This window comes from Bradyrhizobium sp. CCGUVB23, assembly GCF_024199885.1.
Classification (GTDB): Bacteria; Pseudomonadota; Alphaproteobacteria; order Rhizobiales; family Xanthobacteraceae; genus Bradyrhizobium.
Map to the genome: position 1 here is coordinate 2,689,854 of NZ_JANADQ010000001.1, position 56,567 is coordinate 2,746,420.

Consider the following 56,567-nt stretch of genomic DNA (forward strand, 5'->3'; position numbering starts at 1 on the left):
TCGCACGCTTTTGGCCTTCATGTTGCCGCTGTATCCAAAAGAGACCGTTCGAGCGCTGGAATTTGCGCGTCAGATCGGCATGCACATCGTGCTTATTTCCGACGCCAGCTACGGTGACCATCAGAAGCTTGCGGATATGCTGCTGAAGGCGCGAGTCAGCACTCGATTAGTCTTCGATTCTCATGCTGCGTTCGCCGCGTTGGTCTCGGTGCTGTTGGACGCCATGTGCAACAACATGAATGGCGAGGCCCAAAAGCGCCTTGAACAGATCGATTACTCGTCGAAGAAGCGGAAGGTCTTTGCGTCCTAGTTGCGACAAGACCTGATTTTCGCTGGTTCCTGTCTGGAATTTCCATTGCGCAACGGCTCGAGTCCATTGGCGCACTCTCCTCAGGAGCGCAGCAAGAAATTTGTGAATTGAAAATTACATTCTATTGATGTATTGAATTTTCCATACATAGGGAATATGGCATAATTCCTGACGGAGGGGGAGGGAATGGCGTAATGCGTGAATCAGAACGTCCGAGCCTAGTGCTATGCTCCGGCTTCGCCAGTGCATCAAAGCATGCCCTGTTCTGTGCCCGAATTCAGTATCAGGGCGGGTGGCCGAATTGATCCAACTCGGACCTCTAGGCTTGCTCGGATTTGGGCCCAACGGTTGGGGTGGCATCCTCTTAATTGGGGCTAGCGTAACTCTAGCTGCGGCAGCTTGCGGCCTTCTGGTTGCGGCTCTCTTTGGGGCTCTCGGTGCCCGTGCGAAGCTGACAGGCGGCCGATCTGCGGTGCTGGCCGCTGAGGCCTATACGACGGCCTTGCGAGGTGTTCCTGACCTGCTCGTTATCTACCTGCTTTACTTTGGCAGCAGTTCGGTCCTCACCGGCGTCGCCGGATTTTTCAACCAACCGGGATTTCTTGCGCTGCCGGGCTTTTTCGCAGGCGTTCTGGCGCTCGGCGTTGTTGGCGGAGCTCAAATGACCGAAGTCTTCCGCGGCGCTTTCCTCACGGTGAAGCCAGGGCAAATCGAGGCCGCCAAAGCCTGTGGGATGAGCACGCCGCTGCGCTTTAGGCGAATAATCGTTCCACTCACAATGCGCTATGCGCTTCCCGGAATCGGTAACGTCTGGATTGGCCTTCTGAAAGGATCATCGCTTCTGTCCGCCACCGGCGTCGCAGAATTGATGCGACAGGCCCAAGTCGCAGCTGGCTCAACTCGACTACCGTTTGATTTCTATCTGGCCGCTGCTGGAATCTATATCGCGCTCGCGGTCTCATCTGGCTTCGTGTTTCAGGCAGCCGAACGATATTATTCGCGGGGCTTTGCGAGGGCATGACGGACCTTCGCTTCATCGCAGAGACAATTCTCAGCCTGCTTAGTGGCGTTCCCCTCACGCTGCAACTCTCGGCACTCGCCAATATCGGCGGCATCCTCTTAGGCTTCGTTATCGCCAGCATGCGGCTTTCTGGTACCGCCGCTCTCTATGCACCAGCCTGGCTTTACATTCAGATTATTCGCAGCACGCCCCTGCTGGTGCTGATGTTTCTGATCTATTATGGACTCAGCCAATTCACCGCCATTCGCACGAGCCTGCTGTGGCCGGTGCTGCGCGAACCGTATTGGTGCGCGGTGCTGGCCCTCGTGATCAACAGCTCAGGGTACGCGGCCGAGATCATTCGCGGCGGCCTGCTGTCAGTTGGGCGCAATGAAATAGAAGCCGCTCGTGCTTGCGGAATGTCTGGCAGGCTCCTTCTCCGCCGGATCATCATCCCACTCGCCGTTCGTCAGGCATTGCCAGCCTACAGCAACGAAATGGTGGCAATGGTGAAGGCGACGTCGCTTGCCTCCCTCGTCACGTTGATGGATGTCACCGGCATCGCGACCTCGATCGCATCGTCAACCTACCGACCGATCGCAGTGTTTGTGGCAGCGGGAGTGATCTATCTTACCATCAATGGCGTGTTGGCTCGCGCGGTCAAAGTTCTCGAGTATCGCCTGACGCCACACCTACGACAGGCTGATACGCCACCGCCTCTCCCGCCCAAATCGATCCTGGAGCATTCCTGACATGACGACGGCGGTGCGACTTGAAAACATTCACAAGCGTTTTGGTGGGCTTGAGGTTCTGCGCGGTATCACGCTCGAAGCGAGGGAAGGCGAAGTCGTCTCCATCTTGGGGTCATCAGGCTCCGGCAAATCGACGATGCTGAGATGCATCAACATGCTGGAAATTCCGAGCGAGGGAACGGTTTGGGTGGCGGGAGAAGAGGTGAAATTTGGCCGTTCCCGTGGCGGAGCGTCGCGAAGCGTTGACCCGGCTCAGGTCGACCGGTTGCGTTCCCGCATTGGGATGGTGTTTCAGAGCTTCAATCTCTGGCCGCACATGACCATTCTCCAAAACATCATCGAAGCGCCTATCCACGTTCTTAAACGTCCACGTTCCGAATGCGTCGACGAAGCCCGCATCCTTCTCGAAAAAGTGGGCATTGCAGACAAAGCAAATCAGTATCCCGCACATCTATCAGGCGGACAGCAACAGCGCGCCGCAATTGCACGCGCGCTCGCCATGCGCCCGAACCTCATGCTGTTCGACGAGCCCACATCAGCACTCGATCCTGAACTTGTGGGCGGCGTGCTGCGCGTCATGCGCTCTCTGGCCGAAGAAGGTCGAACGATGCTTGTCGTCACGCACGAGATGAGTTTCGCGCGTGATGTCTCAAGCAGGGTCATTTTTCTGCACCAGGGCACCGTCGAGGCTGACGGCAAGCCCGAAGAGATCTTCACGCAGAGCAATTCGCCTCGCTTCCAACAATTTCTGGGCAGGTGAACGCAGCAGCCGACTGATCATTCGACCTTCGAAACGGGAAACACATCATGACGCGCAACAAAGTCATCGCTACCACCTTAATCGCACTAGCCGCGGCAGGCACGGTCGAGGCTCAGGATCGTAAATGGACCGAAGTCCGCATAGTCACCGAAGGAGGTTTCCTACCCTGGAACTATACCAAACCCGACGGCACGCTCGCTGGATTCGAAATCGAACTCGCAAATGATCTCTGCCGAAGAATGCAGGTCAAGTGCACGATCACCGCGCAATCGTTCGACAGTCTGATCCCGGCACTCAATGCGGGAAAGTTCGATGCAATCATCGATGATGTCGCCATCACGGCGAAACGCGAGGAGGTTATTGCTTTCTCTAGGCCATATGCGTCGCTCTGCTACACTTTTGCGACCTCCAGCGACAGCGACCTCGCAAGTAAGCTTCAGGCCGACGATCGCATCATTCCCCTTGCCAACGAGGCTGCCGTGGCAAGCGCCCTGGAGCCCCTGAAAACGGCATTCAAAGACAAGACGCTGGGCACACTATCAGCCGGCACCTCAGTCGCTTTCGTCGAAGCCTATCTCAAGGGAGTCGCCCAGACGCGGCAATACAAGACGCCAGAAGCGCGTGACCTTGACCTCGTCTCCGGCCGGGTCGATGTCATCGTAGGGTCTAAGGACGCTCTGCTGGCAGCCTCAGCCCAACAGGGCAAAGACTCCATGAAAATCGTCGGCCCTTGTTTTCAGGGCGGCGTGGTAGGCAAAGGCGCTGGCATAGGCCTTCGCAAGCAGGACGCCGACCTCAAGGCCATGTTCGATAAGGCAATCGCTGAAGCGCTGGAAGACGGGACAATCAAGAAGCTGTCGATGCCGATCTTTGGCATGGATGTGACGCCCCAATAGCGCACCAAATCCCCAAGAACAGGCCATTCTGTTCGCTACGAATTACCAGGTACAAGACCAATGTTGGACAAGGTTGATGGGCTGCCGACCGTGCGGGTCGGCGTCGACTCAGGCGGAACTTTCACCGATGTTTGCATTTACGACACTGGGAAGAAGTACATCAGCATCTGGAAAGTCAGCAGCACGCCCCAGGACCCGTCTGTTGGAATTGCCGGCGGGATCGAACAGGGGCTGCTAGCCTATCGAGAGGCCACCAACGCGAAACCGGTGGTGGAATATGTTGGCCACGGGACAACCGTGGCCACCAACGCGCTGATCGTCGGGCGGGGTGCAGAAACCGGAATGATCACAACAGCGGGGTTTCGCGATGTCCTCGAGCTAAGACGACAGAAGCGCGACGCCCTCTACGATCTGCAAACGGAAAAGCCCCCCATCCTCGCAAGGCGCGACAGGCGCCTCGAGGTCAAAGAGCGCGTGCTGTTCGACGGCCGCATCCTTGTCCCGTTGGCGGAAGAGGAAGTCCGGACCGCCGCGCGGAAACTTCGAAGTGAAGGTGTCAAGGCAATCGCGGTATGCTGCCTGTTCAGCTTCATCGACGCGCGCCACGAACAGACTATCAAGCGTATTGTTCTTGAGGAATTTCCAGAGGCATTCCTGAGCGTTTCGCACGAGGTCGCGCCTGAGTTTCGAGAGTACGAACGTTTCTCCACGACCGTGGTGAACGCCTATCTCGGGCCGGTAATGCGCCAATACTTGCAACGGTTGGAGCCGCGCCTCGAAGAGCTTGGCATCTCTGTCGAACCGCACCTCACGCAGTCGAACGGCGGAGTCATCTCGGCCGAGACGGCGCAAAACTTTCCAGTGCGCACCGTTCTCTCGGGCCCCGCCGCCGGCGTGACCGGTGCAACCGCAATCGGCAGCCTTAGCGGCTTCGAGGACCTCATCACGTTTGATATGGGAGGCACCTCCACTGACGTGTCACTGATCCAGCAAGGTCGGGCGCAGACTTCAAACGAAGCCGTCGTCCACGGTTATCCTCTCAAAGTACCAATGCTCGACATCTATGCCGTGGGTGCTGGTGGCGGCTCGATCGCATATGTCGATGCCGGCGGAATGCTGCAGGTTGGGCCGCGTAGCGCTTCCGCTGTCCCTGGACCGATCTGCTACAATCAGGGCAATGACGACGAACCGACCGTCACGGATGCAAATGTCGTTCTGCAGATCCTGAATCCAACCCATTTGCTCGATGGTCGTCTGCCCATCGACCAGGCCAAAGCGAAGCAAGCGATCGCGACCCTTGGTGCGAAGCTTGGCTTGGATACAATGGCGACTGCGCAGGGCATCATCAGCGTTGTTGTGGCAAACATGGCAAAGGCTATTCGCGTCATCTCGGTGGAGCGCGGATACGATCCACGGGAATATACTCTGTTTGCGTTCGGTGGTGCCGGCCCCATCCATGCGACACGGCTTGCTCGCGCATTAGACATGCGCCGTGTCGTGATTCCGAAATTCCCAGGAGTGATGTGCGCTCTCGGGTTGCTACTGACCGATCTTCGCACCAGCCTTTCGACGACGAAAATGCAAGAATTGGCAGAGGATTGCGGTGGAGATATCGCGCGGGGATTAGTGGATCTAGAACAGCGTGCGGAGGCTTGGTTCGAGGCCGAGAGTATCGCCCAGGAAGACCGGAAGGTCGTCCGATCGGTCGATTTGCGATATGGCGGGCAGGGCTACGAAATTAACATTGGCCTTCCGGAAGGCGAGATCGACGCCAAGGTTGTTGCTGCCCTTCGGTCCGATTTCAAGTCCGCTCATCAACGGCTCTATGGCTATGTCTCCGAAGGCGAGCCAATTCACATAACAACGATCCGCCTTGAGTTGACCGGACGAGTTGCCAAGGTCGAGCTTAAGCCACACCCTGCGGTTACAACGAGCGTCTCCCAGGCATTGAAAGCCTATAGGCAGGTCTGGCTCCCGGAAGTGGGAGGGTTTGTCGACTGTCCGCTTTATGATCGAGATCGCCTCGGTCCGGAGCATGTGATCCAGGGCCCGGCCATCATCGACCAATTCGATTCAACGACGCTTGTTCTTCCGGGGCAATCCGCGAATGTGGATCCTTATCTCAATCTGATTATCGAGGAAAACGATGCGTAAAAAAATCGCCGCGCGGTCGCGGACGGGAAATGCCTCTGTTGATCCAATCACCGTCGCAGTCATTTCGAGTGCGTTGTCGACTATCGCCGAAGAAATGGGCAAAACGGTTATTCGATCGGCCTATTCGACGAACATCAAGGAACGGCAAGATTGCTCGACTGTCGTCTTCGACGCAAAGGGCGAGACGTTGGCGCTTGCCGAGCATATTCCGATCCATCTCGGATCGCTGATCGGCATCGCATCCTACGTGTTGGAGCATTGCGATTTGTCCGACCTCCAGCCGGGCGATGCTTTCATTGGAAACGACGCCTACACGGGTGGGGGAACTCATCTAAACGATTTCGTCCTCATGGAGCCGGTCTTTTACGACGGAGATCTTGTCGCGTGGGTCGCCAACCTCGCACATCACTCAGATTTCGTGGATCGAAGCCACGCTCATATCTATCAGGAGGGATTGCGGATACCGCCCGTCAGGCTCTATCGGAGCGGGAAGCTGCAAGGGGACATTCAGAATTTGATCCTCCTGAATTGCCAGGTCCCACGCGAGCGTATCAACGATCTGCGAGCGCAGATGGCCGCAAACCATCTCGGCGTACGGCGATATCAAGGCCTCTGCGACAAATACGGGCCCGAGGTCGTCGCGACCGCTGCCCATGAAGCGCTCGACTCCACCGAGCGCAGAACGCGGGCCGGCATCGCGCTCATTCCGGACGGATCCTACAGTTTTGAACATCGGTTCGACACCAATCTGATTGACGAGGTCGTTAATCTCAAAGTTGTCGTTACGGTGCGCAGCGACGAGATTTTCTTTGATTTTCCCGGCGCGCCACCGCAAATGCCTGCACCTATCAACATGGTCCGTACGGCACTTTTGGCGACGGTCTATTTTGCGGTGAAGGCGCTGATCGATCCCGACATCCCCGTCAACGGCGGGTTCTATCGCCCGATCCATGTGACAGCTCCGGTCAATAGCGTCCTTAATGCTTCGGCGCCTGCAGCGGTCTACAGCCGGACCGATTTTGCTAGCCGTCTGGTCGACATGATCTTTGCCGCGTTGGCATCAACTCTGCCTGAGCGCGTGGCTGCGGGCTCGACCGGAGGAACTCTCCTCACCACCAGCGGCTTCCATCCGAGAACGGGGCGCTTCTACGTCTACAATGAAATGCACGGCGGCGGCATGGGCGCACGCTCAAGCAAGGATGGCCTCGACGGCGTTCAGGTCAACACCACGAATTCTGCTAATCTCCCGATCGAAGCACTTGAGATCGAACACCCCATCTTGATTGACAGCTACGAGCTCGTTCGCGACTCCGGTGGCCCGGGACAGTTTCGGGGGGGCATGACAATTCGGCGGCAGGCAAGGATCATCGACCACGATGCAACGATCTCTGCAGGCGGAACCAATAGTATTATCCCGCCTTTCGGTATCCTCGGTGGCCATCCGGGCACCGTCGCTCGAGTGGAGCTCTCGCCGGGCGCTTCCGAGCTTCACAAACGCTCCGGCCACCTCGATGCTAATCAATGGGTGGGCATGGTAGCGGCGGGGGGTGGCGGCTATGGCGATCCGAAGCGCCGAGAACGCGCGTCGGTATTGCGCGACTTGCGCGAGGAGCGGATTTCAAGGTCCGCGGCCATCGAAATCTACGGACTAGATGCCGGCGAGATTCCTGCGGATCTGGCGGGCTAAGCGTCCGAGGCGACTTCAACGGCGAACTGCGGCCGCACTTCAACTAACTCATTCGCGGCCCGACATCAGGCCCACAACACCCTGCTCGAAATTGGGCCGCTGCTTTCGGCTCTCGGCAGTGTTCTGACGTCAGAGTCGGTCGCAATAATTGGACCATCTCGAAATCGCTTTGCCTGTTCACTCCACTGAGCCCGATTTTGCGATCCACCACCGCGGGTTTTCCCCCGCGTGTCGGTTCCCACGCATCCCTCGATCGATATTGTATAGACAATAAATACAATATAAATATACATAACGAATGTGAGCTATGGGCAATCCCGCTGCTGACCTTTGGATGGCTTGTCGATCGAGACGATTGTCCTGTCCAGTTTTCGGCGCCTGTTCGTTTGCTTCGCGCGATAAAGGAAAAGATCAATGCCGATTACACTTTCTCCAGGCTCAGTTTCTCTTCGAGACCTAGAGGCGATTTTCTGGTCGGCGGTACCGGTTAAGCTCGATCGGGCGTCCGATAGCCCGATGCAGAATGCACGCCAACGCATCGTGGACATCTCGACCGGTAACCTACCTGTCTATGGCGTGAATACCGGTTTTGGAAAGCTCGCTTCGGTCAAGATCGATACAGAGGATCTGGCCACACTTCAGCGTAATCTCATTCTGTCGCACTGCTGTGGGATGGGCTCTCCCCTCCCCGACAATGTTGTGCGCCTGATCATGGCGCTGAAACTCATATCGCTCGGGCGCGGCGCATCCGGCGTTCGCTTGGAGATCGTCCGTTTGCTCGAAGACATGATCACGACCGGTATCATGCCGATCATCCCTGAAAAGGGATCGGTGGGGGCCTCAGGCGACCTAGCGCCGCTTGCCCATATGACTGCGGTAATGATGGGACATGGCGAAGCGTTGTTTCGGGGCAAAACTATGCCCGGGCATGACGCACTCACGCAGGCCGGCCTGACGCCATTAGTGCTCGAAGCGAAGGAAGGCTTGGCGCTGATCAATGGTACACAGGCTTCAACGGCCCTCGCCCTCGCAGGGCTCTTCCGCGCCCACCGCGCACTTCAATCGGTGCTGATCACTGGAGCTCTATCAACCGACGCGGCAATGGGATCGTCTGCGCCCTTCCATCCGGAAATTCATGACCTTCGAGGTCACAAAGGTCAAGTTGACACGGCCCGAAGCCTTCGCCGTTTGCTCGAAGGATCAGCAATCCGCGAAAGCCACATCGATGGCGACGAACGTGTACAAGATCCCTATAGTATTCGTTGTCAGCCTCAGGTGGTTGGCGCCTGCCTAGATCAATTGCGCATGGCTGCCCATACGCTCGAGGTCGAGGCAAACGCTGTAACGGACAATCCGCTGGTGCTGAGTGATGGATCAGTTGTCTCCGGCGGCAACTTCCATGCCGAGCCAGTTGCTCTGGCCGCCGATCAGATCGCAATCGCCATTTGTGAAATAGGTGCGATCGCGCAGCGGCGTATTGCAACGCTTGTTGATCCAGCGCTCAATTGGGGTCTTCCCGCCTTTCTTACCCCAAAGCCTGGCTTAAACTCCGGTTTCATGATCGCCGAAGTTACCTCGGCCGCGCTGATGTCGGAAAACAAGCAGATGTCTCATCCGGCTTCGGTCGACTCGACCCCAACGTCAGCCAATCAGGAAGACCATGTTTCCATGGCATGCCATGGCGCCCGTCGTCTCTTGCGGATGACCGATAATCTCTTTGGGATCGTGGGCATTGAGGCTCTGGTTGGCGTCCAGGGCACCGAACTACGCGCTCCATTGAAAACGAGTGATGAACTTCAGAAGGTTATCACCGCGGTTCGGCAGAGGGTGAGCTTTTTGCATACAGATCGGTTCATGGCACCGGATCTCTCCAGTGCGGCAACAATGGTCCACAGGGGAGAGATCTGTTCATCGGTATCTGATGGCATACTGCCGAATCTCTGAATTGATGCCACCGGTTTATTCGAGTAAAGCGCCCAGCGTGTCAGCATCTTGAGATCAGCCACCCGCCCGAAGGCGCGCAGCCAAAAGCTTTCGTTAGTAGGCTAGCGGCAGGCTGGATCGCCCATGCGGTTCGGGCCTGTCTGTTGTCCTACCTAGCGTTGAAGGAATGCGCACAAAAGCTGATCGGCTTCGAGCGCCCACGCCACAAATCGAAACCAACACCCAACCGCTACGCCGAACGGACCGTATCAAGAAATCTACCAACCTCAAGCTTGAGGCGATTGCTCTCGCCGGACAAAGATTGAGCCGACGAAAGAACTTTTGCAGAAGCGGAGCCCGTCTCGCGGGCTCCGCTGTTTACGCTAACAATGTTGGTGGCAACCTGGGAGGTCCCTAACGCTGCCTGCTCGACATTGCGGGCAATTTCTCGCGTCGCGCCGCCTTGTTGCTCGACGGAAGATGCGATCGTTGCCGCAATTTCCGAGATCTGAGCGATTGTTGAGCCAATTTGCTTGATGGCCAGAACCGAATCCTGAGTCGCCACCTGCATCCCGGCAATCTGCCCGCTGATCTCGTTAGTCGCCTTGGCCGTCTGTGCCGCTAGCGCCTTCACCTCCTGCGCTACGACCGCAAAGCCACGTCCCGATTCTCCCGCGCGGGCGGCCTCGATGGTGGCGTTCAACGCGAGCAAATTGGTTTGCTCCGCGATTGTCGTGATCAAATTAACAACGTCTCCAATCCGCAAAGCCGCCTTCGACAACTCGTTGACACGCTGATCTGTGACTTCGGCCTGCGTAACGGCCTCTCCCGCAATCCGGTTTGACTCCTGCACTTGGCGGCTGATCTCAAGAATGGAGGCGGCCATCTCATCGGCCGCCGCGGCTACCGATCTGACATTATTTGAGGCTTCCCCGGATACCGTTTCGACCATTTCGGAAAGCTGCTGCGTCTCCTCCGCCGTGTTGGTCAGGGTGATTGCTGAGGTCTCCAACTCAGTCGAGGCGCAGGAAACCGTTTGGACGATTTTGCCGATTGCGGCCTCAAATTCGTCCGCGAGCTTCCGCATTTCTGATTTTCTCTCAGAAATAACATGCTTCTCCATTTCCGCGCGTTCGAGACGTAGCCGGTTGGACTCAATCATGTTTTCCTTGAATATCTGAAGCGCGCCGGCCATATCTGCAATCTCGTCCGAACCATTGGTCACGATCTCCGTACTCAGGTCGCCGGAGGCAATGGATTTCATGCTGTTCTGGAGATGCACAAGGCGACGCACGACGCCACGTCCAACGTAGTACCAACAGACGATCAGCGTTATCGCCAAGCTTGCAAGGGCGAGAGAGATGAGAACAATCCGGCTCTTCTGGATCTCCGTTGCAGAGGCGCGAACTGCAGTGGCGGCCGCCTCCTCGCTGCGCTTCGACATGCCCACAACTTCTAGGTCAAGCTCTTTGGCCAGCACGCGGTTCACCCTCACCACATTCGCAGCAGCCTTCACTGCCGTCAGCTCTTTTTGCGTGAGGTCGAAAACATTGCCATCGCCGCGGCCTGCCTTGATTAGTTCGTTGACGAGCGCCGAAGTCTCGGAATTTTTAAGGATTGTCGCGGCCTTACCAAGACGGTCTGCGGCGGCTGCGAAACGGTCCTTGAGCGACGGTAGTGGATCGACCGATGACAGGGCGGCCACTTCGATGAGTATTCCCAGCGCGGTATCGGCTTCTTCGTGCAACTCCGTGATTGCTTGCAAAGAAGTGAGGTCCTTTTCGGCAAGTCCGATGAGGGTCTTCTGAGCGACTTCCAGATCTTCCTTTGTTTCGGCCGTCTTGAGGCCGGTTGTCACGGCGAGACGGGCGGCAGCTGCCATCGGCGAGAGCTTCTCTGCAAGCTTCTGATGCGAGCCCCGAACAGCGTTGATCAGTGCATTGCGGCTGCCCACGATGGCCTGTCGATCGGCGACAGACTTCACCAGTTGGCTAAGGTTTTCCTGAATGCGATCGGCGGTAGCCGTGAGCCCTGTAGTATCCTCCTCGTGGAGCGCGCTGATGTGTTCCGCGAGTGCTTGGCGGGCGCTGGTCAGCACCATCATTGCCCGCTTTCGCTCGTCAGCGTCGGCAGCGGCGAGTAGTCCTGAGGCTGCGGCAGCGACCTCGCTGGTGGCCTTTACCGCCTTAAAGGCGCGCGTGATCTCGGGCAGGCTCTTTTCGGTGACCGCGGCCAGAGAACGCGCGAAGTTGCCATAGGAAATAATTGCACACCCGCTCGCCAGTACGGTGAGAGCCGCGACAATCCCGAAGGCCATAAACAACCGCCCCTTCAGACCCAGGCGAAACCACGACATAGCGGTCTTCATCATCAAGCTCCAAATGTGACGAGAGCGACCCAAGGTAGCGAACTTTCGACCTCGGAACGGCACAACGATCGAGTTAGGAACTTGCCCTCAAATCGTTCAAAATGGATTAAGTATGGACTTAAATAGACTTATGTATATACTAATGTCGCTTTTGGCCGTAAGCTGAATGCCAGCCCGATAAACCACCACCTCGTTGCGCGAGCGTGCGGACACCCTTTGGTCAAGCGCGGGCAACTTGGCCGGCCCGTACAATGACGGATTGATTATGCGTCGTGTCATCGCGATTGCCGCAGCAGGATTGAGTTTGACCGGCTGCACTTCTTTTTCTTCCTCGGACCCGTTACCTAGCCTTTCGGATGCCCTGAGCAGGCCCCCGCCGGCAGCCCTGCAACTCCAACTCGTGTCGACCCCGCCGGGGGCAAATGCCCTTACATCCCTCGGACCGGGTTGCACGACGCCCTGCTCGGTAGCGCTGCAAGCTCCGGAAACCGGATTTTCGACCACCTCCGAATTTACGATCTCCTACACGATGGACGGCTTCCTGCCGGCTACTATGGTCGTGCAAGTCGTTCATGTGGGGGGTAGCTTGGCCGCTCCGCCGTCGACAAAGATCAATCCGAACCCAGTAGTCGCGGTGCTTCAGGCTGTTGCGCCAACGCCGAATCCTACCAAGAAGATGATCAGGCCAGACAAACCGGCGAAGAACTCCGTTGTTGATCCATCTGCCCCACCGAGGGCGTCCGCGGCGCAAGAGTTAGAGCGTCTCCATGCTCTTCTCGTCCGAGGCGTGATTTCTCAGACCGACTTCGACAGCCTGAAAGCCAAGCTGCTGAGGAGCAGTCTTTATTAAGCTGCGAACTGGTCGAACCCAACTTGCTGACCCGCAACTTTTTCGGACGCGAACTTTCCTCTCATCATGCATCGCGCCTTCCAAAATTTCATTGATCACCTGTCGAGCGGCCAGGATCCAGATGCCCTCCGTGAGGTGAAACGGACTAGCAACGAAACCATCCCCCTCTTGCCCAGAAAGAGGAATTCAAACAAGCGGAGTGTCAGAGTGAACGCGATAGAGTGTACGTATGCGAGATCTGGAATTCCTTCCAATCATGTCGCACGAACACTAACTGTCGGCCTGAGAATCCGATCACAACGTTGCGGATCGCGGTATGACGGCCGGCAGATCGAACCTGATGCCAGTGATGAGTGCCCCCCCGGGTCACGGAGCCAGCGTGCACGACAAAAGGTGGGACTTTCGCCTCGAGACGGTCTGGAGCCTGCTCGAACACGACATGAAACATGCCGAACAGCGTTGCTAGGGTCATTGCTACCCGGCCTAGCTGCGACGGGGTGTTTCTGAAGAGACGATCGATCTGACGCTACAACTCGTTATAGGGCTCCGTGCCAGTGGAATTTCGCGATCTACGCTGGGCAATCGCTGCGTCCCAGCATCGAAGTCTTCGCCAAGCGGCAGAGACACTCAGAGTTAAGCAGTCAACGCTGAGTCGCTGCCTGCGCAATCTCGAACACACGTTGGGCAGTACGCTTTTCGAGCGCACCAACGGCGGTACGCGACTGACTATCCAAGGTCAGGAATTCCTGGATGCCGCCCGGCGCATCGTGGGTGAGACGGAAGCCATGACGGCGCGCCTCAAAACCCACGCCAGCGGCGAGAGCGGCCGATTGATCATCGGCATCCATGCTTCCCTCTCGGCCGGCAATCTCAAGGCCACCCTCCTGGAGCACCGGCATCGCTTCCCCGATGTCGATTCACATCTCGTCGACGGGACAAGAGACCAACTGATCTCCGATCTCATCAATTCCGCGATTGATATCGCCTTGGTGGCCGAGCCCAATCCGAGGTGGAGCGACAAGTCATTATTGGTCTGGAGCGAACGTGTCGTCGTCGCTCTTCCCGAACACCATCCGCTGACCGCCCGCAATGTAGTTCACTGGGGTGAACTGCGGCACGAAACGCTGTTGTTGTCACAGCACGGTCCGGGACCGGAATTCCACAAGCTGCTCATCAGCAAGTTGGGAGCTTCCGATCCTTGCCCGGTGCTTCGTCATGATGTGTCGCTCGACCGGCTGCTCACCCTGGTCGGCGCCAACTGGGGGATGCTGCTTGCCCTGGAAGGTGCGACCGGCGCTAACTATCCGGGCGTCACCTTCCGCGAGGTTCATGATGCAGAGGGCCCGACACGGCTAAGCTTCCGCGCCTACTGGCGCCATGCCAACAGCAATCCATCGCTGCGTCCGTTTCTCGACCTGCTTCGCGAGCGCTATCCGGACCTCTCCGCGGCGCCAGGTAAGGGTACGGACTGATCACCGTTTCGTCGGGCCTTCGCAAAGGCGCGGTCGGTCGCCATGAAGCGCTCTATCATCGGCGCAATCAGTTTGCCGGGCTCGGTCGGCGTCGTCGTGCCTCCATTGCGCGTCAGGATCTCAGCATAGCTTTTGAGATCCCTGAAGACCGCCGCCGGCAGCTCGACGGTGAGCTTGACTGGTTTGTCGTCTTCGAGTGGCCCAAGCTTGAGCTTTGTCACGGTGTTGCTCCTTTCCGGTACGGTGCCAGCACGAGATCGCGCGTGACGATCACGCGGACCGGGAAACCCGGCCGGACGGTCAGCGTCGGCTGGATGTTGAGCTGGCGCTGCACGATCTGCTGGCCGGTCTGGCTAATGCTATTGGAGGCACCGCTGCGGATCGCTTGAACTAGGTTGTTCTCGTTCTGACTCGTGCCCGCCTCGGCGCCGACGCTGAGCATGGTCGAAAGGACGGCGGCCTTGAACAGCATGCCCCAGTGGTTGTCGACCTCGTCCTCAAGGCCTGCATAACCGCCGGTGTCGGCGCCGGGCTGGCGCTCCAGCACGATCGAGTTGCCGTCCGGCATGATGATGCGGGTCCAGACCAGGAGGATCCGACTCTGGCCGAACGCAACGGAGCTGTCATACTGACCGATCAGCTTGGCGCCCTGGGGCACCAAAAGATATTTCCCGGATGGACTATCATAGACCGCCTCAGTGACCTGAGCGGTGATTTGTCCTGGCAGATCAGACCTGATGCCCGTGATGAGCGCCGCCGGAATCACGGTGCCGGCCTGCACGACATACGGAGAGACTTTGGCCTCGAGCCGATCGGGACTGACAGTGCGCTTGTCCGTCGAAGCGTTGAGGAAGGCCGTCTTGCGATCCTGCATGTTTTGAGCAGATCCAGCATCGACGGGTGGCGTTGTGGTCGGGGTCGTCGCAGTTGCGGCCGAGGTATTTGGCATAACTTGGCCGGCGTTCTGCGGTTGCTGAACAGTCTGGGCGAAGAGGCGGCTGACGCGGGCCGCCTCGATCTCCTGGGATCTGTGCTGCGCCTCCGGATCGGGCGCCGTTCCCGGAACCACGGTGTTGGGTGCCGCGCCTGCGTTGAGGATCGGCTTGCCGAGATCGCCGGGCAGCGGCGGTCCGAGCGGCGGCGCCTGACGCGGCAAACCTGTGTAGTCCTTCGGCAAGGCGGCAAGGCCTTCTGGTGAAGGGCGGTTCTGGGTGCTGAGCAACTCCTGGCCGGCTTGCTGCTTGTTGCGGGTCTGCAGCGCGTAGCCGAGCGCTCCTGCCACTGCGAGAGCAGACACCGCACCGAGGCCGATCAGCATCTTGCGCGAGAGGCGCGTTACAGGTGGCCGCTCGCCCCGGAGCCGGAGATCCGGCGGCGCGACGGGTGGGATATCGTTCTGACGTTCGTCTTCGCTGCCTATCGCCATGCGCGTGGCCTTCCGTCGGTGCGGACGATGCGCACGCGCCGCTCACTGTCCTTGTCGCCGAGGCGCAGTTCGGCGGCGGCGAACAGGCGATCGACGATGTAGTAGTTGCGGTTCGCCCGGTAGTTGACCAGCTCGGACCCGCCGGCTGGTCCGATGACGAACAGCGGCGGCATTTCGCCCTGAACGATCCCGCTGGGGAATTCGATGTAGACCTTACTCCCGTCGTCGAAAGCGCGCAGCGGACGCCAGGCCGGATCATCGCCCTCGATCGCGTAGCGGAAGTTGATCGAGCCGAGATCGACACCGGCTGCAATCGGCGCTGCCGCCTCAGCCGTCGCGTTCTGCTGCCGCAGTGCGATCAGCTGGTCCTCGGGATATTGCCAGGAGACCGAAGCCATATAAGTCTTTTCCGTCGAGCGCAGCTCGAGGAGATACGTCCGCCGATCAGTATTGATGACGAGATTGGTGATCAACTCCGGCCGCGTCGGCTTGACCAAAATGTGGATCTTCTTGCTCGCACCGGCGCCACTCTCGGTATCGCCGATGATCCAGCGCACGGTGTCGCCGGCGGCGACCGGACCGGAGCCGACAAGTTGCTCGCCCTCCTGGAGGGCGACATCGGTGATTTGGCCGGGCGCCGTATAGACCTGGTAAAGGGCTCCGCCTGAGAAGGGATAGACCTGGACCGCATTGATGAAACCGTTGCGGACCGGCTGCACGCGAGCCGCGGCATTGGCCTGTTTGACGCGAACTTTTGGGTCGGCGGCTTCCAGTACGTGCTTGCCGGCGGCGAGCGGTTTCAACTGGCCGGGAAGCGGCAGGGGTTTTGGCAATTCCACGATCTTGACCGGTGGCGGTGGATCGCTGGTCAGCGTCGCGGGCTCCGCGCTATCGTAGTTGATGTCGGGCGGGATGAAGTTGTGCGCGCAGCCGCCAAGCACCGAGACGGACATCAGCAAAGCCGCCAAAGCGGATTTACGGAAACACGTATCGCTGGCTTTCCGGTTTTGATGAATGATGTAGAGACGTGAAGCCGGACCTCCGGCATTTGGAGAAAACGGCGGGGTCATTGTCCCAGCTCCTTCGACCAGTTGATGGCGTTGACGTAGATGCCGAGTGGATTCTTGCGAAGCCGATCGGCGTCGGTGGGCGGCTGAATGGCGATGGTGAGGATCGCGGTCCAACGTGTGGTGCCGGCGAGCGCGCCGTCCTGATAGCGGTGCTCCACCCAGGCCACGCGAAAACTGTCTGATGATGCGCGGATGACGCTGGAGACGTCGATTGCGACCTGCTGCTTGCCGAGACTGGCGAAGGGGTCGTTGGCACGAGCGTAGTCGTTCAGCGCCACCGCGCCCGCCGTGGTCGTAAAATCATACGCCTTGAGCCAATTCTCCCGCACGATGATCGGATCGGCCGGAAGCGAGCGCACCATCGCGATGAAATGGGCGAGGTACCAGGCAATTTGCGGATCGCTCGGCCGGTAGTCGGCCGCGGCCGGCGCCACGGCTTGCGCCTCGCCGAGCTTGTCGACCTGCACCACCCAGGGAACGACGGTGCCGTGCGTGGACTGCCAGACCAGACCGCCGGCAAGGCCGCAGCTAAGGATCAGCGAGCCGAAGGCCATCAGCCGCCAGTTCTTCGCCTGCACGCGCGCTGAGCCGATGCGGTCGTCCCACGCTTGCGCGGCGCGCTGATACGGGGTTGTGGGCTCGGGCGTGCGGCCGTAGCGGACCGACGATCGCCTGAAGACTGACATTGATTATTCTCCTCCACTGAGGTCGACGGAGTGGCCGCCGCCATGGCTGTCGCCGGATTTGAGGGCTTGCGCGGCCGTCTGCGCGCCGTGAACGATCGTCTGATTGCGCTTGACGCGCTGGGCCCAGGCAGGCGGACCGTTCTCGCTCGCCGCTCCAGGGGTGGCTCCATCGTTTGCGGCCGCGCCACGCTCAATGGTCCCCATGGTCGAGGAACCACCCGTGTTTGCGACACCGGCGCTGGCGCCAGAGGCGAAACTCTCCGTCATTGCCCCTGCTGCTTGCGCAGCGGCGCGTCTTGCGGGAGCTGTCGCCGCGCTGGCTGCAGCGCGGCCGGCGCCACCGAGACCGGAAGCGATGCCGCCGGCGCCAGATTGACCGGCTGATGCGAGGCTGTAGGCGGAGGACATGCCGCCTGCCATCGCCGCACCACCGCGTGCGGCAGCCGCAGCACCGGAGGTCGCGGCCATTGCTCCCCTCCCCGCGAGCCCCAGCCCCGCGCCCGCCGCCATCGCCGTGCCGGCAACGGCAAGGCCGGTGCCGACGGCAGCACCCGCGCCAAGCTGCGGTGCCCCTGAGACAAGACCGGTTGCGATGCCGGGACCGAAGATGCCAAGACCGAGCATGGCGAGCGAGGCGAGCACGACAGAGAGCGCCTGCTCGATGGTCGGCTGGCCGCCGGCATAGGCTGACGTGAACTGGGAGAACAGCCCGGAGCCAATGCCGACGATGACGGCGAGCACCATCACCTTGATGCCGGAGGCGACCACGTTGCCGAGCACCTTCTCGGCCAAGAACGCGGTCTTGTTGAATAGGGCAAAGGGAATGAGGATGAAGCCGGCGAGCGTCGTCAGCTTGAACTCGATCAGGGTGACGAACAGCTGCACCGCCAGAATGAAGAAGGCGATCAGCACCAGCAGCCAGGAGACCATCAGCACGGCGATCTGGACGAAATTGGCGAAGAAGCTGGTGAAGCCCATCATCTGGCTTGCGGCGTCGAGCAGCGGCTGCCCGGCATCGAGGCCGACCTGCGCAAGCCGGCCTGGCCGCAGGAAGTCTGCGGTCGATATCGACGAGCCGCCGGCCTTCAGGCCAAGGCCGGCGAAGCTGTTGAAGATGACGCCGGAGAGATTGTTGAAGTTGGTGATAATGAAGGCGAAGAAACCGATATAGAGAGTCTTTTTCACCAACCGCTGAAGAATGTCTTCGTCGGCGCCCCAGGCCCAGAATATGCCGGCCAGGGTGATGTCGACGACGATAAGCGTCGAGGCGAGATAGGTGACCTCGCCTTTGATCAGGCCGAAGCCAGAGTCGATATAGGTGGTGTAGGTATTGAGGAAGGTGTCGATGACGCCGACGTTGTTCATCGCTCACCTCCTTCCTTGGCATTCGCCGTCGGCGGATTGGCCGGCGCGGCCTGTGGCAGCAGCGGCCGCGCCGGCCTGCCGAAGAAGCGCGCGCGGTTCTCCTCCCAGACCGCCCGACAGTGCGGATCTTCGGCATCCTCCGGCCCGAGCGCGCGGCAGCGGCGCAGCTCGGCCGAGAGATCATCGGGTGCGGAGATGGCGGGAGCCTCGGATACCGGCCGCGGCACTGGGCGCCGATGGATATAGGACAGCGTGGCCATGAAGAGGGCCAACAGGGCGACCATCGCGACTGCGCGCCAAAAATCCGAGCGATCCATCTTCCGCGCCTTCAGTTGCCGCTGAACATGGTGACGTTGCCAGGCTGGTAGCCGCTGCGCGTCGCAAAGATCTTGTATTGCTGGGCGCCTTGCGACTCCGTCGCCGTCACGCGTGCCTGCTCGAGCGCGTCCGCGCGTCCCTTCGCCGCGAGAACCGCGACCAAGTCTGAGAGCTGCTGAGATTGCAGGGCAAGGAGCTGGTTGCCGGCTTGAGCTGCCTGCAGCGCGCCACTGGCGGACTGGCTGGCTGATACCAGCGACGTCATCGCGCTGGAGTTGGTCGGGATATTGCCGACAACGCCAGCCTGCACTTTCAGCGAGTCCTCGAAGGCGCCTACCGAGTTCTGCCAACGGGTTTGGGCGGCGGCGAACAGCGTCGCGTTGGATCCCGTGGTCGGCGCCGCGCCGTAGCTGCCGGAATATGCAGTTTGAATCTGCTGGACGTTGAAAGAAATGTTCTGCGCCTGGCTCAGCAGCGATTGCGTCCGCGCGATCGTTGACTGGAGCTGCGCCAGCGTCGACATCGGCAGGCTGGCGAGGTTCTTCGCCTGATTCACCAGGCTCTGAGACTGGTTGGTCAGCATCTGGATCTGATTATTGATCTGCTGCAGCTCGCGCGCAGCCGTCAGCACGTTCTGGCTAAAGTTCGTGGGGTCGTAGACGATCCACTGCGCGTCAGCCCGCGTCATCACAAGCGGCGAGAACGATAGAGCAAGCGAGAGAGCGGTCGCGGCCATTAAGCCCACGCGCCTCGTCTTACGAACGGTCATGATTACACCTCCAGGTTTGTTAGGTCGGGGATGAGATCGGCGGCCCACAGGAGCTCGTGATCCGCGAGCCAGGCCGGCGTAAAATTCTCGCGGCCGTGCTCGGCGAGCAGCCGTTCGATCGCGGCATGGTCGTCCCTGGAGGATGCCGCGCAGAAGGCGAGCGCGATCGGGCCTAAACCCAGCTCGAACAGTCGATTGCCGCGCCGCGATTGGCAGTAGTAGTCCCGCTTCGGTGTCGCTCGCGCGATGATCTCGATCTGGCGATCATTGAGGCCGAAGCGCCGATAAATCGCTGTGAGCTGGGGCTCTATGGCGCGCTCGTTCGGCAGGAAGATTCGCGTTGGGCAGCTTTCGACGATCGCGGGCGCGATGTTGCTGCCATCGATGTCGGAGAGCGATTGCGTAGCGAAGACGACGGATGCGTTCTTCTTCCGGAGCGTCTTCAGCCATTCGCGAAGCTGTTGGGCGAAGGCCGGATCGTCGAGGACGAGCCAGCCCTCGTCGATGATCAGGAGCGTCGGTCGGCCGTCGAGCCGTCCTTCGATGCGATGGAAGAGGTAGGTGAGGACGGCGGGCGCCGCACCGGCGCCGATCAGACCCTCGGTCTCGAACGCCTGGACTGACGCGAGGCCAAGCCGCTCATCCTCGGCATCGAGCAGCCGGCCGGAGGGACCGCCGACGCAATAGGGTTGCAGCGCCTGCTTGAGCGCGGTCGATTGCAGCAGGACGGTCAGGCCGGTGATTGTGCGTTCCTCGACGGGCGAAGACGCGAGTGAGGTCAAGGCCGACCAGACATGCTCCTTCGCGGTCGGATCGATGGTGACGCCCTCCTTAGCGAGGATCGCGGTCACCCATTCGGCGGCCCAGGCGCGCTCCGCCGCATCACCGATGCGCGCAAGCGGTTGAAGCGAGACGGAATCCTCGACGCTATTGGACAGGCTGCCGCCGAGGTCGTGCCAGTCGCCGCCCATGGCGAGTGCCGCGGTTCGGATCGAGCCGCCGAAATCGAAGGCAAAGATCTGGCTCTTCCGATAGCGGCGAAACTGGATCGCCATCAGCGCCAACAGCACAGACTTGCCGGCGCCGGTGGGGCCAACGATCAGGCTGTGGCCGACGTCGCCGACATGGAGCGAGAAGCGGAATGGCGTCGAGCCTTCGGTCTTGCCAAACAACAGCGGCGGCGCCTTGAAATGCTCGTCGCGCGCCGGCCCCGCCCAAACAGCCGAAAGCGGAATCAAGTGGGCCAGATTCAATGTCGAGAGCGGCGGCTGGCGAACGTTGGCATAGGCGTGCCCCGGCAGCGAGCCGAGCCAGGCCTCTAACGCATTCACCCCTTCCGGCATGCAGGTGAAGTCGCGACCCTGGATCACTTTCTCGACGAGGCGAAGTTTTTCGGTGGCGCGACCAGGATCCTCATCCCAGAGAGTGACGGTCGCGGTGACGTAGGCTTGGCCGACATCATCGGTGCCCAGCTCCTGCAAGGCGAGATCGGCATCAGTGGCCTTGTTGGCAGCGTCGCTATCGACCAGTGTCGAAGCCTCGTTCGTCATCACCTCCTTGACGATGGCAGCGATCGACTTCCGCTTGGCGAACCACTGCCGGCGGATCCTGGTCAAGAGCTTCACCGCCTCGGTCTTGTCGAGGAGGATCGCACGCGTCGACCAGCGGTAAGGAAAAGCAAGCCGGTTCAGCTCGTCAAGGATTCCGGGATGGGTCGCGGTCGGAAAACCGACCACCGTGAGCGTGCGAAGATGATGGCTGCCAAGGCGAGGCTCGAGGCCGCCGGCGAGCGGCTCGTCCGCGAGCAGCGCGTCGAGGTGCATCGGCGTCTCCGGGACGCGGATGCGCTGTTGCCGGGTCGAGATGGTCGAGTGCAGGTATGTGAGCGTGTCGCCGTCATCGAGCCAGCCCACCTCGGGCATGAACCCCTCGACCAATTGCAGGACGCGGTTGGTCCGATCGACGAAGCCGCGCAGCAGCTCGTAAGGGTCGACGCCGTTCTTTGCTCGCCCCTCATAGAGCCAACCCTCGATGCGCGATGCATCCTCGGCCGGCGGGAGCCAGACAAAGGTCAGGAAATACCGACTCTCGAAATGCGCGCCGGCCTCCTCGAACGCATCCCGCCGCTCGAGATCAACCAGCGCGGATGCCGCATCGGGAAAGGCACCGTACGGATAGGTCTGCGCGGCGATGCGCTGGGCCTCGACGAAGATCGCCCAGCCTGAGCCGAGACGGCGCAATGCGTTGTTGAGGCGGGCTGTTACGCCGACCAGCTCCGCAGACGTCGCGCTGTCGAGATCAGGACCACGGAAGCGCGCCGTCCGCTGGAACGATCCGTCCTTGTTGAGGACGACGCCGCGTTCGACCAGAGCGGCCCAGGGCAGAAAGTCCGGAAGGCTGGCGGGTCGATTACGATACTCAGTGAGGTTCAGCATGGCAGCCTCATGTGGCGAGGTATGGCGGATAGCGGAGGTGGCGCCTGACGACGTCCACGAATTGCGGGTCGCGCTTGGCCGCCCAGACGGCGGCTGCGTGGCCAACAGCCCAGAGCAGCGCGCCGGGAATCCAGAGGCGCAGGCCGAGCGCAATGGCGGCCGCCAGCGTGCCGTTGGCGATCGCGACGCTGCGCGGCGCGCCCCCCATCAGGATTGGGTCCGTCAGCGCCCGATGGACCGGCGCGAAAAAGCCCGGCACCTCTGGATCGACGATTCCCACCATCAGACCAGTGCCCCACCCGAGAAGGAGAAGAAGGTCAGGAAGAAGCTCGATGCAGCGAAGGCGATCGACAGGCCGAAGACGATCTGGATCAGTCGGCGGAAGCCGCCGGCGGTGTCGCCGAACGCAAGCGTCAGGCCTGTCACGGTGATGATGATGACCGAGATGATTTTGGCGACCGGACCCTGCACCGACTCCAGGATCTGATTGAGCGGCGTCTCCCACGGCATCGAGGAGCCGGAGGCGTAGGCCGCGGGCGCGAACACGATTGACATGAAGGCAATCGCGGCGACCTCGGTGAAGCGGCCGCGGACGTGACGGAGCGAGGGGGGAAGCTGGATCATGGTGGATCTCCGGGAAGCGAGGGGTCGCCGCCCGCCCCGGCGGATTGGATGCGGTAATCGCCGGTTGCGGGATCGAGCCCGGCGACGAGAGCAAGTTCAGCAAGGCGGCGTTCGCTACCGCGGCCGCGTAGCACCGCGACGAGATCGATCGTCTCGGCGATCAGCGCCTTGGGAACAGTGAGGACGGCTTCCTGGATGAGCTGTTCGAGGCGGCGAAGCGCGCCCAGCGCGGAGCCCGCGTGAATCGTTCCGATTCCACCGGGGTGGCCGGTGCCCCAGGCTTTGAGGAGCTCCAAAGCTTCGCTGCCTCGCACCTCTCCGACCGGAATGCGGTCGGGGCGCAAACGCAGCGAAGACCGGACCAGATCGGATAGCGACGCGACGCCGTCCTTGGTGCGCAGCGCAACCAGATTGGGCGCGCGGCATTGCAGCTCGCGCGTGTCCTCAATCAGCACCACGCGATCGGTGGTGCCGGCGATCTCGGCGAGCAGTGCGTTGGTGAGCGTGGTCTTGCCGGTCGAGGTGCCGCCAGCGACCAGGATGTTCTTGCGCGAAGCGACCGCAGCGCGCAGCGCCGCCGCCTGACCGGCGGTCATGGTGCCGGCGGCGACGTAGTCATCCAGCGTGAACACCGCTACCGCAGGCTTGCGGATTGCAAAGGCAGGCGCCGAAACGACAGGCGGAAGCAGTCCCTCGAACCTCTCTCCCGTCTCGGGAAGCTCGGCCGAAACGCGGGGTTTGTTGGCATGGACCTCAGCGCCGACATGGTGCGCGACCAGGCGCACGATCCGTTCACCATCGGCCGCGGGCATCGTCTGTCCGCTGTCCTCCAGTCCGCCTGATAGTCGGTCGATCCAGAGCCGACCGTCGGGATTGAGCATCACCTCGACAATCGAAGGGTCTTCGAGGAACGTCGCGATCGCCGGACCAAGCGCGGTGCGCAGCATGCGCGCGCCACGCGAGAAGGCTTCTGAATGGATTGAAGTGACCGCCACGACCGCCCCCGTCGAGCGTCAATCGCAAAATGCGATCGACGACGGGGATGAGTAGAGAAGGCAGGAAACGAGTTAGTTCAACAAATATTCAGCCGTGGTAGGGATCCGGCGTAGTGCAGAGAAAAAATACTTGCTGGATCGAAAACGTACTGATCGGACGAGCGTGCCGAAAACGACGCTATTGGCGGGAACGGATCCCGGATGCGATCAAATGGCTGAAGGACATTTTCGTCTCACGCCAGCTGGCCGACGTCGGAGTAGCCGGCGAAAATCAATACTTCTCTTTCATGAATCTGTTGCGATGTCGTCATGAAGCATTTGGGGGGCATGATGTAGTTGTGAATTTTCCGCCGTAAAGTTTCCAACGGAGATCGGCCATGAAGGCGCGTATGTTTCTAGTTGCAGCAACCGTGATGACTTTCCCACAGGTGGCCGATGCTCAGTGCCTTAAGGAGGCCGGTGACTTTGCCGAGCGGATCTGCGGGCAGGTAAAGCAGGCTGGAAAGTCTACGATGGTTACAGCCAAAGGCGATTTGACCGCGGAAGCGAAAGGACTAATTGCAAAAGCCCTCGGCCAACTCGGAGGCGAAGTTGGCGTCAATGTTCAAACGAAAGATTTTGAGAACGTCGTTCAGGAGCAACTCGCTGGAGAACTGGTAGACGTACGCAAGTGCGGGACCCAGATGGCAACGCTTGCAATAAATCAGATCTGCACGAAAGCGCCGAACTGGAAGGTCTGTTCAAGCCAAGCCTTTGGAATTGATCATTGGGAAAATTCAGAGAGATTGCAGGGAACGACCGGCTGGCGGGGCGGCGGTTACAACCCGGGAGCTTATTGCACAGATTTCATCAACTCTGTCGTCAGCAGCCGTCAATTGGGCGACAAACCGCACGACGTCAGCGACGTAACTCCCGGTGAAGAAAACAGGCGTACCGGAATGTTTAAGGACCACGCTGAATATAACTACCATTGCGCCATAACGCTGCGCTGGAATCCCGTTTACAAGCAAAAAGCGGATCCGATCTGCGGTGCAGAGTAGTCGTAAGCGCACTCCTAAGTATCGGATGGGAATGCAAGGTCTAGGTCCGCACGCGGAAGAGTAAGGCGCCCGCCCCTCACGTCGGCTCGCTTTCCTGAACATCCTCCGGGATCTCCTGCCGCAGCTTCGGCCCTTGACTGAGCCGTCGCCCGAGGGCGGCGACGAAGTTGTCGTAGCGCGCGCCCGCCTGTGCCCGTGCCGCTTTTGCGGCCGGTTCGGGGAGTGGCGGTGTCGTTGTGAGCCAGAAGCGGACGAACAACGCCATGGTCTCGACCGAGATCCCAACATCCCGCTCAAGCCGCGCGATGCGGCGATCGACCTGGTCGAGTCTCTTGGCAATGGCAGCCTCCCGCCGCTCATCGGCGTCGGGTGACAGGAAGGACGCGATGGCGGCTTCTGCGATGAGCGACATCGGCTGCTCGCGCCGGGCGGCATAGGCCGACAGCGTCTTCATGACCTCCGGGTCGAGGTAGACCGACATCTGGGCTTTCTTCTTCGGTGCGGTCATGCTGCCTCACAATCCGAGATCGTCGCCGGGATCGAGTGATGCCTGGCGCGCGACGCCCTGCATCACATCGTTCATGCGCCTGATCCGCGGGGCATCTTCGTCGAACTCGTCGGCAAGATCGGCCGCGAACTCGTTGTCGAGCGGTTCCGTCTTCTCCACTGTGTCGTGACCCAGTTCATGCTGCCGCCGACGATCGGCAATCTTCGGATCCTCTACGTCGGTCTCGTCGCTGGCCGAGGCCGGAGGGGGCATGGGGCGCGGCGGGAGTGGCCGTAAACTCCAATCGTCCGGCCGTGTGTCGTTGGGCTTGGTCAGCATCGGCGGCGCCAAAATGCGCTCCTGGAAACGAGTGTCCTCGTAGTAGCGCGCCTTCCTCGCGCGGATCGGATGCAGGCCGGACATCATGACGATCTCGTCTGATGGCGGAAGCTGCATCATCTCACCGGGCGTCAACAGCGGCCGGGCGGTCTCCGACCGCGATACCATGAGATGTCCGAGCCAAGGTGCCAGCCGGCTGCCGGCATAGTTCTTCATCGCCTTCATCTCAGTCGCCATCCCCAACGCGTCAGACACCCGCTTCGCCGTCCGTTCGTCATTGGTCGCGAAGCTGACCCGGACGTGACAGTTGTCGAGGATCGAATTGTTCGGCCCATAGGCCTTCTCGATCTGGTTCAGCGACTGCGCGATCAGGAAGCTCTTGATGCCGTAGCCGGCCATGAAGGCGAGCGCCGACTCGAAGAAATCGAGCCGGCCGAGCGCCGGGAATTCGTCGAGCATCAGGAGGAGCCGGCGCCGGCCTGCCTTGGCCTGGAGATCTTCGGTCAGGCGGCGGCCGATCTGATTGAGGATCAACCGGATCAGCGGCTTGGTGCGGTTGATGTCCGATGGCGGCACGACGAGGTAAAGGGTTGTCGCTCGCTCTGCGCCAACGATGTCTGATATCCGCCAGTCGCAGCGCCGCGTCACCTCCGCCACCACTGGATCCCGGTAGAGACCCAGGAACGACATCGCCGTGCTCAAGACGCCGGAGCGTTCATTGCCGGATTTGTTCAATAATTCTCGCGCTGCGGAGGCGACGACAGGGTGCACGCCCGCCTCACCGAGATGCGCCGTCCGCATCATCGCAGCGAGCGTCGATTCGATCGGCCGCTTGGGATCGGATAGGAAGGCCGCAACGCCGGCGAGGGTCTTGTCCTCCTCGGCATAGAGGACGTGGAGGATGGCACCGACCAGGAGCGCGTGGCTGGTCTTCTCCCAATGGTTCCGCTTCTCGAGGCTGCCCTCGGGGTCGACAAGGATGTCGGCGATATTCTGGACATCACGCACCTCCCACTCGCCGTGCCGAACCTCCAGCAACGGGTTGTAGGCTGACGACTTTGCATTGGTCGGATCGAACAGAAGAACCCGGCCATGCCCCGCACGAAAACCGGCGGTAAGCTGCCAGTTCTCGCCCTTGATGTCGTGGACGATCGCCGATCCCGGCCAGGTCAGCAGCGACGGGATGACGAGGCCGACGCCCTTGCCCGATCTCGTGGGAGCAAAGCACAGGACGTGCTCCGGTCCATCATGGCGGAGATAGGCGCGTTCGAACCGGCCGAGAACCACACCGTCAGGCCCGAGCAGGCCGGCCTGCGCGATCTCCTTCGCGTCTGCCCACCGCGCGGAGCCATAGGTCTCGGCATTCTTGGCTTCGCGGGCGCGCCAGACCGACATGCCGATCGCGACTGCGGCGGCGATGATGCCGCCGGATGCTGCGATATAGGCGCCCTCGATGAATACGTGCGGCGCATAGGCATCGTACGCGTACCACCACCATAAAAAGGCGGGCGGAAGGTAGATCGGAAAACCAAGCAGTTCGAACCAAGGCTGCCCGAGTTGAGGTTGGAAACCGAGCTGCCAGGCCGTCCATTCCGTTGCTGTCCAGAACGTCAGCAAGACGATCACTAAGACAGTGATGACCTGCCCCCAAAGGATCTTGGTCGCGGACATGGCGGCCGCCCTTTCCTTGAACTTGGTGAGTGGAGGTTTACTCACAGGCCGAGCCCTCGGCCGCGCCCAAAGCCCCAATCGACGCCACCGTCGTCGCGGGCAACGCCGGAGACATGGCGACCGAGTTGCTTTTCGAGTGAGGGCGTCCACGGCACGAGCTGGAAGCCGAGACCGTCGTCGATCATGGCGAAGCGGCCGGAGGCGAGCGCGAAACGCTGTCGATAGGTCCCAGCGACATATTCTCCGGCAGCGGACGGACTGAATGGCTGGCCCGTCTCGGCGGCGAGATGCTGACCCAGAGCCTCCAACTCCCGACGGCGCAGCGTGCCGATGAGGTTCGTCGCGAATACCAATCCAGGCACCTGGCGCTCGACGAGACCTTGCTCGATCAGCTCCTCCGCGCGCCGTTCCATGGCCTGCCGGACCTCGGCGCCAAAGCCAGCCTGGCCAAGTGGCACCGGATCGCGCGCGACCGCCTGCCGGTCGAGCCATGTCGCGCCACTCGCCGTCACCTGCGCTTCAATCGACAGATCGGAGCGAACGGCCAGCGCCACGCGACGCTGTCCCCGCGCGTCGTCGAACTTGCGGAGTTCGACGATCGAGCCTGGTGCACTGTCGCCAGCAGCATCAAGATCGGCGAGCCTGATATGGTGGGTACGGCCATCGACGCCGTCGACGACGGCATAGGCAGTCCCCTTGAGCTCGTCGTCGAGACCGCGATCGACGAGGCGTCCGATTACAGGGACGTCGAGGCTTTCGCCTGCCAGCACGTAGCTCGCGGTCCCGCGGTCGATGCCGCGTTCGGTCAGACTGCGGTGGATCCGTTTGATGATGTCGCCGCGATCTCCGAGCTCGCGCAACGTCGTCTCAGCACCCTCGTCCATGACCCATTGGCCTGACCCGACCTGATGCGCCAGGCCAAGGCTCTCCAGGCGCCGCAGCCGGCCGACCTTCAGCGCGTGGAACTGATCGGGCTGCTGGGTCCGATCGGGCGCAAGGTCGATGACGCCGTGCTGGCCTGCGTCGCGAACAAGCTGGCGATCGAGCTGTGTCCAGCGTTCGGCTTCGACTTGGTGCTCAAGCGAACGGCGAATGTCGAGATCGGAGCGCAGTCCGAGCTCCTGTGTGACCAGATCCTGCGCGCGGGCACGCATTCCCTCCTTGATATAGGCACGGGAGATGACAAGGTCCTGCCCCTCCTCGGCGACGCCGCGCACGAGGATGTGGACGTGCGGGTGCTGGGTATTCCAATGATCGACGGCGACCCAATCGAGCTTGGTACCGAGGTCGACCTCCATCTGGCCGACGAGCTCGCGGGTAAAGCCTTTGAGGTCAGCTAAATCGGCTGCGTCCTCCGGCGAGACAATGAAGCGGAAGTGGTGCCGGTCGTCTTGGCAGCGCTCGGCGAAGGCCTTCGGATCGGCATCCTCTGTCTCGGGGCCGAACAGGTGCGCTCTCTCCCCGTCCCGGGTGACGCCCTCGCGACGGAGATAGCCGAGATGCGCGGCGAGCGGCGTTGATCTGGCGGCATGACGGACCACGCGAGTCTTGATCGTCACCAGCCGCGAGCGGCCCGTAAGCAGACGATTCGCCCGCTCGCTGGCGACCCGGCCACGGCCGAAACGCGACTGACGATGGCTGGTGAGGCGGCCGGCCCGCGAGACGCCGCCGCCGGCGCGCTGAGCGGCCGCGAGTGCCTGGGCGATGAACGGCTTGGCCCGCTGGCTTCGTGAGGAGCGGATGCGGCCGGGCCGAGGCTGAAATTCCTTCTCTTCAGCCATGGCCGGCCTTCGCAATGTGCGAAATGTAGAACCCGCGCAATGAGTTGATGGTGAGGCACACATTGCGCGCCCAAGACGCACATTGCCGGATCAGCAAAAAACGCAAGCAACAACAACCGACCGACCGAGCCGCACATTGCGGCCTTTTATCTCGCCCTCTTAATCGGTCGTGTTGTTGCTCTGCTCGCACCCATTCTCGTTTCCTTTCTCGTTTGCGACAAGGCCCTCTGCGCCACGCTTGAACGCGCTTGTCCACCACAGCCGCGAGTCCTGGTGCGCCGCGCACTCTTCCGCGCTCAGCGACGGGGGTGTTCGGCTGCAACGCGGCAGCACGCGAATCGTCGCGGCGCAATTTTCCATCGGCATGACGGAGCCACATCACAGGCATTCGTGCGTGGTCCACGTCGCACCTCATGCGCGTGGCCACAGGCAAGATAGCGTGCGTTCCGTCGTCGTTGATCTGCACCAAGATCTCTTCCGCTTGTGGCGGAGCTCCGTGTTCAAACACTACGTTGATCGGGTCATCGAGCTGCAAACGGCTCCCGGTTGGTCATCTATGGGCTCCGAGCAGCTTGCGTTCCTTGACCGCCGTGCGCGCGTTCACGTCGGCCTGCGATGCGGTTGGATCGCCGCAGTAGAACGTGCCGTCGACCCACATCGCATGCATAATCACGGCGAGCTTGCGCGCCACCGCGACGGTCGCCTTGCGGTGGCTGGTGCGCTTGGCGATCGCCAGGCCCCAGGTCTTGACCTTGTCCTTCTTCTTGAAGCGGGTCAAAAGCGCGCTGGCCGCCTCATAGAGCGCCCGCCGCACGTCGCCATCGCCGGCCTTGCTGATCCGCCCCTGCACGTCGATCGAGGTGCCGGACTGCCAGCGCCGCGAGGTCAGGCCAAAATAGGCCGCGACATCGCGCGATCGTTTGAAGCGTCTGGGATCGTCGATCGCAGTCATAAAGCTCAACGCCGCGACCGGCCCGACACCGGGAATCTGCATGAAGCGGCGGCACAGCTCGTGGCTCGCCACCAGCTTGACGACCAGATCGTGCAGCCGGCAGTACTCCTTCCACAGCGCGGCGCGCGCATTCAGCATGGCGTCGATCAGCTCGCTGACCAACGCATCGCCTGCGACCGCCTCGCGCACGGCCTGCGCAAAGCCGCCGCGGCCGACATGGCTCAGGCGAACACCAAACACCTTCAGCGAATGCCGGATCGCGTTCTCGAGATCCAGAAACTTGCGCTTCAGATTGCGCCGGTGCGTCAGCAACAGCCGCAGCCGGTAGCAGGCCGCGCTCTTGATGTGCGCCCGCCGGAACCAGCCGGTGCGCATCAGATGGGCGATGCCGAGGGCATCGGCCCGGTCGGTCTTGTTGCGCTGCGCCTTCAGCGCGGCGCGCACATGCTGGGTCTCCAAACACACCGCCGGCAAGCCGAGCCGAAGCAATTCCGGATGCAGCCACGGCGACAGCGACCCCGCCTCATGACCGACGCGCCGAAGCCGCGCCAGATAGGGTTTGAGCGCTGTCTTGATCACCTCGGCATCCGTCACCACCGCCATCTCCAGCATCACCTTGCCCTTGTCGTCCACCACGCACATCGCCGTCTCGTCCATGCCGACATCCAGGCCACAGAAGTAGTCCATCGCGCGCCTCCCGCGTTGCTGAGACGACAGCGGTGGCGCCGCAACCGCGCCGTTTGATGGTCGCTCGCCGGGTTTTCCACCGCCAGACCGATTACGGGCGGCAATCGTTCCGGTCGCTGGTTCCCTGGGCTCAACGTCCAAGCCAACAGACTTTCGGCACTCGCGGCGATTTGCGACAAAACACGTCGGCTGGTGACCGATTTATTGCGAAAGAGCGGCCGCGACCTGGCAGTTGACTTGCGAAGCCCCCACTGTTTGCGAGCGCTTGCGATAGCGATCGTTACCCGAAGGGCCGAGACACCCGTAGGGTGGCTCGGTGAGGAGCGAAGCGACGAGTAGAGCGCGGGCCGAAGGCATCGCCCATATGCCGTCAGCACGTTATTATCGCACTCCTCCGCTTCGCGGCCGATGGCGGTGGTAAGCTGCCATCGCGCGACCAATAGCCAGACTTCCGCAGCAAGGACGCAGACGGGCGAGCGTCGTTCCTTATGTTCATGCTGATGACAACGTGCAGTCATCGCGATCCACCCGTTGTCGAGAGTGCGACGAATAGGCCATTCGACTGCGGTGCGATGGCCGAAAGATCATGCACGGGAACCGCAGCCGGCTTGTCGGTCGCCGGTCGATCGGATGCCGCTCGTGTCGTGGAAGACAGTCCGTCAGCGCGGGCGAAAAACAGAGGAGCCCGCATCCAGGATGAACGAGAAGAGGCCGCGACGAGGAGAGGTCCTGGCGTGCTCTCCACATCGACAAAAGGGACGATGGCGGCAACGTAGGCGACGGTCTCGGTGGGCAGCGGACGATGTCGGTCGCGGTAGTCTTCATAGCGGCCGGGACCAGCATTATAGGCCGCGAGGAATCCCGGCGAGCCGTAGCGGTCGTGCAGCTCGCGAAGGAAAGCGGCGCCCGCAAAGATGTTGTCATGCGGATCGAAGGGATCGTGTCCGAGGCCATAGCGCACGCGCATCTCCGTCCAGGTCTTGGGCATGAGTTGCATCAAGCCGAGCGCGCCTTTGGGTGACACCGCGCGCCGATCGCCACCGCTTTCGATCCGCATGACGGCACGGATCCAGTCCACCGGAATGCCGAAGCGTTGCGCGGCTTCCGCGACATGAGTGGCATAGCGCTCGCTCGCCTGTTGACGTTGGATTGGTGCTGCCTGCGCTTGCGCCGTCGGCCCACCAATCACCAGCAGGCCGGTAAGCAGAATAATTGCAAAGCCTGCCAGGTCTCCGCCGTAATGGGAGCAAGCCGCGTTGCTCGTGCCCGTCGAAGGCGTGCTCCGCGCGCCACCCCGCGGTCGCCATTGACGGCCGCGCGCGACCGCCGCCCGAAGCTTGAGGGGGATCAGGCGAAGAGACGACACGAACCAGGAGATCGAGCCTTGATGCGCGTTGCAGCCAGCACACGTGACGGGATCCTGCATGCGATCAGTCCCGCTCGGCGCGCTGGGGCTGACGATTCCAGTTCAGCGTCCAGATCGATTTGTCGTCGCTCGACTGGAAGAGATTGGCGCGGATCGGGCGCGATAGCGTGGGATCGTCGATGACGAGCGAAACGTAGTCGCCCGCCTTTTCGCCGGTGCGTTTCCAGCCCGCGCCGATCTCCGGACCTTCGCCATCACCGAGGCGGATACGGTAGTCCGGCGCGTTTTCGGCATCTGAGGATTCGGCCGGGACGAGGGTGAGAATTCGCTCGAAGAACAGCGTTTCAATGCGCCCGGTGAAGCCGGACTTCTCGCGGGTGAACTGACCGATTTGCGCCATGGAAACCTCCTTGGTTGGCGGATTGGGATGCGGGTCAATGGGTAGCGGCACGCCAGACGAAACGGCCGTCGCCGGCCTCATCCGTCCAAAGCGGGATCGCGCGCGCGACGATCGAGCTGATGGGCAGTGCGCCGAAATAGCGTCCGTCCAGGCTGTCCGGGACGGTTGGGTTCATGAGGAAGACCTCGCCCAGCTCAAGCGTGGTGCAACCGCTCCAACGCGGCAGCGGACGGCCGAGATGGTCGCGATCGTGAGCTGCGCCGACATCAACAGCATCCACGGTGATAGCGTCGCCGGACCGGCATACGGTCTGTCCGGGCAGCGCCATCACATGCTTCAGCAGCGGCACGCCTTTTGGCAGGAAGTCGCCCTCGGCAAGGAAGTTCGCGATCCCCTCTGGGAGCCGCACCACGACGAGGTCGAGCGCGTGCAGTTCACCGATGGGATGTAGCGCATAGAGCCCCGTCGGCGTGCTTGCTGTGGCGTTCCAGATCAGTCGCGGAGCAGGCTGAACAAACACTAGCCCCCAGGCGGCGAGCGACGCGATGTATGTCAGAACGACGTAGCTGAACCGGGTCATGACGTGACACTCCGGCGCTTGAGCCAGGCGACGTGCTGCTCGCGCGTGTAGGCGCGTGGCACATGGCCGGCGGCGAGGCGGTTGTGGAGATGCCGCCAGTATTCGGGCGCGACATCAGCCGGATCGATAGCGAGCGCGTCGATGGCATCGACCGCCTGCAACACGCGCTCAACCTTGGGCCAGCTATCGACGCGCAACAGGATCTCGCCACCGGGCCGCACAAAGGGCAGCGTCTGATAGCGCTGGCCGCTCTCCACGGCGCGCACGATGTCCATGCGCGACACCACGGTGCCATAGTCGTTCGAGGCCCAACGGACAAAGCCGAAGATGCTGCCGGGGACGAAACTCGAAACACTGCGGCGGCGGTCGAGGATCTTCTCCTCCGTACGCCGACCAAAGCGCAGCCAGTGCTCGATCCTCTTCTCGATCCAGGTCAGCTCGACATGCGTGAGCCCAACGTCACGCCGATGCGAGGACGGCACGGCACGCGGCGGCAAGGCCTCGTTGTCATTCATGACGGCTCTCCAGTGTCAGTGGGGAACTCCCGCGCCAGCAGAGCGCGCAGCATGTCGGCGACGGTGACGCCACGCTGGAACGCCACGACCTTGATGCGGCCGCGCAGCGCCGGCGTGACGTCGATGGTCAGGCGCGCGGTGAATGCGGCCGCATCATCCGAGCGGCGCGACGCCGTCTCGCTGGCCTTGATCCAGCTTTCGGCATCGCCGGGTCGCGACACGAAGCCACGCTTGATGGACCGTTCGTTCATGGCGCGAACCTCGCAACTTCAGCGGCGAGTGCGGTGATTTCGCGAGCAGCGGGGCTCTCATCCGCAAACTCGAAGACGAGCCGGCCGGACTGCGCGGCGTCCGCGAAGACCACGCGCTGACCGATGGTGCTGGTGAGCACCGGCGGATCATGATCGGCGAGCGTCTCGGCTGTCTCGCGGGCGATGATCGTACGCGCTCCGCAGCGGTTGAGCACAAAGCGAGCAGCGAGTTGCGGACGGTAGATGCGCGCCTCCCGCAGCAGATCCAGCATCTCGGCGGACGCCCAACCGTCGAATGGCGACGGCTGCACGGGGATCAGCACCAGGTCAGCCGCCAACAGCGCCGAACGCATCAGTCCGGCGACGCGCGGCGGTCCGTCAATGACGACGTGATCGGCGTCGCGCGCAATCTCCGGCGCCTCGCGATGGAGCGTGTCGCGCGCAAGACCAACGACACCGAACAACCGCGCGACGTTTTCTCGCGCTCGTTGCTGCGACCAGTCAAGGGCCGAACCCTGCGGGTCGGCATCGATCAACGTCACGCGCTTTCCGCGCAGCGCCCATTCGCCGGCGAGGTGCAGAGCGAGCGTCGTTTTCCCGACACCGCCCTTCTGGTTGAGCAGCGCGACAATCATCGCCCGCCTCCCGTCTTATGGTCGGGATGCGGTAGAGATTGTTCGCTTGAATGCTCGGTTGGCAGCTCAGCGCTCGCGGCGGCGTTATCCGCAACACGCACCGGCCCACTACAACAGTTAGATTCTAGGTTAGACTCTAAGTTACGGCCCGGGATCGTTGCGTCTTGCCAGAGCGTTAGCTGTGGTTTGCACTCCCGAAATCCCGATACAGGGACGCCCGAAGTCCCGATAGCGCGAACGCCCGAAGTCCCGAGCTGATTCACAGCACCATCCACAGGTGCTGTGGATGACTTGCACGGCAGGATGCGCAGCAGCTCACGCCGATCCCTGCGCTCGATGTTCAGGCGGTAACCGGGCAGCGGCTGACGCGCAGCGATCCGGCGGAGATCAAAGGCGAAGTCAGCGAGCTTGGCGAGGCTGCCGGATTTCTCGTGAAGATGCGCGACCTCGAACAGCCAGCCTCGCGGCTGACGTCCGGCGTGCTTGCGCGCGACGCGGTACAGCCAGCGCTCGATCCCGCCTGTCAGGCTGAAGTACGCCGGATCGATGGTGAGAACGAGGGAGCGATCAATGACGCCGCGATAGAACCAGTCGGGAAGGACAAATTCCATGCCTTCGATGCGGCCATCGCCCCTCGCACATTCCTCCCATTCGTTGATCCAGGAGAATTGGTGACGCCGCCAATTCTCGCCGTGCCGGATGCTGGTGCGGACGACGGTCGCTTGCAGACGGGCCAACGCCCCCTTGAGCAGCTTGTAATCCCGGGCCCCAGTCTGTCGACCGACCGCGATCAGAAGCTGGTAGGGCGTGAAGCGCAGGAAACGTGAGGTCTTCAGACCGAGGTTCTCGGCCTCGACAATCTGACTTGCCGCCCAAATCAGCACATCGGCATCCCAAATGGTCGCCATTCCGTGCTCTGGGACGGCATAGACTTCGACGGATACGTCGCCGGTCTGATAGAGAATGGGCCTGGTCCGCTTGGCCTTGGCGAGCGAGAAAAATGGCCGCTCCATCAGGTCGCGCTGGTCGCGGGGGCTGGCGTCACCGGTAACGACGACGAACGGGTCGAGCTTGCTTCGCTCGCTGGGCACAATGAGACGACGCGACATAGGCGAGCGCTGCCTTTAGCGATGCGCGTTGCCGGCGGCGCGGGCCTCGACATAGCGAGGATCGGACGTTGACGTGCAGGCAGCTTGATCGGCCCAAGCCTCGAGATCGCCGATCGCGTAGACAACGCGGCCACCAAGCTTGCGGAAGGTCGGGCCGTTGCCGTGGCAGCGGTATTTCTCCAGCGTGCGCGGCGAGAGGCCAAGGAGGCGCGCAGCCTCCGGGGTGCGCACATAGCGCGTGGTGAGCTGCGCGGTCCGGTCGAGCATGGGAGATCTCCGTCTAGCCTTGAAGCGCCACGGCCAAGTCGCGGCGTGTCGGGGCGAGAATGGCGGAGAGGTCAGGCGTTGGGGGTGGACGAAAAAGTTTGCAGGTGTATGTCCCCCCACAATCGCAACGATGCGAGCCGCGGCCTCACCGGCCCATGTAGCTTCATCGCGACGGATTGACTTGAGGATCGATGAGGCGGTCAGCGGCCGCGCAGGAGCTTCAGATAACCTCGTTCGACCAAGGCTATCGACTCGTGAATGAGGCGGTTCGCTTTGCGACGCGCATGCGAATCCTTCCACTCGACCGAGCGGCGCTGGGCGTGGTCGGAGCGGAGCACCTTTGCGGCCACATCTCGCGGGCCGCCGCCCAGGTTATGGACGTCGAAGGCATGAAGGAGCTGGATCAAGCGTCGTTTCTGAAACGCCGTCAGCCGCAAGGCCGCCGGCAGAAGAGCGGAGCGCTGGCCTCCAAGACGGCGGATGAGGTGGAGAGCGACCTCAAGCCGCAATTCGGATATGCTGTCGATCGGCAGGAGCACGGCGGGACGCCTCGCAGCCTGTTCATCCTGCAAGCGGATATGAAGTTCACCGGATTGGTCTGCGATCACCAATTCACGTCCATCGGCATCGGTCAGCTCGACAAGCGGCAGGCCGAGGGCGTTGCGATCGACGGCTTTGGCGACATCGAAGCCGGCCGGCGCCGGCTCCAGGATCAGTGTTCCCGGAGAGACCTGGGGCAGCCATAGGGTTGGCTCAGGCCCGACCGGAGAGACCGGATCATGGGCGAAACCTTAACCCCCAACGACGTGCGAGTTCGGAACGAACGGTCTCGGGTTCCGCGCCGTCGCGTGCGATTTGGCGCTGTGTGCGGGCGAAGTCGCGGCGGTAGTCTGCGTTGCGGCGAAGGAACTCGAGGGCGAAGCCTGGGCGTTCGAGACTCTTGAGACGTTCGATCGTCTCCGGCGAGCGCCAATACTGTGTGGGCATGCGTGTCTTCTCTTCTTTATGTTTGTCCTCCCGAAGGAGAGACGCACAACGATCCGAAAAGACGGCCAGCCGAACTAGACCCAGAGGTTGCATCACGTACGATCGCAATTCGCGCGATGGGACACCCCTCACTGCATCCGCGGTTCCAGCAGATGCCGATATCCGGCTTCCACCATCCATCGAGCGCGGGCGAGATGACTCTCGTGGACGGTCTTGGCTCGATCAGGTTCGCGCGTCGGATCAAGACCGAAGATCACTTGCACGACCTCGGTCCAGTCGGCGCCCTCTTCCTCTGCCATCAGTAACCGCACGTAGATTGCAAGATTTTTCTCATCATAGGCATTCACACGATCGGTTTGTGGCGGGCGGTCCAGGAATGGCAATTCGTTCATTACAATCGTCCCCTCAGCATCGAAGTAAATATCAGACTTTCCTTCGGCGGCGGAACTTTGCAAGCCGCAAGCGTCTCACGACCCGCACTGCGATGCGTAGGCCGCATCACGGTATCCCCGCAAGGGGCAAACAGCGATCCGTCAGGGCCAATCTATAACACGGCGCTGCACGAATCGGAACGATCGTTCCTGGAACGATCGTGCCGATGTTGGTTCCCATGTCGCGATGGATCTCAAAGAGGTCATGGCGACCAATCTGCGTCGGATACGCCACGTGAAGAAGATGACGCAGGAGGAGTTGGCTGATAGCGCCGGGCTAAGTGTCCGTTACGTCGGCGCAATTGAACGCGCCGATGTGTCGGCCAGCGTAACGGTGCTCGGTCGCATCGCGGAAGCGCTCGGCGTCGAAGCAACTGACCTGATCAAACGAACGACGCCTCACGCTCATCGTGCTCGATGACAAAGTGAATTGCTGCTCCGACCGCGCCGCTGCACGTCGTGGATCAATTCCAAACTGCCACACGCAAAAGTAGATTGGCAGCTTTGGGCAAATCTGCTCTGTCGTCAGAGACGCTTGCCTGATCCAAGGGACGAGCGAGATGGGGTAGACGCCATGGGTCTGTACGAGCATCTGCCAGCCGATATCCGTGCAACGGTGGACGCGCTCGTTGTGGAACTTACGCCGCAAGCTTGGTCAACTCGATTCCTCGCGCTGATTGGCCTGCTCGGAGAGAAGCTGGAGTCAAGGACCGAGCCAGAGCCCTGGCAACTGATCCAGCAATGGGCGGGCATCGTGACGGCAACGTTGGAGCACTTACGGCCCGACAGTTCGATCGTCGAATGTCTGGGGCTGATGAGCATCAGTTTCAATGATCAGTGGCGCGCGCAGGCGCTCGGCCAGATTGAGCGTGATCCCAGGGCGCTGGACCGGCTCGTTGCAGTCTGTCCTGCATGGGAGGACATCGTCGGTAGCGTCTTGGAGGCCAATCAAAGACGGCCGATCAAATCAGGGCGCGGCCGCTAGTCAGGAGTCGTTGCCCACTTGCGCCGGCGCGGCCGGCGTAGCGCCGTGACGGCGCCCCAGCGTAGCGATGCCCCGCCCGGATGTGCCGGGCGAGGCATTGTTGGCGGGTCAGTCGCTGCGCCGCCCGTTGGGGCGGGACCAGATCAGGCTATAGCCCTCGCCGTCCTCGTCGTCGAAGAGATTTGCGAAGATCGGAGCGACGAAGCTCGGATCATCGAGCTTGAGGCCCAGATAGTCGCGGCCCTCGTTGGAGCGCTTGGCCCAGGCGGCGCCGATCTCAACTCGGCCGACATAGACGCGGTGGCTGGGGCTGTTCTCGCCGGAGCGGTTGGTCTCGGGGACGATGCGGACGTTCTTGGCCTGAACCGAGAGCGTGACGATCTGGCCGGTGAATTCGTTCGATTCGGTCTTCTTGAAGGTGCCGATGGTCGCCATGGTTGTTCTCCTTGATGTCTGTTTTTCGAGCCCGCACCGTGCGGCCTCGATGGTGATCGACGGGCCGGAGGCGGCCGACGGCGCACCCCGAAGGGGCTCGACAGCAAAGGAGGAACTTTCTTGTCTCGCGAGGAATGACGGCGCAGCCGGCAGGGGAAGAAAGTTGTGACGCCGCTGTTGCGCCTTAGGCGGTCGAGGCTTCAGCCGGCCTTCGGCCAGATCAATCCATCGAAGAGGCCGTTCGGTGCGCTCGATCTAAACAGAGCTGAGATCAAGGACGACGTAGCGACGTTTGCGCCACCTTGAGATCCCGCAAGAGAATTCACGGCGAACGAAGCCTTCGGTGTGAATCAAAAGCGGGCACTCGGCCGCACAAACACTGCTTGGCGGAACGTCCCACCTACACCAGTCGGGATGGCATCTTGGCCGGCGTGACTGAGCTTGCTCCCATCACTAGGGCCACGCGTTGGGCTCAAGAGATAATCGGTCTGAGCTTCGCCACTCCGATCGACCGCACCTTCGACGATCGCCGCTGAGCTATCGAAGTAGGGTCTAGTCCAACTCACGTCTTCCGCTGAAACCATGTCAACCTCGTGCGAGGCCTTGTCCGGCAGGTCCGGGGGCGGCCACGCCTGTGAAACGCAGGAACGCCGTGACACTGACCGCGCTGGCGCCGATCACGGAAAAGATCATCTGCCAGGTTGCCGACGGGATTGCCATTTGGGCGATACCATGGGTGGCGCTGTATCCCGCGACGGTCGCGGGTGCGACGTAGAGCAGAATGACCACCAGCCGGAGCCAGACCCATGGCACGAAGGCGAGCGCAAGCTTCCCAATTCCGAAAGTCGCCCCGCCGGCCGCGAGGCCCGCGAGGATGGCGCCGGGCGCGCCCGCTCCGGCATGGAGCGCGAAGATGCCGATCGTCAGGCCGACGAAGAAGGGCAATGCGAAGACGGCAAGCATGAACAGCAGCCAGCAGAAGAAGCCGATGCCTGCGATGACGAGGAGTGGTCCGAAGATGATCATGGTGGCGGCTCCCGTGAGTTAAAGCTCTGACGGTTGCGCCTTCCACCACCACCACGGCGCAACGCAGAGTATAGCAGTAAACGCACGCAGCCGGCAGCGGAAATCCCGTTGTGATTCCGCCGCCTGCTCATGTTGCTGACGCGCCCCTTCATCGCTGGAAGGGATCGAATTCGTGGATGACGGCTGCGGGATCTCCGTCGTATTCAGAGGCGGGCATGACGCCGTATTCGCCGGTGCCGGCTTGGAAGATGATGACGCAGACCATGAGGGTGATGGCGAGATTCCAGCCATTGGCGAAAGCGAGAGACTGAGACATTGATCCGGTTCCTGTGCGGTGGCGGGGACCATCCCCGCGCGACAGGCGCCCGATGTGTCCGGCAGGGGCCGCAATCACCGCGTAGACGAAGGCGAAGCGGCGGCACGCTTCAGCGTAAGCCGACCCCTTGCGGGTTGATGGCGTCAGGCTCCTGGCCGGACCAAGGATCAGCGCCATGGAAGCGGGGTGGCATCCGCCGGCAGCAACCGCCAAAGCCCATTGTCCATTGCGGCCGAAGCCTCGTTATTCACGCGGTGTGCCGGGCGTTCGGCTAAGCTGCACTTGCGCGTCGGCATGATGGCTGACATAGGCGCAATGGCGGAGTTCACGGGGCGCGAACTGCATCTGGTGAGGAAGCGCTTGCTGTGGTGGCGCTGACTGCTGAGCGGCAGTGCGGGCCATCTGAATCGAGGTTTGATCAGGACGAAGTAAGGGCGCGGCTCGACGAGCTGATCGAGAGCGATACCGATTTGGCCTTCTACGCGCACTCCGTTCCGGCGCCAGCAACCTTGAATTCTTCCGCCTATCCGGAGGATTGAAGGCGGAAGATGGCGGCGCCTAAGCGCCGCCTGTTCCAAACCGCCAGACCGGAATGCCAAGCTTCTTGGCCTTGTCGGCGAGGTTATCCTGGATGCCGGTACCCGGAAAGTGCATCACGCCGATCGGCAGCACGTTAAGCATTGCATCGTTACGCTTGAATGGTGCGGCCTTGTTATGCTTCGTCCAGTCGGGCTTGAAGGCGATCTGCGGCACCTTGCGGTGGTCGGCCCATTTGGCGGCGATCAATTCGGCGCCCTTCGGCGATCCGCCGTGTAGCAGAACCATGTCCGGATGCTTGGCGTAGACTTGGTCGAGCTTGTTCCAGATCAGTTGGTGATCGTTGAAGTCGAGGCCGCCGGTCAGCGCCACTTTCGGCCCTGCGGGGAGAAGCACCTGGTTGTCGGCGCGCTTCTTCGCTGCGAGGAATTCACGACTGTCGATCATGGCTGCTGTGAGATTGCGGTGATTGACCTTCGATCCGTTCCGCGGACGCCACGCTGAATGGGTGTGGCGCTCGAAGTGTTCGGCGGCCTGGTCGCGCATCAACTCGAAGGCGTTGCGTCGCTCGATCAGCGTTTGGCCCTCTGCCGTCAGGCGCTCCAGCTCGACGGATTTGACCTCGCTGCCGTCCTGCTCCCGCTGCGACCGCTGTTGCGCCAGTTCGTTATCGTCGAGCTCACGCTCGATCCGGTCGATGGCACGATGGAAGACGTTCACCGTCGACCAGAGCAGGTCTTCAAGGTCAGGTTCGAGACGGGTGTCAGACAATGCCACCACGATGGCATCGAAGATGTCGGAGATGCTGCCGGCGAGGATTCGCGCTTCCGGGAGCGGCCGGGGATCTGGCTCATCGTGGAAGGGGCGGTGGCCATAGAGCTGGAGTTCCTGGAGGACGTGGTCGGTTGGGGATGAGCTCTGCTGCGGTTCGAAGTCGTCGTCATGGTCGGTGGTCATTGCGGCTTTCCTCGTCGGATCGGCCGCGCCCATCGCGGCCTTCGTGGCGACGAAGGCGGCGGGCGGGACGGACTTGCACCCGCAGCGCAGCGAAGGGCCGAAGCGGAGCGGAGGACCGAAGGGAGCCGACTATTTTGCTTCGCGATGTAAAGGCGGCTCTGCCGCCGACGGAAAATAGTCGGCTTCCGAGGTTGCCGGTCCGAGCCGCTTGCCGCCCGATCGCCCTCTTGAAGGCCGTGGGTGTGGCCCTCTTTGACGCTGAGGAAAGCAACGCCGCCGGCCTCACGTGACGGCGTTGCCACACCGCCCCTCATCCCGTTCCGGCTATGCAGCCAAATCCATGAAGCGGCCAACGTCCTGCTCCGCGATCTGCACCCGGCTGGTGGCGCGAAGGGCGTCGATCCCGAGCTGGCGAAGATCTTCGTCAAAGTCGCCAAGCCGCGGCGAGATCACGATCGCCTCGATCCCGGCCGCCTGCGCCCGCTCGATCAAAGTCGTCATGGCGCCATCGCCGGCAGGATCATCGTCGCGTGCGATGTAGAGCCGGCGAAGCGTGTCCGGGAACAGGATGGAGGAGAGATGCGCTGCCGAGAGCGCCGCCGCCATTGGCATGCTGGGCAGAACGCACCGAAGCGACAACATCGTTTCGATGCCTTCACCGGCCGCCATCACCTCGCCCGCCACACCGAAGCGAACCGCATGTCCAAGCAAGTCGCCCATGGCCCGTCGCGGCGTGTCGACGGGCGCCTTGCCGAGATGGGCTTCGTTGAAGCCGCCCGGATCAAGCCAGGTGCGATGCGCGCCAGTCACGTGGCCGCAGAGATCTGTGACGGCAGCGATCATCGCCGGCCAGGTCTCGGTCGGAGAGTGCTCGTCCGGCCGATAATAGCAGCGGGGATGGAATCGGAGGCTTCCGGTTCCGTGCAAAGCCGTAATGCCGCGGCTACGGAGATACGCTTCTACGAGCGTACCCTCGATGGGTTGCGAGATCGCGAAGAGTCTTCGCGCCGCTTCCGGCGATCCGGCAGGCGCGCTCGATTTCCGCGAACCCGCGCGGCTGACCTTGGGCTCCGGTTCGGGACGCGGCATACTGAGGAAAGAGCGGGCTTCGTTGACGACGTCCTTGAAGTCGACGAAGCCGCAGCTTTCTCGGATCACGTCGAGTAAATCACCATGCTCGGAGGTGGCGGCGTCGGTCCATTTGCCTGCCGGTCCCTTCGCGGTTTCCTTGAGCCGCACAAACATCGAGCGGCCGGGGGTATTGCGCACATCGCCGACAAGCCAATAGCCGCCTTGTCGCCGTCCTGCGGAGAGATAATGTCGACACACCGCCTCGGCATCACGCGCGAGACGGCGGACCAGGTCGGAGGCGTCGTGGCGAGCCATCAGGCAGCCTCCCGCTCGCCGATGCGCTCGATCGGATAGTGGCCCAGCACCTTCGCCAACACGCCGACACCGGTTGCATCTGATGGCACGAACATGCGCAGCTTCCATGAGATGATCTCGCTGAAGAGGCCGTAAGCGCGTAGTCGGTCCCGCATCGTGTCGGCGAAGCCGGAAAGCTCGATGCGGTGGGTGCCCATCACGCGCACGCGGCGGAGCTGCAGATCCTCGGCGAGGTCGAGGACCGTCCTCCCCTCCATCAGCGCCGCGAAAGCCGCCTCCGGTGAAAGGGCGGTAGTCCCGATCATCGAGGCGTTTGCTGCCCAGGCTGACGACACCCTGCGGCCGATGATGCGCTCGCCATCGTCGGTCTGAAGCCGATAGACCCGCATGGAGTCGGTCGGCAGCCGCTTCCAGATCGGCAACAAGATGCCGGCGACGATGTTGAGCGTGCTATCGGCGAACTCCGGCACCTCAGCGACTTCGGCGGTCCATGCGGCGGCGAACGCCTCGCGCTCGGCCGCCTGCCAGTGGCTCTCCTCCATCATCTTCAGCGAAGCATGATGGTGCTCCATCGGCCGGATCAACCGGACACGACGTTCGATCTCGCCGTCATCGAGCATGAAGCTCGGCGCGGGGATCTGCACCGCGGCGCGGCCCGAGCGCTCGTTGACGAGTAGTGCAGCCCGAGCATCAGCCAGATAATCGAGCGCTTGATCCAGCGTTAGGGGGCGATTGCGCCGGCGCTCGGCGATGGTGAGAAGACGCGTCTCCGCGCCGGTGGCGGGATGTGTGTAGATCGTGCGCCTGTCGGTGACGAGGAAGCTCTCGGCCTGGAGCGTTTCGAGCCCGACGTCATAGACCCCGCTCGCGATGGCGCCCTCGACCTTGGTGTTCAGCAACTGCTCAAACGCGGTGAACAGTGCGCCCTGCAAGTTGATGGTCAGCGCCAGCAGGCGGTTCAGGAACGTCGTGATCGGCGGCAATTCGTCCTTGATGCCGTTCTCGTCTGTCAGCTTGAGGCCGGTGGCGTCCTGAAATATCTGGAGCGAGCAGCCTTCGACCTTGCCGCGCACGAGCAGCAGATAGAGTTGCCGAAGCGCATCTCTGGCGTAGTGGCTCTCCAGATTGTCCTCGGGCCGGAACAGGCCCTGTCCCCCGGTTTGGCGCTGCCCGCGCGTGATGGCCCCGAGCGTGTCGAGGCGGCGGGCAATGGTCGAGAGGAAGCGCTTCTCCGCCTTGACGTCGGTGGCAATCGGACGAAAAAGCGGTGGTTGTGCCTGGTTGGTGCGGTTCGTCCGTCCGAGGCCCTGGATCGCGGCATCGGCCTTCCAGCCAGGTTCGAGCAAATAGTGGACGCGAAGACGACGATTTCGCGCTGACAGCTCGGCGTGATAGCTGCGTCCGGTGCCACCGGCATCCGAGAAGACAAGCACGCGCTTCAGATCGTCCATGAAGGCGGCGGTCTCGGCGAGATTGGCGGAGGCGGCCCGGTTCTCGACCGCAAGGCGGTCACCCCTGCGCACCACGCGCCGCGAACGCCCGGTCACTTCCGCCACGAGATCCGTGCCGAAACGCTGCACGATCTGGTCGAGCGCACCGGGAACAGGCGGAAGCGAGGCGAGCCGTTCGATCAGCTCACTGCGGCGGGCGACCGCCTCGCGGCTCTCGACCGGCTGGCCGTGGCGGAAGACGGGCCGGGACGAGAGATTGCCCTCGCTGTCGGTGAAGGGTTCGTAGAGCTGCACCGGGAAGGAATGGGCGAGGTAATCAAGCACATATTCGCGCGGCGTGATGTCGACGCGGACATCGTTCCACTCCTCAGGTGGGATCTCGGCGAGCCGCCGCTCCATCAGCGCTTCGCCGGTCGACACGATCTGGATGACGGCGGCATGGCCGTCGGCCATGTCCCGCTCGATGGAGTGGAGCAGGGTCGGTGTCTTCATGCTCGTGATCAGATGGCCGAAGAAACGCTGCTTGGCCGACTCAAAGGCCGAGCGCGCGGCCGACTTCGCTTGGCGATTGAGCGTGCCGGTCTCACCGGTAATGTTGGCGGCTTGCATCGCCGCCTCGAGGTGATTGTGGATGACGCTGAATGCACCGGCATAAGCGTCATAGATCCGGCGCTGCTCGTCCGTGAGCTGGTGCTCGACCAGTTCATACTCGACTCCGTCGTAGGATAGCGAGCGGGCGGTGTAGAGGCCGAGCGCGCGCAGGTCGCGGGCCAGCACTTCCATTGCCGCGACGCCGCCATCCTCGATCGCCTCGACGAACTCGGCGCGCGTTGCGAACGGAAAATCCTCACCGCCCCAGAGGCCGAGCCTCTGGGCGTAAGCGAGATTGTGGACGGTGGTGGCGCCGGTCGCCGAGACATAGACAATGCGGGCGTTCGGCAGCGCGTGCTGCAGGCGCAAGCCCGCACGGCCCTGCTGCGAGGGCGCAACATCGCCCCGCTCGCCCTTACCGCCGCCGGCATTCTGCATTGCATGACTCTCGTCGAAAATGATGACGCCGTCGAAGTCGGCTCCCAACCATTGAACAATTTGCCGGACGCGCGAAAGCTTCTGGCCGCGATCGTCGGACCGCAGCGTAGCGTAGGTTAAAAATAGGATGCCTTCGGAGAGAAGGATCGGGCGCCCTTGCGCGAAGCGCGACAGCGGTGTGACGAGCAAACGCTCCATACCGAGCGCCGACCAGTCGCGCTGGGCGTCTTCCAGCAGCTTATCGGACTTCGAGATCCAAACTGCCTTGCGCCGGCCCCTCAGCCAATTGTCGAGAATGATGCCGGCGGACTGGCGACCCTTTCCGGCGCCGGTCCCATCGCCAAGCATGAATCCCCGACGGAAGCGCACGGCGTTCGGCGCCTCGTCGCGCGCGGCGGTGACGACATCGAAGGTCTCGTCCACTGTCCAGGCACCGGCGAGATAGTCGCCGTGCGCCTCACCGGCATAGACCATTGTCTCGAGCTGGGCGTCCGACAGGATGCCGTCACTGACGAGGTTCGCCGGCAGGCGCGGCCGATAGCTCGGCTTGGGCGGCGCGACCGAGGCCATAGCGGCCGACTGCACCAGCTTGGTCGGGTGTGTCTGCGCGCCAGAGATCCGGATCGACTGGAGCCGGTACTCCTCATAGATGGCGTCGCTGAGATGCGCGCCCTCAGGCGGCGCCCAGTCGATTGTCTCATAGGCGAGGTGGACGGCTTCGGGATCGGAGACCGACGCCTTGGCCGAATGTGCGGCGGCCCGCGCGAGATAGCCGCGCACAGTGCGCAGCGCGAGCGAGGCGGCCACGGGAAGCGCGACGGTCGGAGCGACGGTCAGGCGAGGTGGAACGTATTTGCCGATCCAACAGAGCAGCGTCGCGACATCGGGCGCAATTCCTGGGGACTCCGGAAATTGATGCGGGTCATCGGCCGGCGCCTTGTCGATGACGGTCAGCCGCGTCTCGATCGTGGTGCCGTGCTTGGCATAGACCGAGCCGTCGATCGCCGCGGTGAACACCACGCGGCCGCGCTCCTGCAAGCGGGCGAAGGCTTCACGCCAAACTGATCCTTCGGGTGAAAAGTTTGCGCCGGTGATCGCCACCAGCCGGCCGCCGTCGCCGAGACGAGCGAGCGCCGAGGCGATGTGTCGGTATGCGGCGTCAGCCATGCGGCCGGTAACATTCGCCATCGCCGAGAACGGCGGGTTCATCAGGACGACGCTCGGCATGACGCCTACATCGAGATGATCATCGATCTGGGCGGCGTCGAACCGCGTGATCTCAATGCCGACGAAGAGTTGATCGAGCAACTCAGCGCGAGGTTCGGCCAACTCGTTCAATATCAGGCCGCCGCCGGCGAGTTCGGCGAAAATGGCGAGCAAGCCTGTCCCGGCGGACGGCTCCAGAACGCGGTCGGCCGGTGTAACGGCGGCTGCGGTACATGCGGCCAGTCCGAGTGGGATCGGCGTCGAAAATTGTTGAAGTGCCTGGCTGTCCTCGGAACGCCGCGTATGGGTCGGCAGACAGCTCGCGACTTTCGCGAGCATCGGCAGCATCGCGGCCGTCGAACCAGCCTTGGTCCGCATGGCCGGACCGAACTTGCGAAGGAATAGAACGGTTGCCGCCTCGCAGGCGTCATAGGCGGTCTTCCAATTCCAGGCACCGGCCGCGTCCGAGGCGCCGAAGGCAGCCTCCATGGCGCCACGCAGGACCGCGGCATCGATGCGCCGGCCGCGTTCGAGATCGGTCAAGAGCTGTCGCGCAGCCCTGATCGTAGCGGAGGTGATAGTTGCAGCGGCACACATCGAGAGCGGCGCAGCGGCAGCGCCGCCGGCGAGAGATTCGGTCATGGGGATTTCTTTCGGAGAGCAGGAACGGGTCGAACCGCCCAGCGCTCTCCTTAAGACCACGGCGATTCAAACCCTTCCCGGCCCCACTCTCCCTCTCAGCCGTTCCCAATAAAAATGGGACCGGTGCTGGACACCGGTCCCCAAGCAAATGTAGGAAGGCCGAAGACCCTCGACGATGTCACTCAGCCGCGTCGAGCTGTTGCGGATCCTCGTCGCTGCCGTTCTCTGGATCCTCCTCGTCAGCGAGGAATTCTGGCAGCGCGCCCGCTTCACTTTCCGGCTCCACCGAAGACGGGCTGGAATCGACGAGACGCAGCGGCTCCGGCAACCAGCCCGAGCCATCCAGGAGACGCTCGGCCTCCTTGGCCATGTCGGCCTTCTTCAGATGGTCGATCAGTTGGGCCGACGACTCGCCCTTGGCTTCCCGCACCGCCTCCAGAATGCGAGGTTTAGTGACTCGCCCAAGATAGTTGTCGACGGTCGGTCTCCAGCCAGCCTGCACCATGTCGAGTCCGGCAGCGCGCGCAAGCACGTTGGCCTGGTCAAGACGCGTGCGGACGCCGTGAGCGGAGACGCGCCCCTGATTGTAGCGATTGGCCGGCTCATAGACGGCGTTGACCGCAAAGGACGCACAGTGGGCGAACAGCGATGCCTGTGCACCACCATCGAGAGCCGTCAGCGCATCCCAGAGATCGTTCTCGCTCTTCGGCAACCGTGCCTTCCAGGCCTCATGCCGCACCTCGACAGCCTTAGCCGAGACGCTTTCCCGCAGCCCCGGAGCTTGAGCGGGAAAGTTTGGTGTGCGCAGCCCGATCTCAAGGCAGCTCCCGGACGAAGCGAACCGGTAAAAGGCCGTCAGCACGAAGTTATGCAGCACCGCCTGGAATGCGATGGCGGGATTTTCCGCCAGCGCGTCCCGCAATGCCAGCGTTCGGTGGGCCGTGAGCTCGATGATGAGCCGATCCGGCAGCGGCCTTGCCGGGTCTTCATCATCCTCCTCCGGTTCGGTTGGTGCGCCGGCGACCGAGATCGCCGCGCGTTGTACGGGGGCATCAGCCTCCTGCCCATTGGGCGACGAAGCATCGGTGCCCTGTTCAACGTCGCAACCGGCCGCAGGCGCCTCATCCTCAGGCCGAACATAGCCCCGATCGACGGAAAGCCGTCCTTCGGAATCGATGCTGACGAAGACGCCGGCCCGGGCAATCTCGGCCGGATCGTAAGTTTTCGGCCGATCTTCGAGCGCCAGCAGCGCCGCCTCGATCGCGCCGAGACGCTGGTCGATCTCTTCGGGCAGCTCATCCGCATCCTGATATTCGGTTTCGAGCTTCGCCTGCTCGGCGTTGAGAGCTTCGATGGTGGCCTGTTCCTCGGAGGTCAGATCGACAGGCTGGCCTCCCAGTTCGCGCAGGCGCGTCGTGTGACCGTAGGGGAAGTCAACGGCGACGGAGATCCATTTCCACCCCTCCGCGGCGATCCACTCGGCCTCGGCTTTGAGTTTCTCCGTGACAAGACGATCGAGCAAGGTGACATCTTGAAGCCAGCCGCCATCATCGTGCTCGAACAGGTCGCGCAAAATGCCGCCGCCTGCCTGCTGGTAAACATCGAGCCCAATGAACTGCGCGCGGCGATCGGACGCCCGCACAGTATTTTCGGTCAGCATCCGCCGGATTTGATAAGGTTCATCGTAGCCCGAGCGGCTGACATTCTCCCAGACCTGTTCCTGCCGCGTCTGATCCGCGGTAACAGAAAAGGCCATGAGCTGCTCGAGGGTCATGCCGTCTTCGGCATAGACGTCGTGCAGCTTTGGCGACACGGACGCCAGCCGGAGGCGTTGCTTGACGACAGCCGGCGCCACGAAGTGTCGAGCCGCGATGTCCTCCTCGGACATGCCGGCGCCACTCAAGGTCTGGAAGGCCCGGAACTGATCGAGCGGATGAAGCCCTACCCGCTCATCGTTCTCTGCAAGCGAGTCGTCTTCGGCGATGCCCCCCTCGCGCACAACGCACGGAACGGTCTGTGCCTTCGCCATGCGCTTCTGCTTGACGAGAAGTTCCAGCGCGCGATAGCGCCGGCCACCCGCCGGCACCTCGAACATGCCGGTCTCATTGCCTTCCGCATCTACAACCGCCCGCACATTGAGACTTTGCAGGAGCGTCCGCTGGGCGATGCTTTCGGCGAGCTGTTCGATCGAGACGCCCGCTTTCACGCGGCGGACGTTGGACTGGCTGAGCACCAGCTTGTTGAACGGAATGTCGCGCGAGGGCGACAGCGTGATCTTTTGGACAGCCTTCGTCATGTCTGATCTCCACGACGGGCGGCCGACAGCCTCTCTCTCGACCTCCAACCCGTCGCGAAAACCGCATCTCCCCTCTCACTCTCGTTTCCGAAGCGACTGGCGAGATCTTCACGCGGCCTCCTGCTCCGCTCTCCCGGTCGTCATGTCGACAACGGGCTCCGGCAAGAATCCAAGGAGATAATCCGCAGCTTTGCTGGCCTGGGAAGCAGCGCGCACGATCGCGCGATTGTCCTCGCGCAGCACTTCAAGCCAGGAGCCGACGTAGTCGGCGTGCCGCACCGTCGGCACGATACCAAGCGACGCGCAACTGAAAGCAGCCGAGATCTCTGCGACATATCCTGACAGTCCAGCCCCCTTTTGAAATTTTACTCCGTTGGGGATGGTGCTGATCATGCGGCCATCTCCTCGGTTCGAGGCTGCTGGGCGTGCATCCAATCAGCCGCCTGTTGAGCCTTGCTGGCGGCGGTGAAGATGGCGCGAGGGTCGTCCTTGAGGAGGCGCAACCAGGATGCCACGTACGCCGCGTGATCGGGCCTGGGATGATGGGCGACCGCCAAATCTGCCAGAATGAATGAAGCGGTCAATTCGGCGGTCGCCTCTTCGATCGGCAGCCAATCGCGCTTGAACCGTTCCAGGAAGTTCCGGTCGAGCCTGTGCTTTGCGCCAGTGGCGTGAGCTGCCTCATGTATTAATGTGCCGGCTTGGGCGGCTGGGCTCGTGAACGCCGCATATTCCGGCATGAAGATCGTGTCGAGGTCGATGCGGTAGTGCGCATTGTAATTGCCGGTGACGATAGGGATCTTCAGCGCATCGATGAATTCGCCGACGTGAGTGAGGCGATCGCTCTCTGGAAGCTTCTCGACGACCTGCGGTTCGTAGCCATCGACTTGGGCGACATTGAACACCGTGAATGCGCGTGCAAAGACGCGGCGACGAGCGTCATCGTCACCGTCGTCTGCATCGTCGTTGATGGCCGCCTTTGCCTGCTTCCACAGAACAACCGTCGTTCCTTGTTCGCCCTTGCGCACCTGCGCACCGACAGCCAGCCACTGCCGATAGGTTCCCCAGAGGCCGTTGGCGTAGCCATGAGCTTGCGCAGCAATCCAGAGTGCGAGCACATTGACCCCACGGTATCGGTTGCCTGACGAGATGTTCTGAGGGCGGGTGATGGCGGTGCCGTCGTGATGCCAGGGCATGCGCCATTCGCCGGCGCCAGCTTCGATCGCGGCGACGATCTCGGCGGTGATGCGGGTGTAGACATCGGCGCGCTCCGCCGAACTCGAGGTATGGGACATGGGAGAATCTCCGCGGCCGGCGGAGCAAGCCTCTCTCACTCCCTCAACCGGCCGCCCGATTCCGGCCCTCCTCGTCCTCTCCCGCCGCCCGACAGGGCGGCCGTCTTTGGTTCTGTGCTGTCTCATCATGATGGGTGCTCCCGTTCGGCCGGGGTCCGTCCCCGGCGGCGGAGCAGCCACCTGCGATGCCCGAGAGCGCGACCGCGCACTCGCAGAGCCGAAGCGACAGCGGAGGACGGCGATCAGCCGTTGCGCGGCCGTGCGGGGCATCGCGCGCTCCGACTATGCCGGGACGGACGCCGACGAGAGCCATCCGGCGCGGCCACAACATCAGGCCTGGAGTTCTGACGTCAGTTGCCGCGATCGATATCGTCGAGGACAGCCTCGATGCGCGCGAGATCCTGTTGCAGAGCGGAGCGCTGTAGCGAGGACAATCGCTTCTCTTTAAGGACGGCTCTCGCCTCATCTGCGGAACGCGCCCATGCTGGCCGGTGTCTGGCGGTGATGCAGGCGTTTGGACAACGTGTTGGTTGGCAAAGCGCCGTCAGCGGCGTCTTGTTGTCGGCGTTGGTTGCCTGCTTCAGGCATAGGGCGGTCCCGGGATCGAAGAAGCAATCGGCGAGCACCCCGACGTGCAATGTGCGCGCGAGACTGGCGAGCATCGTGCGAAGCCGCGCGCGATCTGCGATCATGACTGGAAGGGGATCAAGTTCTGCCGCCGCAGCATCAAGCGCCTTTGATATGCGCGGCGCCGCTGGTCCGGACAGCGTCGAGCCAGTCTGTCGCTCATCGAAGTAAACCAGCAGATCATCGAGTTGCCCAAGCGCACGCTGGCTCTCGACCTCGGCGCGAAAGCCGGACTTGCTGGAGCCGGCATAGCCTTCGAAGGCAGCGACGGAGGCGTGCTTATACTGGATCATGCCGGCGATCGTGCCGAAGGGACGGTTGGCGATATGCCACGCGATCGTTCGGCGAAATTGCCGTGTTGTGATGCGCCAAGGCTTGCCTTCGGGGCTGTTGGGAATAACCGGCTCGTTAACCGTGCCGAACAGCTTATTGAGGTGATCGCGATAAAGATTGAGCTGCCGCACGATCTCGGCAGAGAGGTGATCCTTGCACACGGATTTAGCGGCTAGGACCGGCCAGAGTGTCGTGAGTCCGCGGGCGGTTGCCGCCGGGAACGACAGGCGCTCCAATACCTCGACGGCTTTGGCGACGGGTTCGATCGTGATCCATTCGGCCGCTTGGCCATGGCTCGACTTGCCTTTGTAGGCGACCGATCGGACGCGGTGGCGCATGAGCAGACCATCTTCGCTGCGGTTAATGGAGAGACACCCGCGCTGCATTGCTTGAACTTCGCAGTCGCGCATGCCGCTCAGATAGGCGCACAGGACATAGGCCGCTGATTGCAGCATCCGCTCTTCTTGGGCGAGCGTCTTGGCGTCGAAACGGGGTCGCCACGGTCGACCGGTCTCCGGCAGAAGAGAGATGCAGGTGTCCATGCCGCCGGTCTCAACGCCGAGTTCGCGTATGGCTGCATCGATCAGGTCCGGCGCTCCGCTCGCAAGTTGAATATGCATCCTGGACTCTGCGCGGGCATCGATCCCAATATGGAGATGAAGCAGGTGCGAGTTGACAGGAGGCGATACGTCACCTGTCTCTGGATGCCGCCAAATGGTGCCATTGTGAGCAGTCCCCCAGATCGGCACACCGCGCTCTTCACGCCGGCGCCGCTCAAAGTAGTCCGTGAGACACCGGCGCTGTCTGTCACGGCGCTGTTTGCGGTCGAGGACCTGGTCTGATCCAACAAGCTTAGCGCAATGGGCCTCCAACCGATCAAGCTCGTCGCGGGCGGCGAAGATATCGGGCGCAAACTCGGTGACGTAGCGGATCGACCAGGCCAACAGTGGCGCGATGACTTCTTCCGGCATCCGTGGGGTGCGGTTCTCGCGGACGTGGCGATAACCAGCGACGCGGGCTGGAGCGCGTCCGCTCCATGGCTGGAACCGCAGCCCTCCGGAGAGAAGATGATCGCGAAAAGCATAGAGGTCGACCGGCACTTCGAGAAGGTGACCAACAATGACAGGCCGTCGGCTGCAATCGGTCTGGAGATGGCGGGCATAGTGGTCGAGCAATTGCTGATCGACCCGCGAGAGATCGACAGCGCCGAGTTCGCCGCGGACGAACTCGAAGAAACGGCGCGCCCTGTTGAATATCTGCCGGACACAGGCAGGTGGGAGCTTCTTGCGATGACCAGGAAGGTCGACGTTGAGCCGGGCATAGAGGAACTCCCGGATCGCTTCGCGGGTACCGACGTCTTCGACCGACCGGAAATGTACGGTGACATGGCAGCGACGGGCGTTCTCGCGGAATACGGCCGGACCGAGATCCCAGCTTGCGTCGCCATAGCGAGACAGGCAGCTCCGATCGAAGTCCTTCTTCAGCGGGGCAGAAGCGAGGACCGGCCGGTCATCCAGTTCCTGTAGGCTTGGAGCGAGGGCAACTTTGCTCATGGCCGCACCTCCGGCGGAAGATAGAGAGATTGTTGGGTAGCCTCGCTGCGAGCTTGGGCGATCAAACCTTCGGAGAAGACGGGCAGAATCTGCTGGGTGATGCGCGCATGCGCACGACCGAACTTGATGCTCCAGTCGGCAGCAGAGAGCCCGGCCCGCTCGCCCTCGATAAAGTTCAGAAACGCAAGGATCGCGGGTAGCTTGCGAGCGGTGATGACTGCGTTGCGGCATTCCAGGCAACCCCAGAATGGCTGCGGACAGGGCGAACCTGCTTCAGCAAAGGGACTGTTCTGGAAACCCGAGCACGCCGCGAGCCAAACGTCCTGATCTCCATCCAGGAGCGCCGGCACGCTAATGGTCTGCACGGGGACATCAGCACCCTGGCGCCAAAGAGATTCATTGTCGGGTGATAAAACGATCGGTCCTGCCGCCGCGACAACTTCCGTAAGCGCCTCGGCGACGGTGGCTTCATGCAATGGGCGCAATGACGGAATATCCGCATAGTGACGAGCGGCGATCTCCGGCGTGTGGCCGACGGCAAAGCGCGCCATGTGCCCTTCGGTCTTGAGATACCAGAGCGCCTTATGTGTCTTGCGAAGCCGAGAGAGAATGAGGTGAAGCGGACGGCCATCGTCGTCGATGATGCCGTGTCCAGCGACCCAGTTATCCACCAACTGGTGCGGGTGATCGATGCCGGACCGAAACTGTCCTCGTCCTTTATAGTGATAGACCCAGAGAGACTCGACCGGAAGGAAGCGCCTGGTGAAGCCTGTCACTTCGATTAGCTTGCGGATCAGTCCGCCAGGCGTGCCGAGGCCGCCATCACGAACTCGCAGACGCTTCTGCTCGGCGCCACGCGCGCGACGCTTTATGTAGCTGATCTCGATCGTGCCGGGTCCGGGGTTCTGTAAACAGTCGATGGTCAGCGTCTTGCAGCATTCGATCTCGAGCCCTGTCTCCAATGACAGGAACGTCAGCAAGGGCGGCAGATCGGATGCGAGCAAATGATGGCGGTTATGGACGTCCTCGGAAAAGCTGGAGACCGGCAGGCCACGTCGCAGGCGCATGAAGTACAGGCGTTTGAAGGCGAGGTCGGAGTGATCGATCTTGCCTTCTGCGGCAATCCTGGCTTCAACATCGGCAACCGCACTGCGGAGGTTGGAATCACCCGCTTCGTCGAGCGGGCGGCCGATACGCCGGAAGATTTTGCCGATATCGGCCCGAGCCGCGTCACGTAGCTGACGAGCGACGAACGGGCTATATGCGTCGCGGGGCTGCGAACGACCTGCGGATTGCGCGCTCGTGTAGCTCAGGCGACGGCGGAGCCCCTCATCGAGAAGGGCGGGTTGATCTATATCGATGGAGCGCAGCGCAAGAATCGCCTTCGCGAGGACCGTGTGCCGGTGGATCGGCGTCATGCCGGCGGCCTCAAGGGAGGCTTCGAATCCGTCGATATCCTGCGCCCGAAGCTCGGCTGGCTTCGTGGCATGAGAGTGGTCTCTCAGATACGCGAAAAACCGGCGATATGCGGCAATGTGCTGCTTGATGGTGCTGCGCGCTCCCAACGCACCGCCGAGTTCGGCCTGTCGGCGGACAGCGCCGGCAAAGGCTATCGCGAGTGCTCGCGGACGCAGGTTGGTGAGATCGACTTCGACGATCCCACCATAACACGCCTCGATGTTGAAGCGCAGGCCGAGCACCTGGTCACCGGCATGAGCCGGGACGACACCATCTGCGGGCGCAAAACGAACTGGAGTTCCCTTCCGCGGCCGCCGCCTCATAACGAGTGCTCCGAGGGAAGCAGCGCCAGTAACTCCTCGACGGCGGCATCGACGGTATCGGCGCGCGAAGCGATATGATCGAGATAGATGTAGGTCGTTGCGAGGCTGGCGTGGCCAAGGAGGCGCTGGACCTGTTGCAAGGGATCGCCGAGGATCTGCCGATATCCCTCCATCGATCCGGCGGCCAAAGCTGCATCGCGCAGCCGATGCTGGATCAGCATCGCAAGCATATGCACGGCAAAGGTATGGCGGAGCTGGTGCGGGGTGATGTTGATCGAAAAGCCTAGAGACCTGCACCGCTCGGATGCCCGGGCAAAGATCACTTCCCAGGAGTTCGGTTGAACCGGAAATCCGACTTCTGTGAGCCACAGCACTGCCGGCTCGCTCGGTGTACCGTCGTCATCGCAGACGATAATCTTGCTGCGCTCTTCAGGGCTGAGCAGATCAAGGGCGATGTCGCTCCGGTCGAGCAACCGCAATCGGGAGGCTGACCGCTCCCTGTGAACGAAGATCGGACGTTCGAACGATTGCCAGCCGGAGCGTCGCCGGAACTTCGTGACCGCATGAGCACGTTCAACCGCAATGTAGGCTCGCGCCTGTTCAAGCAGTCGACCGGAAAGAAGGATCTGGCGACCACGATCACCCTTGGTCATCGCGTCCGGCAGATCGAGCCACACCTGTCGAGCTGTTCGCCGGTCGACGGCAGCAAGGTCGGATGCAAACAGAAAGGAGGCTTCCTCCAGCCGAAGACCTGTCGTGACAAGGAGATCGGAAAACAACGCATTGCGAATGCCGTTGCGGTCGCGGGCGCCGGGACGCGTTCCGCCATCCGGCAGCAACCCTCTCAGGCCGACGTCCCGAAATATGCGGTAGTCATCGAGCGTGACAAAGCTGACATCCGCTCGACGTGCAGCCGGCTCATAGGCGTCGTTGCGTGCCGTAATCTGCGCTCGCCGGCCGCCGTATGCTTGCCTCCAAATGGAGCGGTGCGTGAACGGCGCCTCAGAGACCAAGCCCTCGTGAACACCCCAGCGATAGAGACGATCGAGACAGGCAACAGATCGATTCCAGGAAGCCGCGGAGATACGTTGGCCAGCCTCGGCCCGGCGACGAACTCGATGGTAGGCAAGGACGTCGCGACGGTCACCTTGCCATACGGACTTGCCGCAGGCTTCCGAAAGGAAGCGGACCCAGACGAGGACGTCATAGCCGTATGCACGAAGGGAGTGCCGCGAGCGAACGCCATTGAGAGGAAGATCACGGAAGAAACGCTCCAGATCAGGATCGTAGAGCACCCCGTCCCGGAGGATCATGGGGACGTGGGCATCAAGCCCGTCTGCTGATCGGCGCTCCT

Annotated in this window: 54 protein-coding genes and 1 pseudogene (2 of these 55 cut by a window edge); 16 read left to right on the plus strand and 39 right to left on the minus strand. The window is 62.1% G+C overall.

The annotated features are described in order from the left end of the window. The 8 genes from NLN62_RS12265 to hutH form a co-directional block, all read left to right on the plus strand. Positions 1 to 310, plus strand: partial view of a MurR/RpiR family transcriptional regulator gene (locus tag NLN62_RS12265; protein ID WP_254108954.1) — the end only. The gene continues 593 nt to the left of window position 1, outside the view; only the last 310 of its 903 coding nucleotides appear in the window; its start codon lies off the left edge, out of view; its stop codon occupies positions 308 to 310. 226 nt (positions 311 to 536) lie between these two features. Beyond that, a complete protein-coding gene (locus tag NLN62_RS12270) occupies positions 537 to 1,331 on the plus strand; it encodes an ABC transporter permease (RefSeq protein ID WP_371932978.1) in 795 nt (264 codons plus the stop codon). After that, entirely contained in the window at positions 1,328 to 2,062 is a 735-nt protein-coding gene (locus NLN62_RS12275; protein ID WP_254108955.1) for an ABC transporter permease, read from the plus strand. The genes NLN62_RS12270 and NLN62_RS12275 overlap by 4 nt, the downstream gene beginning before the upstream one ends. 1 nt (position 2,063) lies before the next feature. Then, entirely contained in the window at positions 2,064 to 2,822 is a 759-nt protein-coding gene (locus NLN62_RS12280) for an ABC transporter ATP-binding protein (RefSeq protein ID WP_254108956.1), read from the plus strand. 47 nt (positions 2,823 to 2,869) lie between these two features. Then, the gene (locus NLN62_RS12285) at positions 2,870 to 3,718 is read left to right on the plus strand and encodes a transporter substrate-binding domain-containing protein (RefSeq protein WP_254108957.1); all 849 of its coding nucleotides are present in this window, start codon (positions 2,870 to 2,872) and stop codon (positions 3,716 to 3,718) included. A gap of 60 nt (positions 3,719 to 3,778) precedes the next feature. After that, positions 3,779 to 5,872: a hydantoinase/oxoprolinase family protein gene (locus tag NLN62_RS12290; RefSeq protein ID WP_254108958.1), complete on the plus strand. Its 2,094-nt coding sequence runs from the start codon at positions 3,779 to 3,781 to the stop codon at positions 5,870 to 5,872. Next, positions 5,865 to 7,559 (plus strand): hydantoinase B/oxoprolinase family protein, encoded by a 1,695-nt coding sequence (locus tag NLN62_RS12295; protein WP_254108959.1) that lies wholly within the window; start codon positions 5,865 to 5,867, stop codon positions 7,557 to 7,559. The genes NLN62_RS12290 and NLN62_RS12295 overlap by 8 nt, the downstream gene beginning before the upstream one ends. A gap of 414 nt (positions 7,560 to 7,973) precedes the next feature. Continuing rightward, on the plus strand, positions 7,974 to 9,503 hold the full coding sequence (gene hutH / locus NLN62_RS12300; RefSeq protein ID WP_254108960.1) for a histidine ammonia-lyase: 1,530 nt from the start codon (positions 7,974 to 7,976) through the stop codon (positions 9,501 to 9,503). A gap of 229 nt (positions 9,504 to 9,732) precedes the next feature. Here hutH and NLN62_RS12305 read toward each other — a convergent pair whose 3' ends face one another. Further along, positions 9,733 to 11,850 (minus strand): methyl-accepting chemotaxis protein, encoded by a 2,118-nt coding sequence (locus NLN62_RS12305; RefSeq protein ID WP_254108961.1) that lies wholly within the window; start codon positions 11,848 to 11,850, stop codon positions 9,733 to 9,735. 265 nt (positions 11,851 to 12,115) lie between these two features. On the opposite strand from NLN62_RS12305, the gene NLN62_RS12310 reads away from it, so the two are divergent. Both NLN62_RS12310 and NLN62_RS12315 read left to right on the plus strand, forming a co-directional pair. Continuing rightward, on the plus strand, positions 12,116 to 12,700 hold the full coding sequence (locus NLN62_RS12310) for an SHOCT domain-containing protein (RefSeq protein WP_254108962.1): 585 nt from the start codon (positions 12,116 to 12,118) through the stop codon (positions 12,698 to 12,700). Between the two features lie 554 nt (positions 12,701 to 13,254). After that, positions 13,255 to 14,172, plus strand: coding sequence for a LysR family transcriptional regulator (locus NLN62_RS12315; RefSeq protein WP_254108963.1), 918 nt, complete (start codon positions 13,255 to 13,257; stop codon positions 14,170 to 14,172). Here NLN62_RS12315 and NLN62_RS12320 read toward each other — a convergent pair. The 11 genes from NLN62_RS12320 to trbB are packed head-to-tail and all read right to left on the minus strand — an operon-like array spanning position 14,130 to position 23,860. Continuing rightward, a complete protein-coding gene (locus NLN62_RS12320; protein ID WP_254108964.1) occupies positions 14,130 to 14,393 on the minus strand; it encodes a DUF2274 domain-containing protein in 264 nt (87 codons plus the stop codon). The two genes, NLN62_RS12315 and NLN62_RS12320, sit on opposite strands and share 43 nt — an antisense overlap. Further along, positions 14,390 to 15,598, minus strand: a complete 1,209-nt coding sequence (locus NLN62_RS12325) for a TrbI/VirB10 family protein (protein ID WP_254108965.1) — start codon at positions 15,596 to 15,598, stop codon at positions 14,390 to 14,392. Before NLN62_RS12325 ends, NLN62_RS12320 begins: the two co-directional genes overlap by 4 nt. Continuing rightward, a complete protein-coding gene (trbG, locus tag NLN62_RS12330) occupies positions 15,589 to 16,668 on the minus strand; it encodes a P-type conjugative transfer protein TrbG (protein ID WP_254108966.1) in 1,080 nt (359 codons plus the stop codon). The genes NLN62_RS12325 and trbG overlap by 10 nt, the downstream gene beginning before the upstream one ends. Next, entirely contained in the window at positions 16,665 to 17,354 is a 690-nt protein-coding gene (trbF, locus tag NLN62_RS12335; RefSeq protein ID WP_254108967.1) for a conjugal transfer protein TrbF, read from the minus strand. Before trbF ends, trbG begins: the two co-directional genes overlap by 4 nt. A 3-nt stretch (positions 17,355 to 17,357) precedes the next feature. Further along, the gene (trbL, locus tag NLN62_RS12340; protein WP_254108968.1) at positions 17,358 to 18,719 is read right to left on the minus strand and encodes a P-type conjugative transfer protein TrbL; all 1,362 of its coding nucleotides are present in this window, start codon (positions 18,717 to 18,719) and stop codon (positions 17,358 to 17,360) included. Continuing rightward, positions 18,716 to 19,036: a putative entry exclusion protein TrbK-alt gene (trbK-alt, locus tag NLN62_RS12345; RefSeq protein ID WP_254108969.1), complete on the minus strand. Its 321-nt coding sequence runs from the start codon at positions 19,034 to 19,036 to the stop codon at positions 18,716 to 18,718. The genes trbL and trbK-alt overlap by 4 nt, the downstream gene beginning before the upstream one ends. 11 nt (positions 19,037 to 19,047) lie before the next feature. Beyond that, positions 19,048 to 19,806, minus strand: a complete 759-nt coding sequence (gene trbJ / locus NLN62_RS12350; RefSeq protein WP_254108970.1) for a P-type conjugative transfer protein TrbJ — start codon at positions 19,804 to 19,806, stop codon at positions 19,048 to 19,050. Positions 19,807 to 19,808: 2 nt separating this feature from the next. Continuing rightward, positions 19,809 to 22,241 (minus strand): conjugal transfer protein TrbE, encoded by a 2,433-nt coding sequence (trbE, locus tag NLN62_RS12355; protein WP_254108971.1) that lies wholly within the window; start codon positions 22,239 to 22,241, stop codon positions 19,809 to 19,811. Positions 22,242 to 22,248: 7 nt separating this feature from the next. Next, the gene (locus NLN62_RS12360) at positions 22,249 to 22,524 is read right to left on the minus strand and encodes a VirB3 family type IV secretion system protein (RefSeq protein ID WP_254099659.1); all 276 of its coding nucleotides are present in this window, start codon (positions 22,522 to 22,524) and stop codon (positions 22,249 to 22,251) included. Continuing rightward, a complete protein-coding gene (locus NLN62_RS12365) occupies positions 22,524 to 22,865 on the minus strand; it encodes a TrbC/VirB2 family protein (RefSeq protein ID WP_254108972.1) in 342 nt (113 codons plus the stop codon). Before NLN62_RS12365 ends, NLN62_RS12360 begins: the two co-directional genes overlap by 1 nt. Next, the gene (gene trbB / locus NLN62_RS12370) at positions 22,862 to 23,860 is read right to left on the minus strand and encodes a P-type conjugative transfer ATPase TrbB (protein ID WP_254108973.1); all 999 of its coding nucleotides are present in this window, start codon (positions 23,858 to 23,860) and stop codon (positions 22,862 to 22,864) included. The genes NLN62_RS12365 and trbB overlap by 4 nt, the downstream gene beginning before the upstream one ends. 377 nt (positions 23,861 to 24,237) lie before the next feature. Here trbB and NLN62_RS12375 point away from each other — a divergent pair, with 377 nt between their 5' ends. After that, positions 24,238 to 24,900 carry a hypothetical protein gene (locus NLN62_RS12375; protein ID WP_254108974.1) on the plus strand — a complete coding sequence of 221 codons (663 nt, stop codon included), beginning with the start codon at positions 24,238 to 24,240 and terminating at the stop codon, positions 24,898 to 24,900. A gap of 76 nt (positions 24,901 to 24,976) precedes the next feature. On the opposite strand, the gene NLN62_RS12380 is transcribed toward NLN62_RS12375, so the two are convergent. The 15 genes from NLN62_RS12380 to NLN62_RS12450 all read right to left on the minus strand — a co-directional run bounded on the left by NLN62_RS12380 (position 24,977) and on the right by NLN62_RS12450 (position 37,319). After that, complete coding sequence (locus tag NLN62_RS12380; protein WP_254108975.1) at positions 24,977 to 25,408, minus strand: CopG family transcriptional regulator; 432 nt, start codon at positions 25,406 to 25,408, stop codon at positions 24,977 to 24,979. Positions 25,409 to 25,414: 6 nt separating this feature from the next. Then, complete coding sequence (locus NLN62_RS12385) at positions 25,415 to 27,397, minus strand: conjugal transfer protein TraG (RefSeq protein ID WP_254108976.1); 1,983 nt, start codon at positions 27,395 to 27,397, stop codon at positions 25,415 to 25,417. A 41-nt stretch (positions 27,398 to 27,438) separates the two neighbouring features. After that, the gene (locus tag NLN62_RS12390; RefSeq protein ID WP_254108977.1) at positions 27,439 to 29,178 is read right to left on the minus strand and encodes a VirD2 family relaxase/mobilization nuclease; all 1,740 of its coding nucleotides are present in this window, start codon (positions 29,176 to 29,178) and stop codon (positions 27,439 to 27,441) included. Between the two features lie 550 nt (positions 29,179 to 29,728). Beyond that, positions 29,729 to 30,817, minus strand: a complete 1,089-nt coding sequence (locus tag NLN62_RS12395; protein WP_254108978.1) for an IS110 family transposase — start codon at positions 30,815 to 30,817, stop codon at positions 29,729 to 29,731. Between the two features lie 514 nt (positions 30,818 to 31,331). Continuing rightward, entirely contained in the window at positions 31,332 to 32,243 is a 912-nt protein-coding gene (locus tag NLN62_RS12400; protein WP_254108979.1) for a lytic transglycosylase domain-containing protein, read from the minus strand. A 4-nt stretch (positions 32,244 to 32,247) separates the two neighbouring features. Then, the gene (locus NLN62_RS12405; protein WP_254108980.1) at positions 32,248 to 32,583 is read right to left on the minus strand and encodes a DUF736 domain-containing protein; all 336 of its coding nucleotides are present in this window, start codon (positions 32,581 to 32,583) and stop codon (positions 32,248 to 32,250) included. A 34-nt stretch (positions 32,584 to 32,617) separates the two neighbouring features. Continuing rightward, entirely contained in the window at positions 32,618 to 33,163 is a 546-nt protein-coding gene (locus NLN62_RS12410; RefSeq protein WP_254108981.1) for a S26 family signal peptidase, read from the minus strand. Next, on the minus strand, positions 33,160 to 33,678 hold the full coding sequence (locus NLN62_RS12415; RefSeq protein WP_254108982.1) for a DUF2840 domain-containing protein: 519 nt from the start codon (positions 33,676 to 33,678) through the stop codon (positions 33,160 to 33,162). Before NLN62_RS12415 ends, NLN62_RS12410 begins: the two co-directional genes overlap by 4 nt. Continuing rightward, the gene (locus tag NLN62_RS12420; protein ID WP_254108983.1) at positions 33,675 to 33,929 is read right to left on the minus strand and encodes a hypothetical protein; all 255 of its coding nucleotides are present in this window, start codon (positions 33,927 to 33,929) and stop codon (positions 33,675 to 33,677) included. Before NLN62_RS12420 ends, NLN62_RS12415 begins: the two co-directional genes overlap by 4 nt. Next, entirely contained in the window at positions 33,926 to 34,564 is a 639-nt protein-coding gene (gene parA, locus NLN62_RS12425) for a ParA family partition ATPase (protein ID WP_254108984.1), read from the minus strand. The genes NLN62_RS12420 and parA overlap by 4 nt, the downstream gene beginning before the upstream one ends. Continuing rightward, positions 34,561 to 35,673 (minus strand): replication initiator protein A, encoded by a 1,113-nt coding sequence (locus tag NLN62_RS12430; RefSeq protein WP_254108985.1) that lies wholly within the window; start codon positions 35,671 to 35,673, stop codon positions 34,561 to 34,563. Before NLN62_RS12430 ends, parA begins: the two co-directional genes overlap by 4 nt. Positions 35,674 to 35,688: 15 nt before the next feature. Then, entirely contained in the window at positions 35,689 to 35,940 is a 252-nt protein-coding gene (locus NLN62_RS12435) for an AlpA family transcriptional regulator (RefSeq protein ID WP_247532350.1), read from the minus strand. A 200-nt stretch (positions 35,941 to 36,140) separates the two neighbouring features. Further along, positions 36,141 to 36,680, minus strand: coding sequence for a DUF2285 domain-containing protein (locus NLN62_RS53460; RefSeq protein WP_371933123.1), 540 nt, complete (start codon positions 36,678 to 36,680; stop codon positions 36,141 to 36,143). Between the two features lie 37 nt (positions 36,681 to 36,717). Continuing rightward, a complete protein-coding gene (locus NLN62_RS53465) occupies positions 36,718 to 37,107 on the minus strand; it encodes a transcriptional regulator domain-containing protein (protein WP_371932979.1) in 390 nt (129 codons plus the stop codon). Further along, positions 37,056 to 37,319, minus strand: coding sequence for a DUF2285 domain-containing protein (locus NLN62_RS12450; RefSeq protein ID WP_254113469.1), 264 nt, complete (start codon positions 37,317 to 37,319; stop codon positions 37,056 to 37,058). The genes NLN62_RS53465 and NLN62_RS12450 overlap by 52 nt, the downstream gene beginning before the upstream one ends. A gap of 226 nt (positions 37,320 to 37,545) precedes the next feature. Here NLN62_RS12450 and NLN62_RS12455 point away from each other — a divergent pair, with 226 nt between their 5' ends. After that, positions 37,546 to 37,779 (plus strand): helix-turn-helix domain-containing protein, encoded by a 234-nt coding sequence (locus NLN62_RS12455; protein WP_057741441.1) that lies wholly within the window; start codon positions 37,546 to 37,548, stop codon positions 37,777 to 37,779. A gap of 153 nt (positions 37,780 to 37,932) precedes the next feature. Further along, complete coding sequence (locus NLN62_RS12460; RefSeq protein WP_254108987.1) at positions 37,933 to 38,343, plus strand: hypothetical protein; 411 nt, start codon at positions 37,933 to 37,935, stop codon at positions 38,341 to 38,343. A gap of 108 nt (positions 38,344 to 38,451) precedes the next feature. On the opposite strand, the gene NLN62_RS12465 is transcribed toward NLN62_RS12460, so the two are convergent. The 3 genes from NLN62_RS12465 to NLN62_RS12475 form a co-directional block, all read right to left on the minus strand. After that, positions 38,452 to 38,778, minus strand: coding sequence for a DUF736 domain-containing protein (locus NLN62_RS12465; RefSeq protein ID WP_057741446.1), 327 nt, complete (start codon positions 38,776 to 38,778; stop codon positions 38,452 to 38,454). A 585-nt stretch (positions 38,779 to 39,363) separates the two neighbouring features. After that, complete coding sequence (locus tag NLN62_RS12470) at positions 39,364 to 39,804, minus strand: hypothetical protein (RefSeq protein WP_254108988.1); 441 nt, start codon at positions 39,802 to 39,804, stop codon at positions 39,364 to 39,366. Positions 39,805 to 39,952: 148 nt separating this feature from the next. Then, positions 39,953 to 40,297 carry a hypothetical protein gene (locus tag NLN62_RS12475; RefSeq protein WP_254113881.1) on the minus strand — a complete coding sequence of 115 codons (345 nt, stop codon included), beginning with the start codon at positions 40,295 to 40,297 and terminating at the stop codon, positions 39,953 to 39,955. A gap of 188 nt (positions 40,298 to 40,485) precedes the next feature. On the opposite strand from NLN62_RS12475, the gene NLN62_RS12480 reads away from it, so the two are divergent. Further along, the gene (locus NLN62_RS12480) at positions 40,486 to 40,659 is read left to right on the plus strand and encodes a hypothetical protein (RefSeq protein WP_254108989.1); all 174 of its coding nucleotides are present in this window, start codon (positions 40,486 to 40,488) and stop codon (positions 40,657 to 40,659) included. 19 nt (positions 40,660 to 40,678) lie between these two features. Here the strand turns inward: NLN62_RS12480 and NLN62_RS12485 are convergent, their stop codons facing one another. The 7 genes and pseudogenes from NLN62_RS12485 to NLN62_RS53470 form a co-directional block, all read right to left on the minus strand. Beyond that, positions 40,679 to 41,614 (minus strand): DUF2493 domain-containing protein, encoded by a 936-nt coding sequence (locus NLN62_RS12485; protein WP_254108990.1) that lies wholly within the window; start codon positions 41,612 to 41,614, stop codon positions 40,679 to 40,681. 324 nt (positions 41,615 to 41,938) lie between these two features. After that, positions 41,939 to 43,000, minus strand: coding sequence for a toprim domain-containing protein (locus tag NLN62_RS12490; protein WP_254108991.1), 1,062 nt, complete (start codon positions 42,998 to 43,000; stop codon positions 41,939 to 41,941). After that, positions 43,000 to 47,328, minus strand: a complete 4,329-nt coding sequence (locus NLN62_RS12495) for a bifunctional class I SAM-dependent methyltransferase/DEAD/DEAH box helicase (protein ID WP_254108992.1) — start codon at positions 47,326 to 47,328, stop codon at positions 43,000 to 43,002. The genes NLN62_RS12490 and NLN62_RS12495 overlap by 1 nt, the downstream gene beginning before the upstream one ends. 178 nt (positions 47,329 to 47,506) lie before the next feature. Further along, positions 47,507 to 49,624, minus strand: a complete 2,118-nt coding sequence (locus NLN62_RS12500; RefSeq protein WP_254108993.1) for a ParB/RepB/Spo0J family partition protein — start codon at positions 49,622 to 49,624, stop codon at positions 47,507 to 47,509. Positions 49,625 to 49,732: 108 nt separating this feature from the next. Next, positions 49,733 to 49,957: pseudogene (locus NLN62_RS12505) on the minus strand (zincin-like metallopeptidase domain-containing protein); the annotation flags it as partial. Positions 49,958 to 50,013: 56 nt separating this feature from the next. Further along, positions 50,014 to 50,919: an ArdC family protein gene (locus NLN62_RS12510; RefSeq protein ID WP_254108994.1), complete on the minus strand. Its 906-nt coding sequence runs from the start codon at positions 50,917 to 50,919 to the stop codon at positions 50,014 to 50,016. 350 nt (positions 50,920 to 51,269) lie between these two features. Then, positions 51,270 to 52,499, minus strand: coding sequence for a hypothetical protein (locus NLN62_RS53470; protein ID WP_371932980.1), 1,230 nt, complete (start codon positions 52,497 to 52,499; stop codon positions 51,270 to 51,272). Between NLN62_RS53470 and NLN62_RS53475 the strand changes: the two genes are divergently transcribed. Both NLN62_RS53475 and NLN62_RS53480 read left to right on the plus strand, forming a co-directional pair. Next, entirely contained in the window at positions 52,494 to 52,721 is a 228-nt protein-coding gene (locus NLN62_RS53475; protein ID WP_371932981.1) for a hypothetical protein, read from the plus strand. The genes NLN62_RS53470 and NLN62_RS53475 overlap by 6 nt on opposite strands. An 18-nt stretch (positions 52,722 to 52,739) precedes the next feature. Further along, positions 52,740 to 53,405 (plus strand): hypothetical protein, encoded by a 666-nt coding sequence (locus NLN62_RS53480; RefSeq protein WP_371932982.1) that lies wholly within the window; start codon positions 52,740 to 52,742, stop codon positions 53,403 to 53,405. A gap of 23 nt (positions 53,406 to 53,428) precedes the next feature. Here the strand turns inward: NLN62_RS53480 and NLN62_RS12520 are convergent, their stop codons facing one another. Both NLN62_RS12520 and NLN62_RS12525 read right to left on the minus strand, forming a co-directional pair. Beyond that, complete coding sequence (locus NLN62_RS12520; protein WP_254108996.1) at positions 53,429 to 55,132, minus strand: hypothetical protein; 1,704 nt, start codon at positions 55,130 to 55,132, stop codon at positions 53,429 to 53,431. A gap of 77 nt (positions 55,133 to 55,209) precedes the next feature. Continuing rightward, positions 55,210 to 56,567 carry the 3' portion of a site-specific integrase gene (locus tag NLN62_RS12525; protein ID WP_254113471.1) on the minus strand. It continues 64 nt past the right edge of the window, so the window shows 1,358 of its 1,422 coding nt (coding positions 65–1,422); its start codon lies beyond the right edge, outside the window; it ends in the stop codon at positions 55,210 to 55,212.

Coding starts and splice junctions, on each gene's coding strand:
- NLN62_RS12510 (WP_254108994.1), bottom strand. CDS start 50,919: ATGTCCCATACCTCGAGTTCGGCGGAGCGCGCCGATGTCTACACCCGC.
- trbJ (WP_254108970.1), bottom strand. CDS start 19,806: ATGACCGTTCGTAAGACGAGGCGCGTGGGCTTAATGGCCGCGACCGCT.
- NLN62_RS53475 (WP_371932981.1), top strand. CDS start 52,494: ATGCATCCTGGACTCTGCGCGGGCATCGATCCCAATATGGAGATGAAG.
- NLN62_RS12455 (WP_057741441.1), top strand. CDS start 37,546: ATGGATCTCAAAGAGGTCATGGCGACCAATCTGCGTCGGATACGCCAC.
- NLN62_RS12400 (WP_254108979.1), bottom strand. CDS start 32,243: ATGCAGGATCCCGTCACGTGTGCTGGCTGCAACGCGCATCAAGGCTCG.
- trbK-alt (WP_254108969.1), bottom strand. CDS start 19,036: ATGGATCGCTCGGATTTTTGGCGCGCAGTCGCGATGGTCGCCCTGTTG.
- NLN62_RS12420 (WP_254108983.1), bottom strand. CDS start 33,929: ATGAACGAACGGTCCATCAAGCGTGGCTTCGTGTCGCGACCCGGCGAT.
- NLN62_RS12385 (WP_254108976.1), bottom strand. CDS start 27,397: ATGTCCGCGACCAAGATCCTTTGGGGGCAGGTCATCACTGTCTTAGTG.
- NLN62_RS12285 (WP_254108957.1), top strand. CDS start 2,870: ATGACGCGCAACAAAGTCATCGCTACCACCTTAATCGCACTAGCCGCG.
- NLN62_RS12275 (WP_254108955.1), top strand. CDS start 1,328: ATGACGGACCTTCGCTTCATCGCAGAGACAATTCTCAGCCTGCTTAGT.
- trbF (WP_254108967.1), bottom strand. CDS start 17,354: ATGTCAGTCTTCAGGCGATCGTCGGTCCGCTACGGCCGCACGCCCGAG.
- NLN62_RS12310 (WP_254108962.1), top strand. CDS start 12,116: ATGCGTCGTGTCATCGCGATTGCCGCAGCAGGATTGAGTTTGACCGGC.
- NLN62_RS12465 (WP_057741446.1), bottom strand. CDS start 38,778: ATGGCGACCATCGGCACCTTCAAGAAGACCGAATCGAACGAATTCACC.
- NLN62_RS12380 (WP_254108975.1), bottom strand. CDS start 25,408: ATGACCGCACCGAAGAAGAAAGCCCAGATGTCGGTCTACCTCGACCCG.
- NLN62_RS53465 (WP_371932979.1), bottom strand. CDS start 37,107: ATGGATGGTGGAAGCCGGATATCGGCATCTGCTGGAACCGCGGATGCA.
- trbE (WP_254108971.1), bottom strand. CDS start 22,241: ATGCTGAACCTCACTGAGTATCGTAATCGACCCGCCAGCCTTCCGGAC.
- NLN62_RS12495 (WP_254108992.1), bottom strand. CDS start 47,328: ATGACCGAATCTCTCGCCGGCGGCGCTGCCGCTGCGCCGCTCTCGATG.
- NLN62_RS12460 (WP_254108987.1), top strand. CDS start 37,933: ATGGGTCTGTACGAGCATCTGCCAGCCGATATCCGTGCAACGGTGGAC.
- NLN62_RS12295 (WP_254108959.1), top strand. CDS start 5,865: ATGCGTAAAAAAATCGCCGCGCGGTCGCGGACGGGAAATGCCTCTGTT.
- NLN62_RS12435 (WP_247532350.1), bottom strand. CDS start 35,940: ATGCTCGACCGGACCGCGCAGCTCACCACGCGCTATGTGCGCACCCCG.
- NLN62_RS12410 (WP_254108981.1), bottom strand. CDS start 33,163: ATGACCCGGTTCAGCTACGTCGTTCTGACATACATCGCGTCGCTCGCC.
- NLN62_RS12395 (WP_254108978.1), bottom strand. CDS start 30,817: ATGGACTACTTCTGTGGCCTGGATGTCGGCATGGACGAGACGGCGATG.
- NLN62_RS12490 (WP_254108991.1), bottom strand. CDS start 43,000: ATGGCTCGCCACGACGCCTCCGACCTGGTCCGCCGTCTCGCGCGTGAT.
- NLN62_RS12485 (WP_254108990.1), bottom strand. CDS start 41,614: ATGACCACCGACCATGACGACGACTTCGAACCGCAGCAGAGCTCATCC.
- hutH (WP_254108960.1), top strand. CDS start 7,974: ATGCCGATTACACTTTCTCCAGGCTCAGTTTCTCTTCGAGACCTAGAG.
- NLN62_RS12365 (WP_254108972.1), bottom strand. CDS start 22,865: ATGATCCAGCTTCCCCCCTCGCTCCGTCACGTCCGCGGCCGCTTCACC.
- NLN62_RS12475 (WP_254113881.1), bottom strand. CDS start 40,297: ATGGCGCTGATCCTTGGTCCGGCCAGGAGCCTGACGCCATCAACCCGC.
- NLN62_RS12415 (WP_254108982.1), bottom strand. CDS start 33,678: ATGAATGACAACGAGGCCTTGCCGCCGCGTGCCGTGCCGTCCTCGCAT.
- NLN62_RS12430 (WP_254108985.1), bottom strand. CDS start 35,673: ATGTCGCGTCGTCTCATTGTGCCCAGCGAGCGAAGCAAGCTCGACCCG.
- trbL (WP_254108968.1), bottom strand. CDS start 18,719: ATGAACAACGTCGGCGTCATCGACACCTTCCTCAATACCTACACCACC.
- NLN62_RS12450 (WP_254113469.1), bottom strand. CDS start 37,319: ATGAACGAATTGCCATTCCTGGACCGCCCGCCACAAACCGATCGTGTG.
- NLN62_RS12390 (WP_254108977.1), bottom strand. CDS start 29,178: ATGGCTGAAGAGAAGGAATTTCAGCCTCGGCCCGGCCGCATCCGCTCC.
- NLN62_RS12405 (WP_254108980.1), bottom strand. CDS start 32,583: ATGGCGCAAATCGGTCAGTTCACCCGCGAGAAGTCCGGCTTCACCGGG.
- NLN62_RS12360 (WP_254099659.1), bottom strand. CDS start 22,524: ATGGTGGGAATCGTCGATCCAGAGGTGCCGGGCTTTTTCGCGCCGGTC.
- NLN62_RS12305 (WP_254108961.1), bottom strand. CDS start 11,850: ATGAAGACCGCTATGTCGTGGTTTCGCCTGGGTCTGAAGGGGCGGTTG.
- NLN62_RS53470 (WP_371932980.1), bottom strand. CDS start 52,499: ATGCATATTCAACTTGCGAGCGGAGCGCCGGACCTGATCGATGCAGCC.
- trbG (WP_254108966.1), bottom strand. CDS start 16,668: ATGACCCCGCCGTTTTCTCCAAATGCCGGAGGTCCGGCTTCACGTCTC.
- NLN62_RS12280 (WP_254108956.1), top strand. CDS start 2,064: ATGACGACGGCGGTGCGACTTGAAAACATTCACAAGCGTTTTGGTGGG.
- NLN62_RS12270 (WP_371932978.1), top strand. CDS start 537: ATGCTCCGGCTTCGCCAGTGCATCAAAGCATGCCCTGTTCTGTGCCCG.
- NLN62_RS12325 (WP_254108965.1), bottom strand. CDS start 15,598: ATGGCGATAGGCAGCGAAGACGAACGTCAGAACGATATCCCACCCGTC.
- NLN62_RS12500 (WP_254108993.1), bottom strand. CDS start 49,624: ATGACGAAGGCTGTCCAAAAGATCACGCTGTCGCCCTCGCGCGACATT.
- parA (WP_254108984.1), bottom strand. CDS start 34,564: ATGATTGTCGCGCTGCTCAACCAGAAGGGCGGTGTCGGGAAAACGACG.
- NLN62_RS12290 (WP_254108958.1), top strand. CDS start 3,779: ATGTTGGACAAGGTTGATGGGCTGCCGACCGTGCGGGTCGGCGTCGAC.
- NLN62_RS53480 (WP_371932982.1), top strand. CDS start 52,740: ATGGGCCTCCAACCGATCAAGCTCGTCGCGGGCGGCGAAGATATCGGG.
- NLN62_RS12470 (WP_254108988.1), bottom strand. CDS start 39,804: ATGATCATCTTCGGACCACTCCTCGTCATCGCAGGCATCGGCTTCTTC.
- NLN62_RS12375 (WP_254108974.1), top strand. CDS start 24,238: ATGAAGGCGCGTATGTTTCTAGTTGCAGCAACCGTGATGACTTTCCCA.